This window comes from Burkholderia sp. S171 (genome assembly GCF_009766085.1).
GTDB lineage: Bacteria > Pseudomonadota > Gammaproteobacteria > Burkholderiales > Burkholderiaceae > Caballeronia.
This window is the reverse complement of record NZ_LMUF01000064.1, coordinates 223,177-280,847: the sequence shown is the minus strand read 5'-3', so window position 1 is coordinate 280,847 and position 57,671 is coordinate 223,177. Positions and strand designations below refer to the sequence as shown.

General features: G+C 56.5%; 42 protein-coding genes and 1 pseudogene. 8 read left to right on the top strand and 35 right to left on the bottom strand.

Translation table 11 applies throughout. The annotated features are described in order from the left end of the window. The first annotated feature begins 19 nt into the window (after window positions 1–19). Window positions 20–1,363, top strand: coding sequence for an MFS transporter (locus GSQ93_RS36085; protein WP_158940881.1), 1,344 nt, complete (start codon window positions 20–22; stop codon window positions 1,361–1,363). Window positions 1,364–1,592: 229 nt separating this feature from the next. On the opposite strand, the gene GSQ93_RS36080 is transcribed toward GSQ93_RS36085, so the two are convergent. The 7 genes from GSQ93_RS36080 to GSQ93_RS36050 all read right to left on the bottom strand — a co-directional run bounded on the left by GSQ93_RS36080 (window position 1,593) and on the right by GSQ93_RS36050 (window position 8,229). Next, complete coding sequence (locus GSQ93_RS36080) at window positions 1,593–2,570, bottom strand: hypothetical protein (protein ID WP_158940879.1); 978 nt, start codon at window positions 2,568–2,570, stop codon at window positions 1,593–1,595. Window positions 2,571–3,061: 491 nt separating this feature from the next. Further along, window positions 3,062–3,556 (bottom strand): GNAT family N-acetyltransferase, encoded by a 495-nt coding sequence (locus tag GSQ93_RS36075; RefSeq protein ID WP_158940877.1) that lies wholly within the window; start codon window positions 3,554–3,556, stop codon window positions 3,062–3,064. A gap of 203 nt (window positions 3,557–3,759) precedes the next feature. After that, complete coding sequence (locus GSQ93_RS36070) at window positions 3,760–4,065, bottom strand: hypothetical protein (protein ID WP_158940876.1); 306 nt, start codon at window positions 4,063–4,065, stop codon at window positions 3,760–3,762. Between the two features lie 101 nt (window positions 4,066–4,166). After that, window positions 4,167–4,589 carry a hypothetical protein gene (locus GSQ93_RS36065; protein ID WP_158940874.1) on the bottom strand — a complete coding sequence of 141 codons (423 nt, stop codon included), beginning with the start codon at window positions 4,587–4,589 and terminating at the stop codon, window positions 4,167–4,169. A 211-nt stretch (window positions 4,590–4,800) separates the two neighbouring features. Further along, window positions 4,801–6,291 carry a monocarboxylate uptake permease MctP gene (gene mctP, locus GSQ93_RS36060; RefSeq protein ID WP_158940872.1) on the bottom strand — a complete coding sequence of 497 codons (1,491 nt, stop codon included), beginning with the start codon at window positions 6,289–6,291 and terminating at the stop codon, window positions 4,801–4,803. Continuing rightward, entirely contained in the window at window positions 6,288–6,485 is a 198-nt protein-coding gene (locus GSQ93_RS36055) for a DUF3311 domain-containing protein (protein ID WP_158940870.1), read from the bottom strand. Before GSQ93_RS36055 ends, mctP begins: the two co-directional genes overlap by 4 nt. 766 nt (window positions 6,486–7,251) lie before the next feature. Beyond that, window positions 7,252–8,229, bottom strand: coding sequence for an aldo/keto reductase (locus tag GSQ93_RS36050; RefSeq protein WP_158940868.1), 978 nt, complete (start codon window positions 8,227–8,229; stop codon window positions 7,252–7,254). Between the two features lie 105 nt (window positions 8,230–8,334). Between GSQ93_RS36050 and GSQ93_RS36045 the strand changes: the two genes are divergently transcribed. After that, the gene (locus GSQ93_RS36045; RefSeq protein WP_158940866.1) at window positions 8,335–8,937 is read left to right on the top strand and encodes a TetR/AcrR family transcriptional regulator; all 603 of its coding nucleotides are present in this window, start codon (window positions 8,335–8,337) and stop codon (window positions 8,935–8,937) included. A gap of 239 nt (window positions 8,938–9,176) precedes the next feature. On the opposite strand, the pseudogene GSQ93_RS37705 reads toward GSQ93_RS36045, so the two are convergent. Then, window positions 9,177–9,328, bottom strand: a pseudogene (locus tag GSQ93_RS37705) (IS6 family transposase); the annotation flags it as partial. Between the two features lie 4 nt (window positions 9,329–9,332). Continuing rightward, the gene (locus GSQ93_RS36040; RefSeq protein WP_158940864.1) at window positions 9,333–9,488 is read right to left on the bottom strand and encodes a hypothetical protein; all 156 of its coding nucleotides are present in this window, start codon (window positions 9,486–9,488) and stop codon (window positions 9,333–9,335) included. Between the two features lie 489 nt (window positions 9,489–9,977). Here GSQ93_RS36040 and GSQ93_RS38595 point away from each other — a divergent pair, with 489 nt between their 5' ends. Beyond that, complete coding sequence (locus GSQ93_RS38595) at window positions 9,978–11,627, top strand: methyl-accepting chemotaxis protein (protein ID WP_158940862.1); 1,650 nt, start codon at window positions 9,978–9,980, stop codon at window positions 11,625–11,627. 68 nt (window positions 11,628–11,695) lie between these two features. On the opposite strand, the gene GSQ93_RS38815 is transcribed toward GSQ93_RS38595, so the two are convergent. The 3 genes from GSQ93_RS38815 to GSQ93_RS38810 all read right to left on the bottom strand — a co-directional run bounded on the left by GSQ93_RS38815 (window position 11,696) and on the right by GSQ93_RS38810 (window position 15,977). Then, window positions 11,696–12,502, bottom strand: a complete 807-nt coding sequence (locus tag GSQ93_RS38815) for a thioesterase family protein (protein WP_158940860.1) — start codon at window positions 12,500–12,502, stop codon at window positions 11,696–11,698. 103 nt (window positions 12,503–12,605) lie between these two features. Beyond that, window positions 12,606–15,077 carry a TIM-barrel domain-containing protein gene (locus GSQ93_RS36025; RefSeq protein WP_158940858.1) on the bottom strand — a complete coding sequence of 824 codons (2,472 nt, stop codon included), beginning with the start codon at window positions 15,075–15,077 and terminating at the stop codon, window positions 12,606–12,608. Between the two features lie 786 nt (window positions 15,078–15,863). Further along, a complete protein-coding gene (locus GSQ93_RS38810; protein WP_158940856.1) occupies window positions 15,864–15,977 on the bottom strand; it encodes a hypothetical protein in 114 nt (37 codons plus the stop codon). A gap of 384 nt (window positions 15,978–16,361) precedes the next feature. Between GSQ93_RS38810 and GSQ93_RS36015 the strand changes: the two genes are divergently transcribed. After that, complete coding sequence (locus GSQ93_RS36015) at window positions 16,362–17,615, top strand: citrate synthase (protein ID WP_254074234.1); 1,254 nt, start codon at window positions 16,362–16,364, stop codon at window positions 17,613–17,615. Between the two features lies 1 nt (window position 17,616). Here GSQ93_RS36015 and GSQ93_RS36010 read toward each other — a convergent pair whose 3' ends face one another. From GSQ93_RS36010 to GSQ93_RS36000, 3 genes are all read right to left on the bottom strand, one after another. Beyond that, entirely contained in the window at window positions 17,617–19,128 is a 1,512-nt protein-coding gene (locus tag GSQ93_RS36010) for an aldehyde dehydrogenase family protein (protein WP_158940854.1), read from the bottom strand. A gap of 45 nt (window positions 19,129–19,173) precedes the next feature. Beyond that, window positions 19,174–20,961: a thiamine pyrophosphate-binding protein gene (locus GSQ93_RS36005; RefSeq protein ID WP_158940852.1), complete on the bottom strand. Its 1,788-nt coding sequence runs from the start codon at window positions 20,959–20,961 to the stop codon at window positions 19,174–19,176. A gap of 454 nt (window positions 20,962–21,415) precedes the next feature. Then, complete coding sequence (locus tag GSQ93_RS36000; RefSeq protein ID WP_158940850.1) at window positions 21,416–22,243, bottom strand: MipA/OmpV family protein; 828 nt, start codon at window positions 22,241–22,243, stop codon at window positions 21,416–21,418. Window positions 22,244–22,465: 222 nt separating this feature from the next. Between GSQ93_RS36000 and GSQ93_RS35995 the strand changes: the two genes are divergently transcribed. The 3 genes from GSQ93_RS35995 to GSQ93_RS35985 all read left to right on the top strand — a co-directional run bounded on the left by GSQ93_RS35995 (window position 22,466) and on the right by GSQ93_RS35985 (window position 26,469). Next, a complete protein-coding gene (locus GSQ93_RS35995; protein WP_158940848.1) occupies window positions 22,466–23,188 on the top strand; it encodes a response regulator in 723 nt (240 codons plus the stop codon). After that, window positions 23,185–24,570 (top strand): HAMP domain-containing sensor histidine kinase, encoded by a 1,386-nt coding sequence (locus GSQ93_RS35990; RefSeq protein WP_158940846.1) that lies wholly within the window; start codon window positions 23,185–23,187, stop codon window positions 24,568–24,570. The genes GSQ93_RS35995 and GSQ93_RS35990 overlap by 4 nt, the downstream gene beginning before the upstream one ends. A 222-nt stretch (window positions 24,571–24,792) precedes the next feature. Continuing rightward, on the top strand, window positions 24,793–26,469 hold the full coding sequence (locus GSQ93_RS35985; RefSeq protein WP_158940844.1) for an electron transfer flavoprotein-ubiquinone oxidoreductase: 1,677 nt from the start codon (window positions 24,793–24,795) through the stop codon (window positions 26,467–26,469). A gap of 97 nt (window positions 26,470–26,566) precedes the next feature. Here GSQ93_RS35985 and GSQ93_RS35980 read toward each other — a convergent pair whose 3' ends face one another. Further along, on the bottom strand, window positions 26,567–27,307 hold the full coding sequence (locus tag GSQ93_RS35980; protein WP_158940842.1) for a LuxR C-terminal-related transcriptional regulator: 741 nt from the start codon (window positions 27,305–27,307) through the stop codon (window positions 26,567–26,569). Window positions 27,308–28,045: 738 nt separating this feature from the next. Here GSQ93_RS35980 and GSQ93_RS35975 point away from each other — a divergent pair. Further along, entirely contained in the window at window positions 28,046–28,801 is a 756-nt protein-coding gene (locus GSQ93_RS35975) for a TetR/AcrR family transcriptional regulator (RefSeq protein ID WP_158940840.1), read from the top strand. Window positions 28,802–28,932: 131 nt separating this feature from the next. Here GSQ93_RS35975 and GSQ93_RS35970 read toward each other — a convergent pair whose 3' ends face one another. The 19 genes from GSQ93_RS35970 to GSQ93_RS35880 form a co-directional block, all read right to left on the bottom strand. Next, window positions 28,933–30,054, bottom strand: a complete 1,122-nt coding sequence (locus tag GSQ93_RS35970; protein ID WP_158940838.1) for an aminomethyltransferase family protein — start codon at window positions 30,052–30,054, stop codon at window positions 28,933–28,935. 15 nt (window positions 30,055–30,069) lie between these two features. Beyond that, window positions 30,070–31,029 carry an electron transfer flavoprotein subunit alpha/FixB family protein gene (locus GSQ93_RS35965; RefSeq protein ID WP_158940836.1) on the bottom strand — a complete coding sequence of 320 codons (960 nt, stop codon included), beginning with the start codon at window positions 31,027–31,029 and terminating at the stop codon, window positions 30,070–30,072. A gap of 23 nt (window positions 31,030–31,052) precedes the next feature. After that, window positions 31,053–31,802 (bottom strand): electron transfer flavoprotein subunit beta/FixA family protein, encoded by a 750-nt coding sequence (locus tag GSQ93_RS35960; RefSeq protein ID WP_158940834.1) that lies wholly within the window; start codon window positions 31,800–31,802, stop codon window positions 31,053–31,055. 62 nt (window positions 31,803–31,864) lie between these two features. Then, the gene (gene folD / locus GSQ93_RS35955) at window positions 31,865–32,755 is read right to left on the bottom strand and encodes a bifunctional methylenetetrahydrofolate dehydrogenase/methenyltetrahydrofolate cyclohydrolase FolD (protein ID WP_158940832.1); all 891 of its coding nucleotides are present in this window, start codon (window positions 32,753–32,755) and stop codon (window positions 31,865–31,867) included. 38 nt (window positions 32,756–32,793) lie between these two features. After that, on the bottom strand, window positions 32,794–33,663 hold the full coding sequence (gene purU / locus GSQ93_RS35950) for a formyltetrahydrofolate deformylase (protein ID WP_216857731.1): 870 nt from the start codon (window positions 33,661–33,663) through the stop codon (window positions 32,794–32,796). 63 nt (window positions 33,664–33,726) lie between these two features. Next, window positions 33,727–35,781 (bottom strand): FAD-dependent oxidoreductase, encoded by a 2,055-nt coding sequence (locus GSQ93_RS35945; RefSeq protein ID WP_158940828.1) that lies wholly within the window; start codon window positions 35,779–35,781, stop codon window positions 33,727–33,729. 58 nt (window positions 35,782–35,839) lie between these two features. Next, a complete protein-coding gene (locus GSQ93_RS35940) occupies window positions 35,840–38,305 on the bottom strand; it encodes an FAD-dependent oxidoreductase (protein WP_158940826.1) in 2,466 nt (821 codons plus the stop codon). 56 nt (window positions 38,306–38,361) lie between these two features. Beyond that, window positions 38,362–39,642 carry a Tm-1-like ATP-binding domain-containing protein gene (locus GSQ93_RS35935; protein ID WP_158940825.1) on the bottom strand — a complete coding sequence of 427 codons (1,281 nt, stop codon included), beginning with the start codon at window positions 39,640–39,642 and terminating at the stop codon, window positions 38,362–38,364. A gap of 5 nt (window positions 39,643–39,647) precedes the next feature. Next, a complete protein-coding gene (locus tag GSQ93_RS35930) occupies window positions 39,648–41,012 on the bottom strand; it encodes an aminotransferase class III-fold pyridoxal phosphate-dependent enzyme (protein WP_301952114.1) in 1,365 nt (454 codons plus the stop codon). Continuing rightward, complete coding sequence (locus GSQ93_RS35925; RefSeq protein ID WP_158940823.1) at window positions 41,009–41,740, bottom strand: HAD-IA family hydrolase; 732 nt, start codon at window positions 41,738–41,740, stop codon at window positions 41,009–41,011. Before GSQ93_RS35925 ends, GSQ93_RS35930 begins: the two co-directional genes overlap by 4 nt. Further along, window positions 41,737–43,188 carry an NAD-dependent succinate-semialdehyde dehydrogenase gene (locus GSQ93_RS35920; RefSeq protein WP_367889808.1) on the bottom strand — a complete coding sequence of 484 codons (1,452 nt, stop codon included), beginning with the start codon at window positions 43,186–43,188 and terminating at the stop codon, window positions 41,737–41,739. Before GSQ93_RS35920 ends, GSQ93_RS35925 begins: the two co-directional genes overlap by 4 nt. 587 nt (window positions 43,189–43,775) lie before the next feature. Beyond that, a complete protein-coding gene (locus GSQ93_RS35915) occupies window positions 43,776–44,621 on the bottom strand; it encodes a YCF48-related protein (protein ID WP_254074233.1) in 846 nt (281 codons plus the stop codon). Window positions 44,622–44,779: 158 nt separating this feature from the next. Further along, entirely contained in the window at window positions 44,780–47,140 is a 2,361-nt protein-coding gene (locus GSQ93_RS35910) for an RND family transporter (protein WP_158940819.1), read from the bottom strand. A 65-nt stretch (window positions 47,141–47,205) separates the two neighbouring features. Further along, on the bottom strand, window positions 47,206–49,035 hold the full coding sequence (locus tag GSQ93_RS35905) for a DUF1302 domain-containing protein (RefSeq protein WP_158940817.1): 1,830 nt from the start codon (window positions 49,033–49,035) through the stop codon (window positions 47,206–47,208). Window positions 49,036–49,098: 63 nt separating this feature from the next. Then, window positions 49,099–50,460 (bottom strand): DUF1329 domain-containing protein, encoded by a 1,362-nt coding sequence (locus GSQ93_RS35900; protein ID WP_158940815.1) that lies wholly within the window; start codon window positions 50,458–50,460, stop codon window positions 49,099–49,101. Window positions 50,461–51,384: 924 nt separating this feature from the next. Then, entirely contained in the window at window positions 51,385–52,827 is a 1,443-nt protein-coding gene (locus GSQ93_RS35895) for an APC family permease (protein ID WP_174254713.1), read from the bottom strand. Between the two features lie 605 nt (window positions 52,828–53,432). Further along, window positions 53,433–54,680, bottom strand: coding sequence for an alpha-hydroxy acid oxidase (locus GSQ93_RS35890; RefSeq protein ID WP_158940813.1), 1,248 nt, complete (start codon window positions 54,678–54,680; stop codon window positions 53,433–53,435). Further along, entirely contained in the window at window positions 54,677–56,056 is a 1,380-nt protein-coding gene (locus GSQ93_RS35885; protein WP_158940811.1) for an MmgE/PrpD family protein, read from the bottom strand. Before GSQ93_RS35885 ends, GSQ93_RS35890 begins: the two co-directional genes overlap by 4 nt. 57 nt (window positions 56,057–56,113) lie before the next feature. Continuing rightward, complete coding sequence (locus GSQ93_RS35880) at window positions 56,114–57,478, bottom strand: MFS transporter (protein WP_158940809.1); 1,365 nt, start codon at window positions 57,476–57,478, stop codon at window positions 56,114–56,116. Window positions 57,479–57,671: the final 193 nt, after the last annotated feature.

Below are 57,671 nucleotides of genomic sequence, written 5' to 3'. Positions count from 1 at the left end.
AACGCACTTGGAGCGAGACATGAAAAATTCCTTCACTGCCGATGGCATCGCTTACGCGAGCGCCTCGGCCGACGAACACGTGATGTTTCAAAAGGTCGCGTGGCGCATCATTCCCTTTCTGTTTCTCTGCTACGTCGTGTCATTTCTGGATCGTATCAACATCGGATTTGCCCAGTTGCAGATGAAGCACGACCTCGGCTTCAGCGATGCCATGTACGGACTTGGTGCCGCCGTGTTCTATGTCGGCTATGTTCTTTGTGAAGTCCCAAGCAATATGCTGCTGTTCAAATTCGGTGCGCGCAAGACGTTTACGCGCATCATGCTTTTGTGGGGCATCGCTTCGGTATGCATGATGTTCGTGTCGAAACCGGCCCACTTTTACGTGTTGCGTTTCATGCTCGGGGTCTTCGAAGCCGGCTTCTTCCCCGGCATCGTTCTTTACCTGACCTTTTGGTTTCCCGCCAACCGCCGCGCCGCGGTGATGTCGGTCTTCTTTGCGGGCGTCGCAGTGGCCGGCGTGCTCGGCGGGCTGTTCTCCGGATGGATCATGCGCGACATGGGTGGCGTAATGGGCCTGTTCGGCTGGCAGTGGATGTTTGCTCTCGAAGGAGCGCCGGCTGTGATCCTCGGGTTCGTCGCCTTGTTCTATCTGGTCGACAAGCCGCACAATGCCACCTGGCTTACCGCAGCCGAAAAGGACCGGTTGGTCGCTCTCTGCGCACAGGGACAGGCAAAGGACGGCGTGCATGACGCACGCAGTTTCGCCGCGGCGTTGCTCAACCCCCGTATCTATCTGTTCGCGTTTATCTACTTTTCGCTGACGTGTGCGTCGCTCACACTCAACTTCTGGATGCCATTGATGATTCGCGATTTCGGGATCAAGGATGTGGTCTCCGTGAGTCTCTATACGGTGATTCCGAATGCGATCGGCGCGATTGGTCTCGTTCTGATCGCGCGTCGTTCGGACCGTATGGGTGAACGGCGCAAGCACTTCGCGTTTTGCACCATTGCCGGGGGGCTGGCGCTTGCCGCGTTGACCCTGCACTTGAATAGCTTTCCCGCCATGCTCGCGATTCTCTGCGTCGCGGCCGTCTTTATCTTCGCTGCATTGCCGATCTTCTGGTCTGTTCCGCCGAGCTATTTGTCGGGCAATGCCGCGGCCTCGGGCATTGCCTTCATCAGCAGTATCGGGATCACAAGCGGCATCGTAAGTCCGTGGGTGATCGGCCAGATTCGCACGAGTACGGGAAGCATGGACCTCGCCATCTATATGCTCGCCGGCCTTCTGATGCTGAGTGGAATTGCGTTGATGATGGGTGTCAAGGCGGACTTCGCAAAGCAGCGACGAGCAGCGATGACGTAGAACACAATGAAGTTGCCACAACTTCACGGAAGCGTTGAAACCCGTGGGGGAATGGATTGCGTATCTGGTGTTGAAGCGCTTCCTGCCAGCCGAGGTGAGTGATGAAAATCACCATCCGCGCGCGAGGATCCGCATCCGCTCTTTAAGAGCCGTGAGCCCGGCGAAACGGGTCTTCGCCGAAGACATCCGTACCGATCGGCATCGAGCACCCTCCTCCTTTCTACCGCCCTCAGAACCGGTAGGAGACCCCGCCGAGCAACACATCTGTATCGCGGCTGTAGCGTGTCACGACCCGATTCCACGTGACACGCGCGGCCCAATGCGACGTCAACCGATAAGAGCCGGAAACCGACACGAGCCCCGACAGGATCCCGTCACCGGACGGCCGCTCCGAATCGTCGTCGTGATGGATGGCCGCGTACACACCCGCGCCAATCCCAAGCGTCAAACGCTCGTTGAGAAATGCCCGCGTCAGCCACAGCTGTGCGGTCAAGCCGTCGCGCCGCGCAAGCAGTCCATTGCCTTCGTGCAGATAGCCGACCGTTGCGTCGATGAATTTCGTCAGGCCGCGGCGATACTCGAACGATTCGGCGATTGAGGTTGGCGATTGCAGGCTGTTGAGAATAGTCTCACCTGCCATCAACGAAATTTCATTGTTCGTCACGTTATACAACCGCGGAATCGCAAAATCGCGCGGACCGGGTTCGTCCGGGCCATCCAGTTGATAGCCGATACCGACGAGCACTGCCGTAGTGGAGGTTCCATGCCACAGTTGCACGCGATTGAGCTGCAGGTTGGCCGTCCAGCGATGCGACGTGTACCAGGATGCACGAGCGCTGTAGAGGACGCCCCAGCCGTGCGTATTTGAGTAGCCGTCGCCTTCCGCAGCCGCCTCCGTATCGAAGTAGCGATACGGGCCCGCGCCGAGCGCGAAGACTACGCGTTGGTTGGCGACCGGCAAGCGGAACCATGCCTGAGCGGCTTGGCCGTCGCGATGATGGCCGGGGATATGGCCTTCATTGAGCCAAGTGATACTGCCGGCAAAGTATCTGCCGAAACCTTCGGTATAGTCGATTGCCCAGGAGTACGAATTTTGTCCGGCACCTGCCAGCGGTCCGGCGTACAGTCCGATCTCCTGTGCCGACGCAGATGAGCAAACCGCAATCAGCACTACCATTGTTCCGAAAAGGGGACGTTTATTGCGCATGCTCTCTGCTGTCCCTTAAACGGTAACAGCACCTCAGAAGAAAATGAAAATTCTGACCTAATGCGCGAATTTTTAAGTTACGAATTAATATTAAATATTACGCATACGAGAGAAGTTTCCGCTTTCCGATAGGCAAACAGAATTTCTGTTTTATCGGATTCCTAACAGTCTGCGTAGTGCCGTAGAAAGTCAAAAATATGGCTGGCGTCCGTCAGATGGCGGCACACCACATGGATGCGCTTCGTTATTATTTGAGCATGGAATACTCGGCGAAGATCCGAAGGACGTTCGGCAGCGAAGCTGATGCATTGACCGCGTTGATGTGCTCATCTACCGCGTATGCTGGTCGCTATTCGCAGATATCGGTCTCCGGCGACAACTACCATCCGCGATTCTCGGATCCGCGCAAGCTTTCAGGCAAACCGAGATGAGCGTTGTAATGCGAACGCACGAGAGCTAGGCTGTGTGCGATCTGCCATCACGGCGTCGCCTCAAACCTCCCGGTGAAATATCAAGAGATCAGATCTTCCTCGAACTTCATCGATATATCCGTCAGGAATTCGGCCTACGATGTTGAAACCATTTCGTGCATATAGTTTCGTTGCTGCTGTGTTGATCCCAATTACCTCATTGAACTGCATTGCGGAAAACCCGCGATCGCGCGCGGTGGCGATCGAGTGCTGACACATCGCACCTCCGATACCTTTACGCCGAAAATCAGAATGCGTTGCATAGGCCGCATTCGCAACGTGAGACCCGGGTCCCGAATGATTAGGACGTATGAAATACGATCCGACAACTTGTCCTCCAGATAGAACCTTGAACACAATCGTGCCTTTCCCGAACCAAATGCGGCACATGGATTCTTCTTCAAAGTCTGTTGGGAACACGAAATTAGAGCCCGCCGCTAAGACCTTTTGTAGAATCGGCCAAATTGCTGGCCAATCTGCTGGCTGTGCGGGTGTGATTTCAAAATCTGTATTCAAATTTCACCTCTGTTTTATTGTCGTTCGCGCACACGCATTCGATATCTTCAAGTCACCGAATAGACGAAGATCCGAATACAAACTGCTGGGCGAGCGTTCGATTCGCGTCTGTCACTGCCGGCGCATGTAACCGGTATTACACTCAGGATCGAGTGGCTTGCAAAGCAAGCATTCTGGCAAGCAATGTCTAATTGCTTTCCATGTCAGTTGTCCCATTGGTCGATTGTTTGCTTCGCCCGCGCGATCCCTTCGCGCGTGGCGTGAAGAGCATCTTTCGAACGGCGAACGCCGGTGCGAACAAAAAAGAAGGTGAAAGCAGCCGTCAGGAGAACGCCAATCACGAGTCCACCAGCACCGTATTGCGACACATCGAGACGCGCAAGCACTGCCTCATTCGCCACTCGCCACCCGTTGATTACCATGCCAGTAACCATTACTCCAGCGGTCCCACATGCAAAAACCAAGAGACCGGTCAAGCAAGTCATCAACCGTGTGTTATCTCTTTTCATCGTACAGTCCTTTTCCTCGTTGCTGCCTTACCGCCTGGTGGTCTGGATGGCATTGACCATTCCGGCACAAAGCGGTGGAACGTGCAGGTTTCGACTCACCGCTACATCCCGCTATTCACCCCGTTGTCTACCGTTTCATCCGAGCGAGAATAGACCGTTAGGTCCACCGCTAGTTCTAATTCTTTAAGTATCGCAATATCGTCAACAGTGAGATTTACATACGCTGCGAACTGGGTCGAAGCATCCACGGTAACGCCAACTGAAAGTCCGACAACACCACTGAAATTGGAAAACCGAAGGCCCTGATCCTTGCACTTCCTCAAAAAATGACGGACCCTCACCATCATGGTATAGGGCGCGGCAGAATCCGCGATCGTGACGACAAATCCCGACGTGTGATACTCACCCCCGCGCCGCTTTGGGTCACCTTTTTCCCATTCAGTACTAGTCGATAGCGCCAACAGCTTGCGCACCTTAGTCAATCCGACACCATCCCCCTCAACTTTAAGCGTTGCAAGATTCATACTGGCAGCATCCCATTCCGGCGAAATAACTGATCGGCAAACATCAAGTCCTCCCCTGTTTTTCAAACGTGATCGGTGGCGCAAGAGCGCGATAGACCCGCGTTCAGCGGCGACAGCTGAATCGCTGCCCTTGTGGAGCTTCGCTTAATATCAATCTCCGGAGCCGCTGAACGCTGGGGGACGAACATGTCATCAAGGTATCAGTCGACTCTCACTCACCAACGAATCCAGCGACCTGATGCGATATCACGCGCCGTGGCATAACAAACGAGACGGTGAACGACACCACAATATTGAGAGCCAGCGCAAGCAACCCGATATAAACCGGGTACGTTGCACCGCCCACATGCAGTGCGAACACCGGCTTTAGGCCTTGAAGAATAGCCAATCCCGAGCCGAGCACAATGCCAGCCAGCCATCCGAGAAAAAGACCCGGCGTACTAAGGCGACGCGTATAGAGTGAGAAGACGATCGCAGGGAAAATTTGAAGAATCCACACGCCCCCCAATAACTGAAGATCAATCGCGAATTGCGTCGGCAGGAAGACTGTGAACAGCAGCGCGCCGAACTTGACCAGCAACGACACCAGCTTGGCGGTTTTCGCTTCTGCTTCCGGCGAAGTATTGCGCGAAATCAGTGGCCACAAATTGCGCGTGAAGAGATTCGCCGCGCCGATCGACATGATCGCTGCGGGTACCAACGCGCTAATTGCAATCGCCGCAGCGGCGAAGCCGACAAACCACGACGGAAAAACAGTTCTAAAAAGTGCCGGCACGACATCTGAGGCAGATGTCACGTGTACGCCGGCAGCAATCGCCATATAGCCGAGCAACGCGATCAATCCCAGCAGCAACGTATATATCGGCAAAAAGATCGCGTTCTTGCGAACGGTGTTCGCGGATGAAGACGACAACACCGCTGTCATCGTATGCGGGTACATAAACGCAGCCAGTGCCGAACCCAGCGCAAGCGATGCATACGCAGTGAATTGCGCCGGCTTCAGGGTAATGCCTGTCGCGCCGCCTTTTGCCTTGAAAAACGTATCGGCCGCGTCGAACACATGTCCGTAGCCGCCGAGCTTCGACGGAATAATCCACACCGCCGCGATCACGACGATGAAAATCATAATGTCCTTGACGAACGCGATCATCGCCGGTGCCCGCAGGCCGCTCGTGTAGGTGTATAACGCGAGAATCACGAACGCAACGATCAAGGGCAGTTCGCCGGACACACCCAGCCCCTTGATCACTACCTGCATACCCACGAGTTGCAACGCGATATAAGGCATCGTCGCGACGATACCGGTCAACGCAACCGCAGCGGGAAACCATTTGCCGCCGTATTCGCCTTGCACATAGTCGGCTGCAGTGATGTGTTTCTTCGCATGCGCAATTTTCCAGAGCTTCGGCATGACGGCGAATACGAACGGGTACACGATAATCGTATACGGCAATGCAAAGAATCCATAGGCGCCCACCGAATACACAAGTGCAGGCACGGCGATGACGGTATACGCGGTATAAAAATCGCCCCCCACGAGGAACCACGAAATGACGGCACCGAACTGGCGGCCGCCAAGACCCCACTCATGCAGTTGAGTCAAGTCGCCTCGCTTCCAGCGCGCAGCAAAAAAACCAACCACGGTGACAAGAACAAAGAAACCGATGAAGACGGTCAGTGAGACCGGATCGACATTGCTCATTTGACACCTCGGTATACGACATAAATCAGCAGCGAGGTGAGCGGAACCCACAGGAACTGATACCAGTAGAAGAACGGGAAACCGGCGAACGAAGGACGTGTGTCGTTATAGAACGGTACCCACAATAACGCGATGTACGGCAACAGCAAGATAAGCCAGAGCCGCGAGCGGCCGGCTGGTGCGTTAAGTCCCACAAAAGCTCCTGGGTCGTAATCAATTGGATGGAGAATCAACTGCAAGCTGCTTCAACTCAGGCGAAGGTTTCATACCCTCCCCGCGGATCATCGCGCGCGTTTTCAAATGCTCATGGTGCTTATTAGGAAACTCGGTAAGTGCATCTACTGACAATGTCTGGTGTGTAAAAACTCCCATTGTCGGCGTTGCAAAATGGCTGCCACCGCACGCTTTACCCGGTAGCCTGAACGTTTGAGTAACGAACGCCAAAGCATGGTGCGTCAACAAAAATGTAAGGCTATTTTCTTTAGTCGTAGAGGCACGTGGAACGTATCCAGCATCCTGCGCATGTACGGCACTGTTTTCCTGTTACCGCTCGCGAAACAGGGACGGTCAAACGCGAGCTTTACCCCCAGCCGCACGATCAAATAGGTCTCAGAATTTAACTCGTAAGGAATACGTAACTACTGCAACTCGATCGCAGGAAATTTTAGGCCAGTCAAAAATAAATTTGTCATCTATTTCCATAGACTAGTTCTTATCATCATTTTGGATCACTAATCTTATTTCGCGAACCAAGTCATCGCATTCCGAACTGACGAAACACCGCATGTCGACAAGACGTTCGTCACGTCAAAGCACTGGGCTCGACGTCGCTGGATAAACTGGCCTTTGCTCAAAAACCGGCCTGATTTTGGCTAAGCCCGGTGAAACGAGGCCCCGCGGAACAGTGTTCGCCCAGCTGTTTTCGGTACGGTGTTGACTACCCGTTGATTTAACAAAGCTCTATTGCGCAGCGTATTTCAACACGAAGGCCGGGTAACGGTCGCCGAGGATAACGCCGGGCGCAAAAGCGCGCTCAAGATCGGCCAATTCCTGGGCGCTAAAGCGGATATCCAGAATCTGCAGATTTTCCTGCAGACGCGCTGGCCGGGTCATGCCGACCAGCGCAATGATGTCATCTCCACGCGAGAGCAGCCAGGCAACGGCCAGTTGAGCCGGTGTACAGCCCTTGGCCGCGGCCATCTCTTTCAGAGGCGCAATGGCCGCAATGTTGTGCTCAAGGTTCTCACCCTGCATCCGCGGGGGCTGCATGCGTGAATCCCCGCCTAGCGACGCACTTGTTAGCGCTCCAGTCAACAACCCGTCGGCAAGGACACGATACGGGACAATTGTTACCCCCAACTCACGTGCAGTCGGCAGTATTTCTGGCTCAGTAAAGCGGCATGCCAGCGAGTATTCAATCTCTAATGCACTGACCGGATGCACCTTGTGGGCACGGCGCAAATTATCTGCGCCCACTTCAGAAACGCCCAGATAACGCACCTTTCCCTCTTTGATCAGATCCGCAACTGCACCGATCGTGTCCTCGAAAGGCACCTCAGGGTCAGGCCGACCCGGCTGATAAAGGTCGATCACGTCCACCCCGAGCCGTTGCAGCGAATAGGCAGCAAAGTTCTTGACCGAGTTCGGACGACCGTCGAGGCCCATGAACTGTCCCGCGGGCGAGAACATGGCGCCGAACTTGACGCTGATAAAAGCCTGATCGCGCCGGCCTTTGATGGCACGTCCAATCAGCGATTCGTTGTGGCCTGATCCATAAAAATCGGCGGTGTTCAGATAGTTGATTCCGGCATCCAGCGCAGCTTGAATGGTGGCGATGCTTTCGTCATCATTTCGTGGGTTTTGAAGCGACATCCGGTTGCAACCAAGTCCCAGCGCTGAAACCAGCGGGCCTTCTTTACCCAAACGCATGGTGATCATCGAGTTTCCCGCAATGTTAGAATGATTGTTCTATCTTAGAATCGAAAAAAATTTTGGTCAACATAAATAGATCGTTCACTCTATCTTTGCGTGAGGATACCTACCATGCGTACCGTCGATCCAGTTAAACATGAGGCAAAGCGCCAAGAAGTTCTCAAGGCCGCCAGGCGATGTTTTATGCGGGACGGATTTCGCAGCGCATCGATCTCCGCCATCTGCACCGAGGCGGGTATGAGTCCTGGTCACCTTTACCACTACTTCGAAAGCAAAGAAGCCATCATGGGTGCGATCATCGAAATGATGCTGGCAAGCGCCACCGAGCGTTTCAGCCAGACGATGACCAGTTCCGATGCGCTGGCAGCGCTGATCGCTGAAATGCAACAAACCAGGATGGGCAAAAATGGTGGCCGGCACACCCTGTTTGTCGACATGCTGGCGGAAGCCGGCCGCAATCAGGAGCTAGCCCGGATCCTGCAGGTCCATAGCCGAGGTATGCAGCAATTGCTGGCAGACTTCCTGCGTAACGGTCAAACACAGGGACGCATAGACTCATCGCTCGATGCCGATACAGCGGCGGCGCTGCTGATCGGGGTGGTCGACGGATGCAAGATCATGGCAATTCGTGGCCTGCCGCAAGACCAAAACAAGGTGATTGAACTCCTGCAAACGTTGATCAAGCGGTTTCTGACCCCGCCGGTAACGACATAATCTGCGGCCGATTGATCCCGGTAGAGATACCTCCGTCCGCCCGCTTTCACGTGACCGGCCCCACAACCTGAAAGCGCCTGCCCCAGTTCTCGTCAACTTGACGATGCTGGTGCGGCCACTTGAGCGGTGATTCCCTAGCCGAATGGTCCTTTGAAAAGAGCCCATGGATAATGCATTTTTTCCTGCTTCTACGTCGCTCGACCAGGCATGTAGATCCTTAAACCGATCCAATACCGGCACATCGGCAACAGCTTGAGTGCCCAGCGGTGCACAGCCGAATGATCAACTGCGAGGGCCACGTTCAGCCATCATTTCTTCCAGGTGACGCAAGCTCATCGGATAGGCCACGTACCAGCGCACACAGCAGGATCAGATCAAGCGCGTAACGCAGAGGTTTAGCACGCGCGCGACAGAGTCATCGAAGGCCGGCGCAGCGCTGCATCGACAGGCTTCGTCACCCTCAGCACCAGCACCCGGTCAACCCAGGTGTTGTAGATCGTCATCGACGCGTGCATCAGCCGCACGTTGGTACGCACAATGGCGCTAAGCATCTGCCTCGCTATAGTTGTATATCCGTGTGCGATGGCGATCGCGTCGCTACCTCAGACAGCACTACTATCATCAGAGGGCAGCGGTATGTCCCTTCGGACGGCAGCTCTCTCTACGTCGCTTACCGTTATGAGCTCATTCATGCTCAAGATGCTTTATTCGCATTTCGCTAAGAGGCACTCGACCAAGCCCAAGTGTTCCGCCGCAACTATATAACTGTCGATACGAATTAATCAATCTTGAATGTTGAATCAATGTAGTTTTCCGGCGTCGCCAGATTAATTGTGAGGGCGTGAACGTCACCTGGCCTTTAGACTATGACGGACTCTCCACCTGGACTGTTGACCCTTCTTCGCTCATCTATTCGAGCGCTGCCTGGTCAACGCACGATAAAGATCCTTCAGTAAATAAAATAATGTCCGTTAATTAGCAACGTAGCTTCCACGAATTTCTACTAATTAAGAGGACTTACTATGTTGGCGTTTCATCAAATGAAGGTGTTCACAAAACTCGTCGCCGGATTTTCCGCTGTCATCGCGCTGCTTGTGGGGTTGGGCGTGTTCAGCCTCTCCGAGATATCCGGCGAGAATGATCATGTGGCCTCGCTGAGCGGAAACTCGCTGCCAGCAGTGCTGAACAGCCTGGAAATGCAAAGCAGCCTGCGCGCGATTCGCCTTAGCGACTACCGCGCGGCTACAGCTTCATCTCCCACTGATATAGAAAACGCGAACCAGCTGGCGGATCAAGCCATCGCCGAGTTTCAACATGCGGCCAGTCAATACGAGCCGCTCATAAACGACCCCGAGGAAAAAATCCGGTACTCGGAATTGCAGGGGGTCATGGGTCAGTATCTGGATGCCGACCGTAGCACTCGCACATTGGCGAAGGACGGCAAGCACGATGACGCGATGGCAATGCTCAACGGAAGATCGGTTGAACTTCGACGTATCGCGGAAAAGGATCTCCAGGCCATTGTTGATATCAATGTCGTCGAAGCGAAAAAAGAAGGCATCGACGCGCGCAACGCGTATTCGCGCGCTGCCACGCTTGTGATGAGCGGGATCGTTGCAGCAGCGCTTATCGGGCTGACGCTGTCGTTGCTAATTGCGCGCGGACTGACTCGGCAGCTCGGTGGCGAACCTGGAGATGCGGCCGCAATTGCTCAAGAAATTGCAGCGGGCAACCTGCTCGCACCTATTGCGTTGAAAGAGGGCGATGACCGCAGCCTACTGTTTTCACTTGCCGCGATGAAGGAACAACTCACCACGATCGTGCGGGGCATTAAGACATCAAGCGAATCGATCTCGGTCGCTGCAGGAGAAATCGCGCAGGGCAACACGGATCTATCACAGCGCACGGAAGAGCAGGCAGCTTCGCTGGAAGAAACGGCAGCGAGCATGGAAGAGCTCACCACAACGGTCCGCCACAACGCGGACAACGCAAAGCAGGCCGCCGCACTTGCAAGTTCCGCGTCGCGTACGGCACAGCGAGGCGGTGACGTGGTCTCCCGGGTAGTCCACACCATGCAGGGCATCTCCGAAAGCTCCAGCAAGGTCGCCGACATCATCAGCGTAATTGAAGGCATCGCGTTCCAGACCAATATTCTCGCGCTCAATGCAGCGGTCGAAGCCGCCCGCGCTGGTGAGGAAGGACGTGGTTTTGCGGTCGTCGCGGGTGAAGTGCGCACACTCGCGCAGCGTAGCGCGGCGGCCGCGAAAGAGATCGGAGGACTCATCAGTGAATCGGTGCAACGCGTCGATGCGGGGTCAAAACTGGTCTTGGAAGCGGGCGCGACGATCGCGGAGATCGTGGTATCGGTGCAAAAGGTCACGGATATCGTAGGCGAAATTTCATCGGCCTCGGCTGAGCAGAGCGTGGGAATCGAACAGGTCAATCAGGCGGTCAGCCAGATGGACGAAGTAACGCAGCAGAATGCCGCACTCGTCGAGCAAGCTTCGGCCGCCGCGCAATCCATGGCGGATCAGTCGAATTCGCTGCGCCAGGCGATATCGATATTCAAGGTCGGTGAAAACGCTGTCCCATTTGCGCCAGCGCTCGCGCGGCATACAGCACACAAGGCAGCAGCTAAACCGATCGCCTCGTTACAGCCAAAAGCGACAGCCGACTGGCGGTCTTTTTAGATCGACGGCAAGTTGGCAAAGCCTCTGCAGCATCACGGAATTTTCATAAATCGGCTGATTAACTCAATCTAGTCAAATAGTGCGACCGTCTGTCGGCCGATCGAAATGCACCTTCCATCTAAATCCCAACAATGCATTGCCTGCCTTGAGTAGCCGGAGCTTGCTTGCTCGCTCGACGATCGGAGTAGATACCACTCGGACGGCAGGACCGGTTGCGCGACGTCAAGGGTCCATGTCATGGTGCTAATCATTGCTGCCGTTTCGAAGCTTACGGTTGCTGCGGGAGGTAATGTATCAGCCACCGCTAGTAGGATCGCGGAGGGGTCTACGTCCGTGCTGTGCAGCGGACGTACCCAAACAAAAAACTCAGGCTTAGAACCCTGACTAATCGGTGGCGCGCCGCTCGCAAAGCGCAGTTCGAAATTTCGGAGAAAAAGGGGTCGAGGGCCATTCCAGACGAAGAGATCACAGAAAGTCGGAGGAGATATCTTAGGCATAGGCAGGTAATCATGCACGATCCGGCTTTCACGGCCAGCCCCGTATGTAAGAAGCACACGGGCAGCCAATCGTTCTTGAGCAAACACATCGACGTTGGCAACAGTCGCACCGCGCCCCTGCCGCAAAATAGAAGGAAAAAGGTCAACAACGCCAGTCGCTGGCGAGATAAAACAAAACTGTCCCGAGCGAAAGGGCGGGAGGTCCGGATTGGCTAACTTGACGGCGTGAAACGATAAGGCTGCCGTAAGGCCGCCGTATAAAGTTCGCCCTTGGGTCCAATCGTCGGGCGCCTCGATGCGGAATCCCTCCCCTTTGGGCGCTACGCTCGCAAAAAGCGCAGAAAGACCGGAAGGTGCCTCACTAATTGGTTTGTTCACGTATTCCTTTAGAAGAATTTACTTGAACGCCTCTACCGGCAGAAACGGAGGAGGCCGGCTAAATGATTACCAGAGCAATCAATTTGACGCCAATGTCAGTCGCTCACTGGATCACCGCCGTCAGTCGCGTCTTAGTCGAATGCGTTCCCATTTGTACTGTGAGGATATGATCGGTCTCGTCGTAAGACCAACCATTATCTGCCTGAGACTCCCTGACTTGCTGCCCATCGACGCTCACGGTGCGGGGCTTCGACGAGACCTCCAACATTCGGATAGTCCATGCCCGAGAGTCGATAGCACCGCTATAAGTCCCGCGTTGAGCATGAATTGTCAACGTCTTGCCATTCCCCGTTCCATTGTCTTTGTAGTCAATCAACGTAGTCGCGTATTTGCCTTGCAGATAATCCAGGCCATCTCCGGAATCCTCATAGAGATTAAATGTGCCATCCGCGCCGGCAGCAACATTTAGTGTCATTTGATCTATAGGATTAGAGACATCGTGATCCACATAATTGCTACGCATCGGCACGATCCCACCTGCCTTCAGAAATGCAGGCATATCCATCAACGTGCTCTGAATCGATTGATCGGTCGAGCCGGAGTACGATGCGCCCGTAAAGAAATTCACCCAATTCCCCGGTGGAAACCAGACTTGCGTAGCAACTGTTCCAGATCCCGCGGTCGTTACCGGCGCAATCAACAAAGCATCGCCATACAAATACTCCGTGCCACCATAAGCATTAGGCTCATCCGGATACTCGAGATAGAGCGGCTCAGTGATGGGTATGCCAGTATCGTGTGCGTTTCGTGCCAACGTATAGGTATAAGGAACGAGCATTTCGCGCAATCTTAAAAACTTCTCAGCAGATTGCTCAGCGGCCGCGCCGTATTCCCAAGGCAATCTCCGGCCTTGAGCAGAATGCAATCGCATGATTGGCTGGAAGGTGCCGAGTTGAACCCACCGAGCATACAGATCGTCCGAAACGGCGTCGCCCGTATAGCTCGTCACCGAGTCACGGAATCCTCCCAGGTCGTGCGTAACGTAAGGCAATCCGATAGCCGCGCCAACCCCCGGCGTATATTTCGCTTCAAACGCCAATGTTTCCCAGTTCGAAATGCTGTCGCCGGTAAAGTTCACTGTGTATCGATGTTCCGCCCACGGGCCCGTTGCGGGAGCATTGAACGTCCCATAACCACTCCCATCCCCACCTATACGGCTAAAAGCAAAATTCCTCAGTCCCGTTTGCTCAGGCCTGCTGTTCTCATAGTTCACATACTGGTAGTTGACCCACGTCACCGGTGAGATTCCCGGCAGACTGGACGATACCTCTCCGCCGCTCCAGTCCATCCACCAAATAACGGGAGCAAGCGCATCAATTGAATTGTGCAAGTTGAAGAACGCTTTGAGTTGCCGGTATTTACCCAAATCAAATCTGCCGCACGGTGCTGGATTGTTATAGCAGTTGTTCGAGACCAAACTTTCTCCGGCTGTGGCCTCAGCACTTTTGTATTTCGGGTCGCTCACCGACATACTCGGGTGCACATTCAGCGCAACGCGCAAACCCTCGCTTTGTGCCCAATTGAAGAACTCGGCAGGATTCGGGAAATATTGACTATTGAATTCCCAGCCGTTCCAGTCCGGTGTCTTCCAGTCAGTGTCGCTAACCAGTACATCCAGCGGGGTATGGTGAGACCTGAATGCCGGAATCAAACTGTGCTTATAGTCATTGAAACTGTATGCGTACCACCTGGAAAACCAGACACCGAATACTGAGCGTGGCAGCATGACAGCGGGTCCAGTTAGCGTACGGAAATCGGACAATGCCTGTTTATAATTATGGCCATATCCGAACAGATAACCGTCCTGATAACCTGATTGCCGGGTAGTATCACGTTGCGTTACATGACCGCCTGCGAACAGGGCACTCTGACTATCGTCCAGCAGATACCATCCTGCGTTGCTGACTAGGCCAGGCACGACCGTTCCCGGAGGTTTTCCATTGGCAGCCAGATAGGAAACATCGATGCTTTCACGCCAGCCACTCGTAACGGAGTCGATCGGAACCTGGGTCATCGGCTTTCCGGACAGCCATTCAGGATTCGCGAGGGCCGATTTGCCGGCAACATCGAATTGAATACTCAAATTGTTTTTCGTAAATTGACCCGACCCCTGCTTATAGGACAAAGTCATCGCAGATGTCTTAAGAATAAGAACCCCGTTGACCACCTGCTCAGTAAAAGATGTCACCGGAAAAGCACGATTCACTGCATTGAACGTGGGGTTGTCTTCGAATTTCCCGATCGGAGAGTATTCAGCTCGAATTAGTGTTGGTGACAGCACTTCAAAACGCGTTTGCCCTTCTAGAACGATCTGAGACCGAACTGCGTTCGTTGGGTCTGCGCTCGGCGAAGACTGTGGGGTGGCTGTCGCCGGGTCGACCGCAGCCTGTGCAATTGGCGTTGACGAGGCTGTTGTTTGGGAGGTGGGTGTCTGGTCACCACCGCACCCGGAAAGATCGAACAGCAGGCTGGCTAACAGCACAGCAATCGAGCATCGATGGCCTCGTATAGGCATGTCTGATTTTCCTTGTCCGTAGATAGTTAAATTCGTTCTTTAGCGTTTCATGCTTTTCTATTTCAAACTATCCCTTCGCCCTTCCGTAAGTTGCGAACGCACCGAGAGGCAAATCGATCCCCGCGCAATCCACGTTCGACTCGCGAGCACCTTCCGCAGGCTGGGGAAATTACTTGAATTACTCTAGAAGAGCAAAATGTCGCCTGTAATCAACCTAAAGTATGATTGTTCGATACACGTTGCGATGTCGATTGCAGCGGGCGGTGCAACGGCTCTGTGCAGTAGTGCGTTTCGCTATGATGTTTTGGATAACATAAAGAGTTGAAAGCTCGATGAAGGCGTCGAAGCTGGTGGTGGCCCGAGTGCTCAAGCGCTTGCGCTATTCGCTTGGCTCTGGCGAAAATAGCGGAAATAATCAGGACTGTTGATCTTTAACGTGAAGACCAATAGTGGCGGAGCCAATGAGTCGGGGCGGTGTCGAACGATACAACGGTCTTTGCGGCTGACTCGCAGCAGAACGTTGACGCCGGCGTGTCGTACACGTTCTCGAACAAAGCGATGTTAGCGGTCGCATTCGCATGTGGATTTCTACAATCCGACTGACAATGCGTACTTTACGAATCAGCGGTGGCTGGGTACCCAGAACTCGTGGAAGTTCAGAGATCGTAGGCATGATCTCTGCGCCACTCAGAACGACACGCGCGCAGCGCGGCCAGACTGGCTCCGCTTTTGTCGATCGTCATCGTTGGGTACGCCGTTTTGCTTGATCGATTTTTCGAAATAACGCTAGGTAGCGGCCTTGTTGCACTTAGCTCGCAGAAAAAACGACCGTGTTGCCTTGTCCACGGCGCGGTAGAGATACCTGCGTTCGCCCCAGATCTTCACGTTGGCTTTGTCCACCCGCACGCTCTTGCCAACAGCTCGCTTGCAACGGCGCAACGCCTACTTAAGTACGGTAGAAGCTGAACGGCGCATCCTGCGCCGTCCAGCTTCTACCGCAATCCCACGCTTGGCCATCCTTTCTTCGCGATGGCACAAGCTCAGCGGATAGTACAGCCGTCCAAGCACGCTTGCCACACCCCGGATCCAGCGTCTTCATGCTTCATCCACGCGGTATTTCGATTCAGCCAAATGGACCGATATGACCAACAGTAGATAAGATCTATATTTCAAGCAAGATTGATAATTCAAATCAATAATACTTGTATACCTCTGACATGCCATTCTGTGCACCGCTAGCGGTAGAATTTGGTTGATTATTTTTTAGAAAATGGCAGGACATCGATGCAAAAAGATTTGATGACTCGCAACGAAGTACTCGAAATTCTCAATATCAAGGCCGGCACGCTCTATGCTTATGTGAGTCGGGGCATCATCAAGACCGCTCCGCATAGCGACGGCCGCAAGAGCCTGTATCTGCGTACCGACGTCGAGCGCGTACGCAGCCGCAAGCGCGGTCGGCCGTCGAAGTCTGCATCGGCTGAATCAACCATGCATTGGGGCGAACCCGTCATCGCTTCGGCCATCACCCAAGTCACGCATGCGGGCCCGATCTATCGCAATCGAGCAGCGGTGGAAATGGCGCGCGCCGGCATCTCGTTCGAGTCGGTCGCGCAATTGCTATTCACCGGAACCTGGCAGGACACGTTCGCTGCATGGTCCGGCATCGAGACACCAGCCGACACCCAGCGCCTCCTGCGATCCTACGAAGACGGCCTGCGTTGCAACGACATCGGCAACCTGCTTGGCATCGTTGCATTGGCACTCGGGATGCATGATCGCGGCGCTGCCGAGATATCCGACGGCACCTCCGTGCCTGCCGCGCGCCTGCTCATCCAGACGATGGCCGGCTGTCTGGGCTACTTGCGGGCGCGTCCGCAATTCGAGTATCGCCAAGCCCACGAAGCACTCGCGCCGTTCATCCTGCGGGCTACCGGCGCGGCGAGTTCTCCCGAAGCGCTGCACGCCCTTAACGGAGCGATGATCGTCCTCGCCGACAACGAACTCGCGCCGGCAACGTTCGCAGCGCGCATCGCCGCGTCCACGAACGCGGACCTCTACAACTGTGTGGCGGCAGCAATCGGCTCTCACGTAGGCTTCTCCACGGGCACAGCGACCCAGACGGTCGAAACCGCCCTGCTTCAATCAACGGCACCGGAAGATCTCGAAGCACGGTTGCCTTTCGTGCGCGAGTACGGCGCAAGCCGCTTCGGCTTCAATCACCCGATGTACCCCGACGGCGATCCGCGCGCCGACGTCATTCTCGATCTGGTCGCTGGCTTGCCCGACCTGCCGGCGGGTACGCGCAACACGCTGGATTTCCTCGCAACGGCACGAAGCTCGCTCAAAGCGAACCCGGGCCTCGCTATTGCGCTAGTGGTGCTCACGCGTGCACTGTCGATGCCCGATGGCACGGCCACTGCGCTGTGGATCCTGAGCCGCACGGCCGGATGGGTCGCCCACATCCTTGAGCAACGCACGCAGGCTTTCCTGCTGAGACCTCGCGCCAAGTTCATCGGCACCGTACAGAATCGCTAAGTCAGCTTCGAAGCGACACGTTGACGTTCTTGATCCTCGTGAATTCCAGCAACTCTTCCTTCGATTCCTCGCGCCCGATTCCCGACTGCTTGAAACCGCCGAACGGCGCACCCGGGATGTGTATCGAGCAGTCATTGATCCACACGTAGCCCGCCTCAAGCCGCAACGCCGCACGATGCGCGCAAACCAGGTCACGGGTCCAGATCGACCCGGTCAAGCCGAACTCCACACCGTTTACGGCAGCAAACAGTTCGTCTTCGTCGTGCCAACTAAAAACCGAAAGGACTGGGCCGAAAATCTCCTCGCGGGCAATCGCCATCGACGGCTGGACATCCGCGAAGATGGTTGGCTCGATAAAAAATCCCTCCGATAACAACGGGTCCGCCGGATGTTTGCCGCCGCATACCAGCGACGCGCCTTCTTCGAGCCCTGCCCGGATATAGCGCAACGTCCTGTCGTATTGCGCCCGGCTCGCGAGCGCGCCCATCGTCGTGCGCTTGTCGGTTGCAACGCCAGGCTTGTGCATGGTCTGAACGCGATCGGCCAAGGCGGCTACAAACCGATTGTGAAGCGACTCATGCACGAATAGACGACTCGTTGAACCGCAGGATTGACCACACCATGTGAAGTTCATGCCTCGAACCGCGCCCGCCACGGCTTGTTCGAAGTCCGCGTCCGGAAAAATCACCATCGCATTCTTTCCACCGAGCTCCAGCAACGTGTGCTTGAGGGTGTCGGCTGCCGCATGAAGCACCGCCTTACCCGCCGGCACGCTGCCGATAAGCGCGACGGCTGCGACGTCCGGATGAGCGGCAAGGGCCGCGCCGGTTTCCCGGCCGCCTGTCACGCAATTGAGGACGCCCGCTGGAAAGAGGTCCGCGAGCAGCTCCATGAGCCGGATGGTGGATAACGGCGCCTGTTCCGGCGGCTTGATCACGACCGTGTTGCCCGCCGCGAGTGGCGCAGCGATCTTGCCAGCGGCAAACATGAAGGGGTGGTTGAAAGGAAAAATCCGCGCGACGACGCCTAACGGTTCACGCACCGTATAGTTAAGTGAGCCGTTGCCCGTGGGAATCGTTTCTCCCTTCATTTCGAGCACCAACCCCGCAAAGTACTCGAGTTGCGTGGCGGCAATCTCGGCGTCCGCCATCATTGCGCTGATCGGATTACCGCAATCGGCCGAGTCGAGCATCGCGAGTTCGAGGGCGTTCGCGCGAATACGCATGGCAGCTTCGCGCAGGCGCCGACCACGCTCCAGCGGCGGCACTCTCGCCCAGCCCGGTGCCGCGCTCTTCGCCGCGCACACTGCGGCATCGACCTCGGCGGCGCCGCCAACGAGAACCTCCGCGAGTAGCGCGCCGGTGGACGGATTGAACGTAGTAAGCTTCTGCGCCTCAGCAGGTGTGTGCCATTGACCGCCCCAGTACAACCCACTGGACCGTGGGATCAGGGACGCGATGCGCGAAGAGAGATCATGTTCACCCTCCAGCATCCGCAGCGATTCATTGCTCATTGCGAAGTCTCCAATTCGATCTCAAAGTCGAGCTGACCGACCGGCTCATTCGGTCTTGGATCTCGTCATGCCTGACGACATGGACGGGCTGTATCCCGGATCCACGCGCACGTCCACCACGACGGTCTTTCCATCAAGCAGAGCACTCACAGCTTGCGCTAAAGCTGCGTCAAGATCCGTCGCGCGCGCGACCGGCCCGATGCCGACAAGGCCCTGCCCCCTGGCGATCATGGCGAGATCCGGCTCCGGATCCGCGATGCGTTGGCCGATCCAGCGATTCTCGACCGGGCGGTGCCGATCCTTCGCCACGCGCTCCTGATGCAGCTCGTCGTTGAAGAAGGAACGGTTGTTCGCAACGATGACGAGCAAGGGTATCCGCGCGTTGGCAGCGGTCCACAGTGCGGTCACGCCCATCATGTAGTCGCCATCGCCAATCACGGCAACCGGCAGGCGGCCGCTGCCCTTCAAGGCAAGTGCCGCGCCGACGGCCATCCCCGGACCTGATCCAATTCCGCCGCCACCGTCGTAGCCGAGATAATCAAGAGGATGGCGGAAGTCCCACATGTCGCCACTCCAGCCAAGAGGCAACCGGATAAGACAGACGTCGTGGCCGGCTGTGGCACGCCGCAGCGATTGCGCCATGAAGGCAATGCTCATTGACTCACCGGACCTTGATACGTTTTCTCGAGGCGCCACCTTCGCGGGCACGGGCACCGCGCGCTTCGGTAGCGCCTCGCATAGAAGCGCGACGACCGGATCAGGTTCCGACATCATATAAAGGTCGACCGGTGCAAGCCCCTGATGATCCATGGACCAACCGTTATGGATATATTGATCCACCGATACCTGGATGACGCGACTCCCCACCACGTCCTCACCCCACGCCTGCCTGAGCGTCCCTGCAAGATCGACCCAGTCCAGACTCAGGACAACATCGGCGGATCTCAACTCGGCGGCTGCAGCGGGCGAGAGAAAGAACCCGGGCGCGGCGACATGCAGCGGATGGTCAGTCGGAAATGCCGCTCCTACCTTCAGGTCCGTCAACACCCGCGCACCTAGTGCTTCAGCAAGTGCGACGCGGTGCCGCCACGCGGTTTCGTCACGCGACACTCGCCCCATCAGGATCACCGGCGAACGCGCCTCTGCAAGCCATGCGAGCGCCTTGCAGAGGTCCGCTTCCGATGGCCGCGCGGAGGTTGCCGGCAAGTAACGCGCCGGGTCGGGAAGAACCGGTTGATTACTTAATTCGGTCTCCTGAAGCGCCGCGTCGAAACACACGTAGGTCGGGCCGTTCGGCGCAGTGCGGGCGATTTGCGCAGCACGCAGCAGAGCCTCGAACGCAGCCGGGACCGAGGCCGGTTGCGCGTCCCACTTCGTAAAATTTCGCACGAGCGCACCCTGATCCTGCGCGGTATGAAGCCAGTCAATCCAGGGGCGACGCAGCGCGGCATCGACAGGCCCGGTAGCGCCCAGCACGAGCACGGGCACACGGTCGGCCCAGGCGTTGTAGATCGCCATCGACGCGTGCATCAGCCCGACGTTGCTATGCACGATCGCGCCGAGCATCTGCCCCGTTACTTTCGTATAACCGTGTGCGATGGCAATCGCGTGCTCTTCGTGCAGCACTACAATCATCTGCGGATTGTGATTAGCAAGATAATTCACCAGACTGTCGTGCAGTCCGCGAAAGCTTGCGCCCGGATTGAGCAGCACATACGGGATGTCCAACTTGCGCAACATCTGTGCGATCGCGTCGCTACCCCAGACAACACTACTATCCTCGGAGGGCACCGGTATGTCCCTTCGGACGGCAGCGCGGTCTACGTCACTCATCAATATGGCCTCGTTCAAGTTGAAGTCGCTTTCGGCGCGTTTCGCTAAAAACCTCCCGATCAAGCCTCAAGCTCTCGACGGCGACTATATGACCGTGAATCGTATTGATCAATCTTGAATGTAGAATCAACCTAGGATGACGGTGAAGTAAATGTGAGTGCCAGAGGGGAAGCCATCCTTTTCTTCGAATGGAGCATGGCTATTCGTTTGGAGTACTCCGAAGTTTTCGACGTCTTCGAGTCATTGCCCTTTTGTCTCGAGTGAAAATGCTGTCCAGAGGGTACAGATAGACGAGCAAGGCGTTGGTATTCAGCGCTACGTATATGACTGTTGCTGAAGCGACAACGAACGCACTGTTTGTCGGCGATGCTTCTGCAGCAGGACATCGAACCCGACGCCCTGCTGATCAGCTGCTCGCCACAGCAGATAGTGCTCCGGCAATTTGACGAGAGGGTCAGAAATGGTAACTGGCAAATGCGCCATAGAAGATCTGGCTTTTCTTTTCGACCACCGGACTGTCGCCGGTGTTGCCCTGCAGACTGGATGCGCTCACGAGCCCCCTGACGTCCCAGTGCTTTGTCAGTTCGTAACTTGCGCCTACGGAGAATCGGACGCTGGAGATGCCTGATCCGGGGCTGTACTGCCGCAGGCCCGACTGTGAGCTTTGCTGGGCGTCCACGCCATAGTATGTTTGCTCATACTGGCTGCTTGCCCATGTAAGCCCCGGCCCGGCGGTGAACGTCAAACGATTCGTTGGCGTATATTTCGCTTCCAGATCGAGCTTTGCGATGGTTCCCTGGTGTTTGCCGCCAATGTCGGTCAGGACGCTGCTGCGCGCCCCGAACCACCCCAGTGTGTAGTTCACGAATATGCCTGCATGCGCTGTTCGATCGATGTCGCCTAGGCCCTGCAAATGAGCGTCGTCCGATTCGCGGCGGGGCGTCAGAAGGTCATAGGACACCACGGCGCCGATCCGCCAATGGCTGTCGCGATACAAATAGGCGCCGAGCCCGAGGGGGGTTCCGCTATCGGGCGACGCACCGAAGAAGAAGCGGCCGTAGCTCGCGCTCAGCAGTGGCACCGGTTCGTACCTGCGATTGCTCGAGCCTGGATATTTTGGCTCGCTGATCGCGCCTACGCCCACCACGAAGCGCCACGCATCGGGCGCAGGCACAGTCGGAGTAACAGGCGTGCCGGAGTCGGCCATGGCGTTGGTCAGGGGCAACCCGATCGCCATGGAGATGAAGAAATGAGTACGGAAAGACAGTCTGGAAGTGTGCATCGGCGGGTCCGTGTGGATGAAATCGCCGGTGATTTAACCGCAGTAAAGTAAGCGTAATGTGTGCAATCAAGGGAGGTTTGTAACGCAATCTTGCGCACGTTCGTCGTGCAACACTACGTTACAAATCGGCGTCGTGTGAACGTGCAAGCACGGTATAAAAGCGCGTGTACCGAGTCGGGCCAGGCGGCCGTGGATTTTTTTTGAGGGCATCGCAGATTTACTATGGAACGCCAAGAGACCATCCTGATTGTCGACGACGACTCCGAGATCCGGCGCTTGTTATCCGATTACCTGACTCAAAGCGGTTATGTGGCAAAGGTGGCGGCCGATGGCCGGGACCTGCTCAAGGTCATCGAACGCTCGGCTGTGAATCTGATCGTGCTCGATCTCATGATGCCCGGCAAGGACGGTCTGATGCTATGCCGTGAAGTGCGAGCCCGATCAGATGTGCCCATCATCATGCTGACATCGCGGGGCGAACTCGTCGATCGGATTATCGGTTTGGAGATGGGCGCGGACGATTATTTGCCGAAGCCGTTCGACCCCCGGGAGCTGTTGGTCAGGGTGCAGGCGGTGCTGCGTCGCGCGAAAGGCAGGTCGATCGATGTGCGCGACGACAGCGTGCAGAGCATAGAATTCGCGGGCTGGCAGCTGGATACGGTTGCACGGCACCTGACTTCGCCCGACGGCGTGCTGATCGCGTTGAGCGGCGCCGAGTATCAGTTGCTCCGCGTTTTCCTGGACCATCCGAGTCGCATACTGACCCGCGATCGATTGACGACCCTCCTCATGGGCAAGGAGGCCGATCCGTTCGAGCGTGCCGTCGACGTGCGGGTCAGCCGCCTGCGTCAGCGTCTTCTGGAAGATGCACGTGAGCCGCAAATCATCAAGACTGTTCGTAGCGAAGGCTACTTGCTGGCAGTCACCGTGAAATATTGCCCATGAAGTTCATCTCTCCCCGCACGCTGTCTGGACGCATCATATGGACTGTGATGCTTGGCCTGGCGATGTGGTCAGCTTTCGACCACATCGGCTGGAAAAACGAGCGCAGCCGTCTGTTGCTCGAAATCCCGGCCCGTCTGGCAGCTGCGCATATTGCCCAGACCGTACGGACGATCAATAGTCTTCCAGGAGAAGACGCGAATCGCGCGGTTCAGGCACTGAGCCGGCCGGGGTTTTCCTTGTCGTGGCGCAATGCCGCGTCGCCGCCGGAACACAGCGAGAAGTCCGCAACGGAGTCGCAGCAACTTGTGGCGCGGGCCATTCGTGCCAATTTCGACGGGCCGCTCGAGTTGAAGGTGTTGAACGCGCGTCAGTTTCAGGCGCCCGATTCGCGGGGCCTGATTTTTAAGCTAGACGGCTTGCAGTGGCAACGTGGAGAATTTAGCGTTCAGGTCCGAATGGACGATGGCAGATGGCTGAATATCGATTGTGAAGAGGGAGAAGGTGGCCTTAGCATTTCGCCATGGTGGGCGTTCTTTCGCTGGGGCGTGCCGTTTGTCGTATTCAGTTCCATGCTCGCCTGTCTCGTCAGGATAGCGATGCGGCCGTTGAGGGCGTTTGCGGCCGCAGCCGACGATCTCGCGCAAAATATCAACCGCTTGCCGCTGACCGTCGCGGGACCACTGGAACTGCGTAATGCAATTCAAGCGCTGAATAATCTGCAGCGCAAGCTGCTCGACTATGTTGGCGAGCGGACCCGCATTCTGGCGGCCGTTTCCCACGACCTCAAGTCGCCGATTACCCGTCTTCGGCTTCGCGCCGAAATGCTTCAAGACGATGACTTGAGGCAACGCTTTCGCGCCGACCTGCTTGAAATGGAAACGCTCGCGAACGAAACGCTTGAGTTCATGCGGGGCATCGAAGTTCGGGAACCGGTACGACCCATCGACGTCAATGCGCTTCTCGACGTGGTCCAGTCGGATGCCATGGAAGCAGGCGGAGAGATATCGATTAGTGGTGCCGCGACGCGTCCTTTGCCCGGCTATGCACGCAGCCTCAAGCGTTGCTTATCGAACCTCGTCGATAACGCTGTGCGCTATGGTGAACGCGCACGGATTCTCATACGGGACGAGAGCGACATGCTCGAAATCGTCGTCAGCGACGATGGCCCCGGGATACCCGTCGATCACCTGAGCCGTGTATTCGAGCCGTTTTATCGTGTTGAAGAGTCACGCAGCCGGGCTACCGGCGGCTCAGGGCTGGGACTCAGCATTGCCCAGAACATCGTGCTTGCGCACGGCGGCACACTCACGCTGAAAAACGGGGGCGAGCGCGGGCTTGAGGCAACTTTGCGCTTTCCGCGGCGACGTGACTGCCACGCATGATCTTGCAGTGCCCCTCATGGCTCAACGGGCGTTGACCTGTTGACAGGATTTTGTCGCGTTAAGACCAGCGGGTAGTATTCGCGGCTGACAACGGCTTCCCTGTCTTGATACCTTCGCTGCCGTCATTATTCAGCCTTACGGCTGATTGCCCTACTCATCGACACGCTAGAGAATCAACGCGGAGAATATGTCCTCGTTGAACATTGTCTGGTAAGGGTGCAGATGGCAAGCGAAATCGACTACCGTGAACAGTATGGGGCCCGCGATTCAACGCTATACGACGTGGTGATCGTCGGTGGCGGCCCTGCGGGCCTGTCCGCGGCGATCCGCCTGAAACAGCGGGCGCAGGAACAGGGTGTTGATGTCAGCATCTGCGTACTTGAAAAAGGCTCGGAGCTCGGGGCGCACATACTCTCCGGCGCAATCATGGACCCGCGCGCGTTGAACGAACTGATCCCCGACTGGAAGGTAAAGGGCGCGCCGCTCACCGTGGACGTGACCGAAGACCGCTTCCTGTTCTTGTCGCAAGGCAGTGCGAAGAGCGTGCCGAACTGGGCGCTGCCGGATAACTTCAAGAATCACGGCAATTACGTGATCAGCTTGGCCAATGTCACGCGCTGGCTAGGGCAGCAGGCTGAGGCGCTAGGCGTAGAAATCTTCCCGGGCTTTCCGGCCGCCGAGATTTTGTACAACGACGACGGTTCCGTTAAGGGTGTTGCGACCGGCAACCTGGGTATCGGCAAAGACGGCCAGCCCACCGAGAACTTCCAGCTCGGCATGGAGCTGCACGCCAAATACACGCTGTTTTGCGAAGGTGCACGTGGGCATCTGGGCCGTCAATTAAACGACAAGTTCAAGCTGCGCGATGGCGTCGATCCGCAGGTCTACGGCATTGGTATCAAGGAACTGTGGGAGATTGATCCGGCGAAGCATAAGCCCGGCCTGGTGATCCACACCGCCGGCTGGCCGCTCGACTCGGATACCTACGGCGGCTCGTTCCTTTATCACATGGACAACAACCAGGTGATGGTGGGTTTCGTGGTGGGCCTCGGCTATTCCAACCCATATCTTTCGCCGTTTGAGGAATTCCAGCGCTACAAGACGCATCCGGCGATCCGCACGTTCCTCGAAGGCGGTAAACGCGTCTCGTATGGCGCCAGGGCGATTACCGCCGGCGGCCTGATGTCGCTGCCGAAACTCGTGTTCCCGGGCGGCGCGCTGGTCGGCGACGATGCTGGCTTCCTGAACACGTCGCGCATCAAGGGTTCGCATGCGGCGATCAAGACCGCCATGCTGGCCGCTGACGCCGCGTTCGAAGCGCTGCAGGCGGGCCGTCAGGGGGACGTGCTGAACGCCTACCCGGAAGCCTTCAAGACCTCATGGCTATACGACGAGCTTTACCGGGCCCGCAACTTCAAGCAGTGGATGAGCAAGGGCCTGTACCTTGGGACGCTGATGGTGGGGATCGAGCAGAAGCTGCTTGGCGGCAACGTGCCGTGGACGCTCCATCACCAACATTGGGATCACGAGATGCTCAAACCAGCATCGCAGTGCAAACCGATCGCGTATCCGAAGCCTGACGGCAAGCTGACCTTCGATCGGATCTCCTCAGTTTTCATCTCGAACGCCAATCACGAAGAGAACCAGCCGGCTCACTTGACGCTGAAAGATCCGACGGTGCCGGTGAACGTGAACCTCAGCACCTATGCGGGCCCCGAATCGCGCTATTGCCCGGCGGCCGTGTATGAGTTCGTGAAGGACCAGGATGGCAGCGATCGGCTGGTGATCAACGCGCAGAACTGCGTGCACTGCAAGACCTGCGATATCAAGGATCCAACGCAGAATATCGTGTGGGTCACGCCCGAGGGCGGCGGCGGCCCTAACTATCCAAATATGTAGTGCACGGATTGCCGGATCCTCTGGCGATGCGGTCGAACGATCGAGACTCTATTCTCTCAGCAGCCGAGCAGCTCATTCTCAAACACGGCGAATGGACTCAATGCGCTTCGTATTCGGAGATCATTGAAACCAGGCTGGCCCGGTTAGGAGCCCCGACCTTTTCGAATATTTTGAGGACATGGGACTTCACCGTCGCCACGCTGATATGCAGCGTTTCGGCGATGCAATTGTTTGTCTGGCCGGACGTTAAAAGTTCCACGACGTCGAGCTCCCTTGGAGATAGCAAAAAGGACTTCGAGAGGTCTTCCCGGAACTCCGATTTACTCCGTCCCGTGAAGCCACGCAGGTTGTACTCGATGTACGGGTGCATCGCGTCCACGACGGCCGCGACCTGCGCAGGGTCATCGCCCCGGCGTAAGAGCAGACTGATCCCGCCGAGAACTCGCGTGTCGCTACGAAAAATCGTCTCGACAATATCCTCGTACCCATGCGCTTTTAGAAATCGTACGTAGTGCTGGTCTTCCGGCGTTGCTGAACGCGTGAACGCGTTGCTCAAGATAGATGCCCGGTCCATCGCACAGGTGACACGGTGATATTCGAACGGGTCGAATTTGCACATGCCCGCCTTATATTCCCTATGGAATGCCTCCGGCACGTCCAGCCGACGAAACTTGCAATTTTCGTGGCCCTGATCGATTACATAGAATGCCAACGACCTGGTGTGGGTCATTCGTGCGACGAATTCCATCGTCTCTTCTATGAATCGCATATCGATAGGCGCGCGCTCTGAGCGAGAACGATTCAGCACGTCGGTACTAAGAGTCGGATTGAGCTTCATTTAGCAGTCTTCCCAGTTTGTTGTACGACGACGGGCGTGCGCTCCTGAGCCAGACCGCGAAGCAGGATCCCACTCCACTGCCCCCTGGTGTCGCCCACGGCACCCACTCGGACCGGTCGACTCGCTGCTACTCAGCAGATCAACATGGACGATGATTTATCACAGGTAAAAAAACAGTCCCATGCCCAGAGCAGTCACCAGCGCCTATCTTTCGATTCCACTGATCCATATAACTATGTCACGTGACCTAATTATATTTATAGCTCAGCAAAATATCGACCGCAAGTAGGTGCAAGCCCTTTTCGAGTCCGCTTGCTTTCGAAGCTGTAAGACATGATCACTCCCCTAAGTCCAGCATTGCGATCAAGTACGGGGGAAGACATCCTCATTGCAAGCGCGTCCAAGTGTGAGGAATATAAGTTGTCATACGTCAGCGGGCGTTTAATTCTTCTAAACTAGGTTGTATGACCTATATTTCCTGTTCACCCAGTCAACGGCGCTGGTTTCCGGTTCGGTTATCGCGATGGCTGCACTGCATCGTCCATGAGGCGTCAGCTTCACGTTAACGGATGCGTAGCTGTTGGCAAGATAAGGAAGACAACTGGCGCTACACAAACCTCTATCAAGGGACGAAAATGGACGAGGCCGGGTAGGCCATGCTTGTACGAACTTGGTCATCCGACCGACAATGATATCCTCTGACAACCACCAATTTGCGCGGTTCGCCCGCAACAAACCATGCCCAGAGAGACGCTCACTCGCGAGGACCGGAAGCAGGGTCCATTAGCGAAAATCGAAACGACGCATCAAGGAATCCCCCCGCCCGAACCAGGTCGCAAAAGCGGCAAACGCGGGTTGACCGAGCGAGGACGCTACGCCGTCGAACGCATCCTTAAGTGTGCTACCGATATTTTTGTCGCGGAAGGCTACGGCGAAATGAGCATGCGCAAGGTCGCCTCGAGTGCCGGCATAGCCCTATCCAATCTGCAGCATTACTTCCCTACCCGTGAGGAATTATTCGCTGCAATCATGCGACAAACATCGGCTGAATATTCGGAGACCTATGACAGTATTAGAAACGACTATTCGCTCACGCCCGAGGAACGACTAGAAAAAATTGTCCGAATTCTGATCGAGGCCGATAAACAACCTCGAACCCAAAGTCTGTTTATCAACATGTGGGCGCTGGCGCAATCTCATGACTTTGCGCGTCAGATTATGGATGAAGCGTATGTATTCCAACGAAAGATGATTCGTGGTTTTCTCGAAGGGGTCAACCCGGACTTGCCACCGCTGGAACTCTCGTGCCGAGCGGCGCTGATAACCTGTCAGATCGAAGGCCTGATCCTTTTGATACCCCAACGCAATCGCTTTCCGTCGGACGTCAGGGGAATCGAGGACGAAGCTGTCAGGGCAGTCTTGGCACTCGCCCAGGCGGGAAGCTCGCGGGGAACCGTTCAGAAGACCAGGTCCCGTAAGAGTGATCGCGTATAAATGCCTGTCGCCCTAGCCGTCGCGTGACGTTCACCCGAGCAATAACCTGATCCTTGGTGTCATGGTAGTTGCCGCCTCTGAACTAAGAGATCAGAGGCGTATCCACGCGTATTTGCTCACAGAGTGAAGAACTACGCGGTCAACCGTTTGCGGCCCGGATCATAGGGTGCGCGCCCAAGGACGGTACCGGTGACGTTCCCGGAGGCATCGGCGCGCGCTATTTCGACCTTGGTGCCTTCCGACGCCAGTTCTGATGGAAGGTAAGCGAAGGCAAACGTCCTGCCCAGATGGAAGCCGGGATCTCCGGAGGTCACTACGCCAACCTCTTCTCCGTTATGGAATACCTTCTCACCGTGAACAATCGGATTGATGGCCCCCGTGTCGATGAGCCGAAGTTGCGGAGTCACGTTGTTCGCCACTACCTTATCCAATGCGGCACGACCCATGAAATCACGATCATCAAATCGAACGGTCCAACCCAAACCAGCCGACAGCGGGTTCGTCTTTTCGTTGATGTCCAGTCCGTACAATAGGTACGCCTTTTCGATTCGCAACGACCGCATGGTTTTCATACCGCAAGGACGAATGTCGAATCGCTTGCCTGCCTCCGCAATGGCATCCCAGACATACTCTGCATATTCGACAGGGAAAAAGAGCTCGTACCCAAGCTCTCCGGAATAGCCTGTGCGCGATATCATCGCGTCCGGGACTTCCCCCACCCTCCCGCGCGTAAACGTGAAATATTTCAGTGCCTGCGCGGACAGATCAGTATCCGTCAGAGATGCCAGCAATTCACGAGAGTCCGGCCCCTGGATAGAGAGATAGGCATTCGAATACGCGAGATTGGTGACCGTGACGTTCGCCGCTCCAATCAACAGACTCACTGCCTCTACGACAACCTGTACGCGCGAAGGAGTGGGAGAAAGCCAATACCGGTCGCCGCTAAAGCGAAAGCACGTCAGATCATCGATGATCCCACCTGCTTCGTTGCATATGGAACTATAAATAACGTCACCATCGGCCATCCTGCGTACGTCGTTCACAAGGGCACGCATCAACAACCGCTCAGCGTCTTTCCCTTTGATTTCTACGCCCACCTGATAATAGACGTCAAACATTCCCACCCGCTCACGGACCGCCTTGTGCTCATCCGCGATCGATGAAAAGAAGTTCGGCGTGGCGAAGCCACCGCGATCCTGCAATGTGGCCCCAGCCGCCACGAGCTTGTGATAGTAAGGTGTATGTTTCAGCATTTTTACTCCACGAGATTAACCCAGTTCCTGCACCAGTAACGGCACTACCGCGAAGAGGTCGCCCTCTACGCCGTAGTCGGCCACGCTGAATATCGGCGCTTCCGGATCCTTGTTGATCGCCACGATGACCTTCGAATCCTTCATGCCGGCCAGATGCTGGATCGCACCCGAGATGCCCACCGCGACATACAGTTGCGGCGCGACGATCTTGCCCGTCTGGCCCACCTGATAGTCGTTCGGCACGAACCCTGCATCCACGGCCGCACGTGACGCGCCCAGCGCTGCGCCAAGCTTGTCCGCCAGCGGCACCAGAACTCTGGTGTAGTTTTCACCGTTGCCCAGGCCGCGCCCCCCCGACACAATGATCTTCGCCGAGGTCAGTTCGGGGCGGTCCAGCTTCGTCACTTCACGGCTCACGAACTGTGACAGGCCGCTGTCGGCTGCCGCTTCGATCTTCTCGATCGCTGCACTGCCGCCTTCTGCTTCCACCGGCTTGAAACCGGTGGTGCGCACCGTGATGACCTTGATCGGGTCTGACGATTGCACCGTGGCGATCGCATTGCCCGCGTAGATCGGGCGCTCGAACGTGTCCGGACTGTCCACTGCGGTGACATCGCTGATCTGCGCGACATCCAGCTTCGCAGCGATACGCGGCGCGATGTTCTTGCCGTAGGCGGTCGCTGGCGCGAGGATGTACGAATAGTGCTTCGCCGGGGCTTGCACTAGTGTCAGCACGGTAGCTTCAATGTTTTCCGCCAGGCCGGCTGCGAGTTGCGATGCGTCGGCCAGCAGCACCTTGCTCACGCCCGCGATCTTTGCTGCAGCTTCAGCCGCGCCTTGCGCGTTGTGACCCGCGACCAGCACATGAATATCGTGACCGGTCAGTGTCGCGATGACCGCCGCAGCCGCTATCGTATTGAGCGTCGAAGCCTTCACCGACACGTTGTCGTGTTCCGCAATTACCAGAATCGTCATTTCGTCCATCTCCTGCGTTATCTTTAAAGCACCTTGGCTTCGGTCTTCAGCTTCTCGACCAGCGTCTTCACATCAGCGACCTTCACGCCGGCGCTGCGCTTCGGCGGCTCGACGACTTTCAGCGTCTTCAAACGCGGGCTCACATCGACACCGAGGTCTTCGGGCGTCAGGACATCGAGCGGTTTTTTCTTGGCCTTCATGATGTTGGGCAGCGTCACATAGCGCGGCTCATTGAGGCGCAGGTCCGTTGTCACGACCGCCGGCAGCGTCAGCGATAACGTTTCCGTGCCACCGTCCACTTCACGCGATACGATCGCCTTGCCATCAACAACCACGACCTTCGAAGCAAATGTCGCCTGCGGCAAATTCGCAAGAGCCGCCAGCATCTGGCCAGTCTGGTTCGAGTCGTCGTCTATCGCCTGCTTGCCCAGGATCACCAACTGCGGCTGCTCCTTGTCGACCAGCGCTTTTAGCAACTTGGCGACCGCCAGCGGCTGCAGGTCCTCGTCAGACTCGATCAGGATCGCGCGGTCTGCGCCGATCGCCAGCGCCGTACGTAATGCCTCCTGACACTGCGTCACACCTGCCGACACCGCGATCACTTCTGTCACCACGCCCAATTCTTTCAGACGCACAGCCTCTTCCACGGCGATCTCATCGAAAGGGTTGACTGACATCTTGACGTTGTTCAAATCGACGCCGGAACTGTCGGCTCGCACGCGCACCTTTATGTTTGAGTCTGCAACGCGCTTAACAGCAACCATCACTTTCATACACCCATCCTCAACGTCGGTTGTTCTAGATTTGCGCCATTACATTGCACTCGAGCTCGCGCTCAGAAATCTGCTGTTGCGGGCAACCCGTGGATCCTGGCAGCGGCAAGGTAAGTGTTCACCAGCAGACAAGCGATGGTCATTGGCCCGACGCCACCCGGCACCGGCGTAAGTGATCCAGCGACTTGCACTGCTTCGTCAAACGCGACATCGCCGACCAAGCGGTGCCCTTCCCCGTCAGTTTTGGGAACACGGTTGATACCTACATCAATGACGCAGGCGCCCGGCTTGATCCAGTCACCCTTCACGATCTCGGGCCGTCCGACGGCGGCCACCAGAATGTCCGCGGTACGTGCAATCGCCGGCAAATCCCGGGTTCGAGAATGGGCAATCGTTACCGTGCAGCTACTGGCCAGAAGCAGTTGCGCCATCGGCTTTCCGACGATGTTGGAACGACCGATCACGACCGCGTTCATTCCCGCAATGCCACCCAGCGCGTGCTTGATCAACATCATCGATCCCATTGGCGTGCAGGGAACAATGCCACCTTCTCCGCTTGCAACCCGGCCGACGTTCTCCGGGTGGAAGCCGTCCACATCCTTGCTCGGCAGGATGCTCTCGATCACCAGCTTGTCCGCGATATGTTTTGGCAGCGGTAGCTGAACCAGAATGCCGTGCACAGTCGGATCGCCGTTGAGCTTTCCAATCAACGACAAAAGCTCAGCCTCGCTGACGGTAGGCGGCAGCTTGTGTTCGAACGACTGCATGCCGACTTCGACTGTTTGTCGAGCCTTGTTTCTTACGTACACCTGACTGGCAGGATCCTCGCCAACGAGAACCACGGCCAAACCCGGCACTACCTGATGTTCCCTTTTTTGCTTTTCTATCAACACCGCAAGCTTCTCCCGGATCGTTTGGGAGAAACCCTTTCCATCAATCAGTTTTGCCGACATAGCGTTCTCTTTCCGGTTTCGTCTGGCAACGCCAGTGACTATGAGAAGACAATGGTTTTATTCCCATCGAGGAACACCCGATCCTCCAGATGCAGACGCACCGCTCGAGAAAGCACCTGACATTCCACGTCCCGGCCCATCGCCTGCATTTCGGCGACCGAGTAACGGTGATCTACCCGACGGATGTCCTGCTCAATGATTGGGCCTTCATCCAGTTCGCCGGTCACATAGTGCGACGTTGCTCCTATCAGCTTTACCCCGCGCTTGTGCGCCTGCGCGTAGGGTGAGCCCCCCTTGAAACTGGGCAGGAACGAATGGTGGATGTTGATACAGTTGCCGTGCAACTCGCGAGCGATGTCGTCACTGAGAATCTGCATATAGCGAGCAAGAACAATCAGTTCAGCCTTTTTCTCAGATATGACTGCGCGCAGCGCGCCCTCCTGCTGAGTCTTTGTTTCCGGCGTGATCGGCATATGGAAGAAGCTGAGACCGTACCGATCCGCGATTGGCTTCAGGCTCTCGTGATTAGATACGATTGCAGCAATGTCCATGTTCAACTCACCAGCCTCCCAGCGATACAACAAGTCGCGAAGGCAATGGTCGAACTTGGACACCATCAAAAGCACTTTGTACGGGCGGTCCGTCCGCCGGACAGACCACTCCATACTGAAACGCTCGGCTAGCTTGTCGAAGCCGAACAGCATGTCGCGATCGTCATCAGTGATTTTTCCGCTTACTCGAAAGACGCAACGAAGGAAGAATCGCTCGGTTTCGTCGTCGTCGTACTGCGACATCTCGTTGATGTAGTAATTATGTGCCGCCAGGTAACCGCTAATTGCCGCGACGATTCCCGTCGCGGCCGGACTGGTAACCCGCAGGGTGTAGGTATTGGGTTGTTTCGTGCTCAGGGTCATTTTAGTTTCTCAACTAATGTGGCAAACGTAAGCGCGTCGACGGACGCACGCAACTGTCTAAAGTACCGCTCGCTCGCGCAGGAAAGATTCGGCTCGCCGTTCTTCCCCTAACTCACGCGCGTAGGCTGCACCGGAGTAGACGGCGGCAGCCACCGTTCCCGGTGCTAATGCATCGCCGATCAGGTCAACAGATTCGATGCCTGCATCTCGCCAATCCAGTCGACGAGCGGTGAGTTGATCCATTAGTTGACGATCTGGCTCTCTCAACGTGACGGGTACAAACGTGCCACAGGGGATGTACTGCTCCTTTCGCCCGCTTGCCAGAAGCAACGCGCCGTCACCTGCCGCTTTCACCTTGCTCTTTGTGATGCACTTGATACCCGCGTCTTCCAGACGCTCTTCCAGCCGCCTGAGTTCCAAGGTGTAATACGACCATTGGGAAACGTCGGCAAGCGGTGTGACGAGCGTGACGTCATGGCCTTTCGCTCTTATCCACTCTGCAACTGCATGCCCGACGTAGTAGTGGTCATCGTCATAGACAACGATAGGGCCCTTGAGATGTGCCCCGGCCATTACTGCCTCCGGAGAGAGAACGTGGATTGAATCAAGCGCCGCGATTCCATCCGGTGTCGCAGGCCCCGTCCCATCTGTTCTCCAATGCGCGCCGGTGGCCAGGACAACGCGCTGCGCGCCGAACTGCAGAATGTCCTCAACGCCAACAGGTGAGCCGCGATATATCTGCACGTTACTCATCCGCTCGAGTTGATAAGTACGATAGTCGCGGACACGCGCCAGGGTCTGCGCACCTGGGAGCCGGGATTCCCAGGCGATGCGCCCGCCAAGGTGACCCTCCCGATCAACTATCGATACTTCGACCCCGCGCTGAGCAAGTGTTAGTGCTGCCTCAAGTCCCGCAGGGCCGGCGCCTACAATGAGCGTGGCTTTGTCATCAGATAGTCTCTTGAGCTTCTCGGGATGCCACACCTTGCGCCACTCTTCACCGATCGTGGCGTTTTGTGTGCAGCGGATCGGAACCCCATACATTTCTGTCGAAGCGCATACGTTGCAACCAATGCACTCGCGAATCTCCTCGACGCGGCCGGTCCTGATCTTTTCAGGCATAAACGGGTCGGCGATGGAAGGCCTGGCAGCACCTATGAAGTCGATCAACCCTTTATTGATGCGCGATACCATCGCATCAGGTGAAGTGAATCGGCCAACGCCAACCACGGGTTTTGTCGTCAGCTTCTTCACGAAATCAATGTACTCGTCCTGGAATCCCTCCTCGGAAAAGCGCGCCGTTGAAGAATCGAAGGACCACGGGCTTACATTCACGTCCCAGAGGTCCGGCAATTCACCCAGTGCCTCGATGACCGCGCGGCCTTCTTCAGTCGCTGAGATGCCGCCAGTAAAGTCGTGAACCGCGAAGCGCACGGCGACCGCACAACGTCCCGCCGTTTCTTCGACCGTGTCCTCAATCAACTCCTTCAAAAGCCGCATCCGGTTCTCGAGCGAGCCGCCGTATTCGTCAGTTCGCTTGTTATATCGACGAGACAAAAAATGAAGCGGCAGCGCCCTGTCGTGAGCGGCGTAGACATAGACGATGTCGTAGCCCGCCGCCACGGCCCGTCCGACTGCTCGACGATGCGCCGCTCGAAACGCCTGGATGTCCGCAATTGTCATGGGCATTGATTGCGTTGGAACATATGACGACGTGCACTTCAGACTTCCAGGTCCCAATGCGGGCACCCGGCTGTACAGATTGCGCGCACCGAGACCCAAGTGAGCCAGCTCGACCGCCGCAAGGGCACCGTGCTTATGGATTTCCGCCGTCGCCAGACGGTGACACGCCACGTCGTGGTCATCCCAGAGGCGATCATTCTGATGACCCATCATGTCTGATGTCTCGTCGATCTCACAGACGCCTGTACACACGACGGCCCATCCGCCCTCGGCTTTCATTCCCCGAAGCGCCGCAGTCGCGTGTGGCTGGGCGAAACCCATCCCGGCACTGTGCGCGACAGCAAAAAAACGGTTCTTGGCTCTAACCGGTCCGATGTTCATCGGGCTGAACAAAACTTCATAGCGGCTATCGACAGTTTCGTCAGTCATGTTTGCTCCGACATAACGTTATCTCTTTCAAACAGGAATTCATCAACGAAAGTTGTCCTCAAGCCTTCAATCTTTCGCTTTTCGGATCATAGAAAGATGCGTACTGCAGATCAATGGCATGCTTGACGCCAGCGACCTCAACCTCAAATCCACCTTCCTTCAGATAATCGACCGTCACACCGCCCTCTCTTCGGATAGAGGCCATGCCGAGCGACGCGCCGATGCGGAATCCCCATGCGCCGGACGTGATATAGCCCACGATCTTCCCCGCCTTCCATACAGGTTCACTGCGCATGAGGAACGGACCGTCTTCGAGCGTTGCACCGGGGACCCGGGCGTTGACAAGCCGATTTTCAAGCGACCCGGAGTTCAGTTGATTTTGCAGCGCCTCTTTCCCGACAAATGAAGCCACCTTTTCCATCGCTACCGCGAATCGCAAACCGGCCTCAAATGGTGTGTCATCCTCACCGATATCGTGACCGAAATGCACGAAGCCTTTTTCAAGCCGGCAGTGCCCCATGGCGAAGAAGCCAGCATGGATGAGGCCATGCAACTCACCTACTTTCTGGATTTCATCGTAGATATGGCGGCACAGGTCCGTCGACGGGTAGATTTCGTAGCCCAATTCGCCAAAAAAAGAGCGGCGAAGCACCCACGCACGGCCATAACCAACGTCGATCTCCTGCGCTGTGCCGAAAGGGAACGCTTCATTTGAAACGTCCGCGTCCGATAGCGCTTGAAGAATTTGCCGGGACTTCGGTCCGGTTATGGAGAACATGCCGAATTGGCTGGTTACGTCCAATATCGACACGTCGAGTGCCGGATCGACACGCGATTTGAACCATGCCCGATCGCGCTCCTGACTAGGATGCCCAGTCACGATGAAGAAATCCGTTTCGGACTGCCGTGTAATCGTAATGTCTGCTTCAATTCCGCCGCGCTCGTTCAACCATTGTGTGTAGACCGATTGACCCACCGGGACATCAACCTCATTGGCTGACACAGCGTTTAACGCTCGAACCGAGTCACGGCCAGTGACGAGAAGCTTTGCGTAACAGCTTTGGTCGACGAAGATAGCTGCATCCCGAGCGGCGATACACTCACGCTCAACGAAGGGGAACCACTCCTGATAACCAAAGCTTGCGTTATGAGGTAAGCGCGCACCCTCCTCGCCGTAATAAAGAGCAATCTCCCAGCCTGCCCGCTCTCCCATTACCGCACCCGCGCTCACGAGCTTGTCGTGGACCGGCATGTGCCGCACGCCGCGCGCCGTTTCGAACTGATGTCCCGGCCAGTGAAGGGTCATGTGAAGTCCGATGGATTCGACCATACGATCACGCAAGTAACGGGTATTCGACTGGAAACGCATTGCTCGCTGAGCATGCAATGTACCCATACCCACCGGCGGAAGTCCGCGTATCAACCATTCGGCCATGACCTTCCCGGCACCGCCGGAAGAAAGGATCCCGTTTGAGTTATAGCCTGCAGAAATAAACAGGCCGTCGACACCGGAAGCAGGTCCCATATACGCGCGCCCGTCCGGCGTGAAGCTTTCCGGTCCGCAAAAGAAAAGCTGAATACCCGTCTCGGCCAGCGCCGGCACCCGTTCGAATGCCTTTTCCAGCAACGGTTCCATATGCTCCATGTCAGGGGGAATTTCGTCGAAGGAGAATGACGCCGGAATCTCGCCTGACGGCGGCCATGCCTTACCTTTCGCCTCAAATCCGCCTATGAGGAGCTTGCCCGCATCCTCCTTGTAGTACGCGCGTTCATCCGCGACTGTCAGGACTGGCGTTGCCCGGTCAAGACCTGGCATGCTCTCCGTGACAATATAAAAGTGCTCGGCAGCGTGGAGCGGCACAGAAACACCAAAGCGCTTAGCGAACTTATGCGTCCACATCCCACCCGCAATCAATACCCGTTCGCATGCGATATCGCCCTTCAATGTCTTTACGCCCACCACCTTCCCATCGCGGATAATCAGGTCTTCAACCGGCGTGTTCTCGAAGGCCTTCGCGCCCCGCAGCTTTGCGCCCTTGATTAGCGCGTTCGTAACGTCCAGCGGATTGACTTGGCCATTCGACGGAACGATCATGCCGCCAAGAACGTCATCGACCCGTAGCAGCGGCCAGCGCTCCTGAATTTCGTCAGGTGTCAGGTAGTGTGCAGGTACCCCAAGTCTCTTCGCGGCTGACACCGCACGCTTGACCAGTTCGTGCCGTTGCGGATTGAGCGCAATGGTCATCGAACCGTTTTCCTTGTAGCCCGTTCCCTGGCCGGTTTCGGCCTCCAGAGACTTGAACAGGTTGGTCGTGTATTGCGCCAGTTCTGTTTGCGCTTTCGAGTCCCGGAGCTGACCAACAATGCCGGCGGCGTGCCAGGTAGTCCCCGACGCGAACTTGTCCCGCTCCAGCAAGACAACGTCTTCCACGCCGGCCTTGGCCAGATGATAGAGGGTCGATGCGCCGATAATGCCACCACCAATTACAACGACTCGAGCGCGCTCAGGAAGCATATCCGTCATTATCAATAACTCCGTTTTGCCAAACTTGCGACCAGGAAACCGGTCGATTTGCTGTATCAACCGACAGGTCGAAATGTGGCCACCGCAGCCTCACGCCGCGTTCCCACTGGAATTTTTCCTTGGGCCACCCACTGGTCAAACACGGTGATAGCCATATCCACGAATGCGTCATCGTTGATGTGACAATCCATTTCATGCAGATCAACCGGCGCTTTCACTGTCAGCCGGACCTCATCCACGAATGCCGAGAGACCAACCGGGTCGTGCAAGGGCTGACCAGGGCGGTCCCACTGCTGGATTCCCTTGATAGGCAGCAAAAAGGTTGTGGGACCAACCGCTTTATTGAGCTTTTCCGCAAAAAGTCTGGCGGTCGCACGACGTTCCTCAGGGGTCATCGTGACTGACGCAATAAGACGGTTGTGCGCGTGATAGGGACGTCCTTCGTATTCCTTGGGAAGCGGCTTCCACGTCTGCACATCAATCATGTCGCTCGCGCCAGGCGCCACGATCTGAGGTATGCCAAGCCGACCCGCTGCTTCCAGGCGAGAGCGCCCAGCGGTCACCACCGATCCGTGCACCTCGTTACCTAGCTCACATAAAGCAAAATCGAATACGGCGACAAATTCGTTTTGTGCGATCAACGACTCCATCGCACGACCGCCCATACCCGTGCAGTGAAAGACGACCGGCTCATATCCGCGCTCTTCCAGCTCCACGGTCAGGCGAACCATGTAGCTCAAGCAGGACTTCCCGAGTGAGCCGATCGCAATTCGGGGACGATCGGACTGCGGTTTGACGATCGCCCGGCAAGCGCCAAGGACGGCACCCGCTGCCTGGCTAAGAACGGCTTTACAGACGCCGTTCAGACCGAACAGACCACCCGCCCACAGGATCATCATCAAGTCCGGCGCCAGCCGCTCGGGTGGAATCAGGTGCGAATACGCAACCGTTGACACAACGAACTTAGGCAGGCCGAGCGGTAGCGCCGCTGCGACATCGAGCGCCAGATCGGTTCCCATTGTTCCGCCCAAGGCCAACACGCCGTGTATCTGACCGGCTTTGTATCGTTCCAGGGCAATTGCGACGGCGCCGATCGCCATGGCCGACATGGCTTCATTTTCGTCACCGAGTGCCGCGATCTTTTCAAGCGTCGACCCGGCGGCGACAGCTATCTCGCGATTCGTGATCTCGGGTTTGAACGGGGCAGAACCCAGCACGCCAACGTCCATGACCACTGCAGTTGATCCTTGCGACTCAATGCATTGCTTCATGAAAAGCAACTCGTCCGCCTTCGTGTCCGCTGTACCGATCAGCAAGATCGTGAGATCCGAAGCCATTGCGCTCAACCCTCCACGGCTGCGAACGATGCTGCCAGCACATCACACAGAAAGTCGATTTCGTCCCGATTGATCGTGAGGGCTGGTGACAAAATGACATTCGGGCCGGAGGTGCGCACCATCGCACCCCGCTTGTAGGCTTCCCTCGCCACTGCGGCCACTTCCTTTGACCCGCGGCCGAAAGCAGCCTTTGTCGCTTTATCGGCCACCATCTCGATGCACGCCATCAGGCCAACGCCTCTAACGTCTCCAATGAGCTTGGAGTTACGGGCCAGGTCAGCCAGACGCTCCATCAGGTAGGTCCCTTGCTTCGCTGCGTTGGCGGGAACGTTTTCCCGCACAATCAAGTCCAGCGTGGCAAGAGATGCGGCCGCCGCTACCGGGTGCGCGCTGTATGTGTAGCCATGCGAGATCGCGCCCAAAGAGGCATCCGCGGACTTGAACACGTCAGCGACCTTCTTTGAAATGGCTGTGGCACCGAGCGGTACATAACCGGACGAAATCCCCTTTGCCAGACACCACATGTCGGCCTTGACGTCCCACAGCCGCGTGCCGAAAAGCTCCCCCGTCCGACCGAAACCGGTGACAACCTCATCGGCGATCAGGAGAACTCCGTATTTGTCACAGATCTGCCTGACGAGTGGCCAGTAATTCGGCGGCGGCACAATCACCCCTCCTGCGCCTTGCACCGGCTCTGCGATGAAAGCCGCTACGGTGTCGGGCCCCTGGAAAATAATCTCGCGTTCCAGCAGCTGCGCACAAATCTCGCCGAGCTTGATCGGGTCATCGGTATACGGATTGCGGTAAACCCACGGTGTATCAATGTGAAAGCAACCAGGGAGAAGAGGCTCATACGCCCGTCGGAAATTCGTGTTTCCATTCACGCTCATCCCGCCAAAATGCACGCCGTGATAGCCCTGCTTCAGCGAAATGAACTTGGTGCGATCCGCCGGACCTTTGATCTTCCAGTATTGCCGCGCGAACTTGAGTGCTCCTTCAACAGCGTCAGATCCTCCGTTACTGAAAAAGACAGAGGCAACACCCTCCGGCTCCATCAGTTCGACGATCCGCGCGGACAGTTCAATCGCACGCGGATGGGTCGTGCCACGGAAGGTGTTGTAGAACGGCAGTTCATCGAGCTGTTCTACGATGGCGTCTCGAATCTCGGTTCGCCCAAAGCCGAGGTTCACGCTCCACAGGCCACCCACTCCGTCCAGCAACTTGTGGCCATCCACGTCCCAGACCCAACTGCCTTCCCCACGAGCGATGATGTCCGGCGGCGTATCGATCATTGCCTGCGGGTGCGCCATCGGGTGCCACAAGAACTTTGCGTTTGCGTCCTTGAGTTCATCAACCGTCATCTTTTTCATACCAAATCCTCTATCGATAGGTTGAGCCGCGTGGCAATCGCGGCAATGTTTCCGTCTATGTCACGCAGGTCGAAATACTGGACCTGCAAACCAGCCTTCACCGCGCCCGCGATATTTCTGAACTGGTCATCTACAAACAGCACTTCGTCCGCGCGAGTCTTCAGCGCGTCAATCGCCATCTGATAGGCACGAGGATCTGGTTTCAGAATCCCTGTGTGAGTAGCGTCAACAATTACCGCCACGTCTTTCAGTATCGACATGCGCGACAGAAACTCAGGGCCGTAAAAAAGCTCTAACTCATTAGAAAGGATTCCTATTAGAATGCCACTGGCTCTGGCACACCTCACAAGTTTCGCCATGGCTGGCCTGATAACAGCATTCGGATCGGTCTGCCGCGTTCTGGTGAGCATCGACCGCACGCTCCAATCCGGCTCACCTATTGCGGCTCCGATCTCACGCGCACGAACCGCCCAGTAATCTCGCTCGCTGATGTCGTCGCGTTGCATCGATTGCCAGAGGATGTCGGTCGATGTATCTATCGGACCTAGCCACGTCAGCGTACCTGGTGGCAAACCAAGGGTCTGTTCAGTTTCGCGATGGCGCTCGAATACCGAGACGCTGATGACGCTGCCGAAGTCGAGAAGAAGCGCCTTGGGGCGCTTTTGCAGGACAAACTGCTGGCGTCGGGAAACGTCACCGCGCGGCGTCAGAATTGAGGGTTCATTCATGATTGAGCAATCGAAATCAGTTTGACTTCGGTGTATCCAAGTAAACCTTCAAGGCCGCTTTCCTGGCCGATCCCGCTTTCCTTCAGTCCGCCAAACGGTGTCTCAGGCTGCGACACACCGAAATGGTTTATGCCGACCATTCCGGCTTCCAGCTCACTAGACAGTCGATGAGCGAGATCAAGGCTTTTCGTGAACGCGTAGGCGGCCAAACCATAAGGAAGCCGGTTAGCACGGGAGATCGCATCGTCGATATCATCGAAGACATCCAGCACAGCTATCGGTCCGAATGGTTCATCGTTCTGCACACGGGCATTCAACGACGCGTGTTCGATCACAGTGGGTTCGTAAAAAAATCCGTCGCGTTCAATCCGTTTCCCGCCGCACAAGACGGTGGCGCCGTTTTCAACCGCGTCATCAACGAACGACTGCATTTCCAGGACGCGCCGGTTTTCGATAAGCGGGCCAAATTGCACGCCATCCTCGAGACCGGAGCCAATCTTGAGCGAAGACGCCCCGCGTACCAGCTCATCCCGGAACGCGTCGTACTGCGCGCGATGAACCAGGAAGCGAATCGGCGACGCGCAGACTTGCCCTGCATTGCGAAACTTTGCAGGCACCGCGAGCCTGGCGGCCTTAGCCCCGTCGTAATCTTTGCAGACGATCACCGGAGCATGGCCCCCGAGCTCAGCGGTATAACGTTTGACGTACCTGGCAGCCTGCTCCCCGAGCAACTTGCCGACCCGAACAGACCCGGTAAAGGAAATCTTCGCGATATGCGGACTGGCAATGAGCGTGGCTGAAATTACCGCAGGCACGCCAGCGACAAAATTCAGGACACCATCGGGAATGCCTGCGTCAACAAAGCACCGGACGAGTTCCATGCAGGTCCCCGGCGTCTCCTCAGCGGGCTTGATCACGACGCTGCAACCGGCGGCAAGTGCGCCGCCTAATTTTCGCGACGGCAGGTTGGCGGGGAAGTTCCAGGGTGTAAATGCTGCGACCGGCCCCACAGGAACGCGTGTAACCGTCTGGCTGATCACGTTCGGCAACCGGGCCGGCACGCCGCGAGCCGGCAATCGCTTCGCTTCCTCCGCCAGGAAGTCAATGATGTCCGCCGAGAGTGTTACTTCCCGTACTGCCTCAGCCAAAGGTTTCCCCTGCTCTAGCGTGAGAATCCTGGCAATGTCACCCGCACGTTCGCGTATCAGAGCCGTCGCCGCGGTGATGATCTTGAAACGCTCGATCGGTAACATACGCGACCAGCGTTTGAATCCGCGCGATGCCGCGTCCTCGGCAATTTCCAGCTCCCGAGCGCCGGCGATCGGCAAATACCCAAGTACCTTCCCATTGGCAGGGTTGATAACAGGTATAACGCCCTCATCAGTTCTCTCTATCCATTTACCGTCGATGAACAGTTCAAGTTTCGGGTATGACATTGCGCGGTCCAAGAGAAGTTGTTAAATACATTTTGTGTCTCAAGGCTTGCCGCAGCAATCATCCTTTGGGTGGAATTTAGCGACGCTGAAGACGAAGTAGTTCATCGTCGTCATCAAACCTCCCGCCGCGTACTTCGACTTTGCATACAGCGCTTTCCTGCCGTCAGGATCTGCGAGTTCATTACACAGTTCAGCTCATTGGTTACCACTCTGTATGGTGGAACCAGCTTGCACAACGATCCGTGAGACGACAGTATTCAGTGCTTCCGTGCGAAGCACGCGTCAGCGGCTTCGACGGGCGTTAGCCTGGCGTGGAAGTAGCCTTGAAGACGGTTTATGGTCACGGTGTCAGGGTGATAGGGTGGCCGAATAAAATGCCTTTCAACCGCTGCGTCGTACCAAGCACATGTCCACGCTTCCAGATCTCGTTCGTACTCGATCGGTACCTGCTTCGAATCTTCAAACATAGCGGCTTCCTTCCCGGTCGTAGATACGATCGGCGTTCGGTCACCCCCGCGGATATCTCAATCGCAATGCACGTTAAAAACACAGTCGCCGCCGGGTTCGGCAATAGGCGAGAACGTATCTGGTCGCGAAAGTCACTCTGCTTTGACGATGCCATCCTTTGAGAGAAAAATAGGTTTGTTTATAGCGGCACTCGGCATCACCAACGCCGTCAACGCTGCGCGATCCTGTCGTTGTTTCGAAGTGAAATGGACGGCCTCGGTCGTACCATTAATTACAAAGCCATCTAATCCGACGCCGAAGATTTTGTCGCCCGCCGAAACGAGATCAGTGATCGACCCGCTCGATCCCGAGTCGATCGCCGTCCACGTGTCACCACCGTCATGGCTACGATACAGATGGCCTAACAACCCGCCGACGAATATCGAGCCGTCTGCAGCGGCAGTTCCCGTCCACAAGCTGCCCTTGTTGCCAGTTTGCCGATATTCCCAGGTGGCGCCGGCATCACGCGAGCGCAGCACGGTGCCTTGTTCCCCGGCTATAAAAAGCGTACCTGAGCGATCGCCAAAAAACTTGAACAAGTTGCGGTCAGCCTTGCCACCACCGGGCGGCGGCGGTAACTTGGACACGTGCCAATTGCGGCCACCATCGTCTGTCGCCAGAAGAAGCGACCAAAGCCCCACCGCCCAACCCTGGTTCGCGTCCTTGAAATACACGGAGAACAGCGGTTGATCGACCGACGTGTCGGAGCGCTGCAACGTCCAGTTTTCGCCGCCGTCGATTGTGGCCAGGATCACGCCCCATTGTCCGACGGCCCAACCATGCCGGGAGTCAACGAAATAGACCGCCGAAAGGGTCGCGGCCGCCGGGACCTGTTTCGCCTGGCGAAAGGTCCGGCCGCCGTCGTCGGATAACAATACGATGCCGTGTTCGCCAACAGCGACGACGCGTGCGCCGGCATGTGCGACGTCGAGCAGCATTGCATGAGTCGGGTTTGCCCACACGTGTGCCGAAGCGAGTGCGAACGGTGTCGCCGGTCCGCCCGACTGTGCGAAGCCACTGGTGCATGCGCAGCACAGTGCGGCATAGGCAAGAAAGTTCTTCGTCATCGCGAGACCTTTGCAATTGAGTCGTATGGTCAGTGGCTGAGCAGGCCCGGAGCGCGCACGGGTTTGCGACGCGGAAACCAGCGCTCCAATAGAACAGCCAAAGCGGGTAATGCCGTCATCGCCATCACCAGATTTACGATGAACATGAACGCGAGCAACTTGCCCATGTCGCCCTGGAACTTCAGTGCCGAGAAGCTCCAGGTAGCGACGCCAATCGCAAGCGTGATTGCGGTGAAAATGGTGGCAACACCCACTTCGAGCATCGCATGCTCGACGGCTTTCACGACCGTCTGACCATTCGCCATATGCAATTGCAAACGGTTGTAGATGTAGAACGCGTAGTCAACACCAATTCCCACGGCGAGCACCATCACCGGAAGCGTCGCAACGGTCAGCCCGATCTGGAGTTCCTTCATGAACCAGTAGCCGATAAAGGTTGCCACCGTCAGCGGCACGCAGCACGCCACCATCGCACGCAAGTCGCGGTACGCGAGGAACACAAGGATCAGGATCGCCGCGTAGACGTAGAGCATCATCGGCAACTCGCTTTTTGCCACTTCGTCGTTGGTGGCCGCAAGCACGCCGGCGTTGCCCGCGGCAAGCCGGATTGTCACCCCGGCAAGATGGTTCGATGCCCGGTATTGTTTGACGTCGTCGATGATACGGTTAAGTGTTGCCGCCTTGTGGTCGGTCAGGAACATGTGCACCGCCGTCATGCTGCAATCCTTGTTCATGTAGCCCTTGACGCGGCCGATTTCGGCCGACAGCCCCCCGTAGTTTCCCGGATCGATTGGCACTACGTTCATTTTCGGATTGCCTTCGTTATAGCCCTCGTTGTAAGTCCGCAGCATCGCCGGATAGGACTCCACTGAGACGACACCTGGCTCCCTCGTCATGGACGAGGCGAAATCGTCTTCGAACAGGCCCACCGCGGGGTTGTCGCAAGCGGAGCCCTTGGACTCAAAAACGATCGTCAACCAGTCAAGGCCAACATCGTAATTGCTCGAAATAGACACGGCATCGCGGTTAAAGCGCGCGTCGGCACGCAGCTCGGGTGCGCCAGGCTGGAGCGTACCTATCACGCGATCTCGGCTTTGCCATGCTGCCAGCACGAATATGATCGCCGTCACAGCGACAACAATATAAGCATTTCTTGGTTCAGCTACCCGTGCCAGCTTACGCAGCCAGGCCGAGCGACGCTCTCCATTTTTGAGCGCGCGGTCGGCGTAAGATTTTGTGAAATTGAAACAAGACGCAGCTACGGGCAACATGACCAGGTTTGTGACGATCTTGTAGCCCACGCCCAATGAAGCGGTAATCGCAAGCTCACGCACCATCGGAATCGGAATCAGCAGCAGCGTGATAAAGGATACGAACGCAGTGATGAGCGCCAGGACGCCGGGTATCAAAAGCCCGCTGAAACTGCGACGTGCGGCTTCGAGCGAGTCATGGCCGTGGGACAGCTCACGCACAATGTAGTTGACCTGCTGGACACCATGCGACACGCCGATCGCGAACACAAGGAAGGGCACCAGCACACCAAGCGGATCCAGACCGAAACCGAGCAACTTGAGCGTGCCGAACTGCCAGACCAAGGAGGTTAGCGAGCATGCAATAGTTAGAAGCGTGAAGCGAATCGAGTGGCTATACCAGTACACCGCAAGTGCTGTCAGCAACAGCGCAATTCCACAAAAACCAAGTACGGCCGTCGCACCGTCAGCAATGTCGCCAATCTGCTTGGCGAAGCCAATGATCTGGATTTCGTAGCCGGCATCTTCGAAAGGCTTGCGAATCTGGCTTTCCAGCAAATGATTAAACGCCACGTAGTCCAGTACCTTGCCCGTTGCGTCACGTTCGTTCAGTTCGGCCGTGATCATCGCGCTATCCTCGCCGTGCGAGACGAGCGTACCGATGTAGCCGCCACCCGTTGCAGACTGCCGGATCGACCGGACTATCGTGGGCGTCAACTGGTCTGGTGTGATGGTCCCATCGATAACGGGATTAGCGCGAAAGCCGTCCTCGGTAATCTCGTTCACAAACGCGTTGGGCGTCCAGAGCGATTGCACGCCCTGCCGATCAACGTTGGGCAGGAACATCACCGCCTGTGTCACCTTGTACAGCCGCGTCAAGCCTTGCGGCGTCCAGATATTCCCATTGCGCGCCCGGACCACGACCGTGATCCGGTTCGCCCCGAACAGGTCGTTACGATATTTCTGGAATGTCTGGATGTACTCGTGGCCGATCGGCATCTGCTTCTCAAACCCCGCCTCCATCCGGAGTTGCACCGCGAACACCGCCATGACGGCAGTGAAGATGCCGATTGTCCCCAGTACGATTGCACGGTGCCCAAAGAACAGCTTCTCAAGAAGAGTTACAAAACGATTTAACACGGCTCTATCCTTCAATCATGTCTTCGATACGCGAAACCGTGCATCGTTAAATTGCTTTCAGACAATCAGAAATTGCGCGTAGCGAAAACGCCTACGAAGTTGCGATCCGCGTAAGGCTGACCAACAGTCTGGTGCCCGCCAAAGAACGCGGTGTAATTGATCCCGGCCTGCCATACCGCGGGGTTCTGATTGAACAGTACATAGACGTTCAGCGACTTCGCCCCTTGCATATAATTCGCCGAGAACGTCGGCGTGTATCCGTACAGCGCATCGGAGAACGTCGCACCCGGCGTCACTTGCCATCCGGGAATCAGACTGCCGTCATACGTCCAGTTAAAGTCGACAGTCGCACCCACCGAGCTTGCGGTGCCTTGCGCTGTGGCGATGGGATAGCCAAGGCTCGAGCCGTTGTTCAGCCATGCGAAGTACCCGGCAGCCGGAACCTGCGTAACGGTTTTCCCGTTAATCGATTTCGTCACACCACTTGAACTCAAGCCCGGGTAGTAGATCCATGTCAGCTCTGCAGTCAGCACGGCCAAGTCGGCATGAATCAGCTTAAGGAATGGATATTCACTTTGCGTGAGGTTCAATTGCCCGTTGATGTCGTACTGGAACTTCTTCTTGTCGGCCCACTGCTGACAAGTGACGCCACTCACCCCGTTGGTATTCAAGTCAAGCGGACCTCCGGCTCCAAAGCAACCTGACAGCGCAACTGCGTCTTTCGGACGGTAGGACAGTTCCGTGCCGATTGCCCAATCACCCAGTGCAAAATTCGCGCTCGCACCAAGGAGCTGACGGTGCTGCCGATAAGACCATTGGCTTGAACCGTCCGCCAACGTCGCCAGCACCGGAGCCTTGTCCGTATAGTTCTCGTAGTAGAAGCCGAAATTCGCCTCGATTCCCTTTGGCTTGTAGTTGAGCTTGATACCAAATTCCGGATTGTATTTGGCCGGCAGCTGGGTCGAAACGGGAACGCCGATTGAGTTGTAAGGGGCGCCCGCATACTGCCCGTTCACAAGACCGGTATTGATTCCGGAGAGCGTGGCAGAATTGCCGCTGTTCGGCCCGGCGATGGTGCCCGCGTCGACACCGCCCACGTTGTAGTTGTTGGAGTTGATCGTGGCCGGTACGGCACCACGTCCGAAATTGTTGCTCACCGACCAGAATGTGCCGACCGGTGGATAGCGATTGCCGTTCCACTGGAACTGGTAGTAGCCCTCAGTGCTGAAGCCCTTACCCAGACCGGCCGCAAGGCTCAGCATGGGTGCCGGCAGCAGCGCCTGCTTGAGTTGCGTCCCTGGGATCAGGAGTTTCTGGATATCGACGGAATTCGTCGCATTGATACCGCCCGTGGCGAAGTAGCTTTCTCCCCAGTTGATAACCTGATTCCCCAAACGCACGTGCGCTGACTCTCCGTTGAGCGTAAAGTCCTTCTCGCCCCAAAGGTCGAGCAGTTGCACCGGGTAAGCCACCTGTGCCGACGCCGAACTGGAGAGGGGTGTTCGCGCGGTATCGGCAGCGAGGAAATCGTACATGGCGGTGGCGCGAACCATGAACTTATAGCCTTCGTTGGGCATCGTCAGTAACAGTTCGCTTGTCGCGCTAATATAGGTGCTGAACGCCTGGCCCTTGCGGTAGTTCAGATCGCCGTTATCTCCGAAACCCCATTGGTTGACGTTGGCCGCCGCGCCGCAACCGTATGCGTCCGGGTCCCCAGTGAGCGAGCAGCTTGGATCTTTCGTGCGAATCCCGGCGCCCGCCGTCAGATTCGAAATCAACGAGCCCGACAGATCGCCAAAACCAGTTGCGAAATCATATCCGTAAGCGCTTGACGATGCTGCACCTAGCACTGCTAACGAAACAGATATCGAAACGCCAACCCCTGTAGTTTTCATGCTTCACCCTTGATGTTGCTATTGGCTGACCCGTACATCGCTTTGTTGATCCGGTCGTGCACTTCAGCGTTCGCTAATTGCGCGTAGATTTTCAGCGGTGTAGTAACCCGAATCAAAACTAGGATCACTCGACGATTCGAAGTAGTGCACGTCCTCGCCTGTGCCGATCACGGTTTGATCCGTCACGTAACGCCCGGCAACCAGGTTGTACTGCGCAAAAGGCTCAACGTCGCAGGTGCCACCCAGTTCCCAAACTGGAACGGGGTAGCCTTCCTTCGCCTTCCAAAGCTTGCCCTGCGCGTCGTAGTCTTCACCTGCCAGCGCGAGGTACGTGTCCTCATCCAGGTAGAGCACCTTCTTCTGGGAAACGTGCCGCATATTCGGCTTCAACGTCGCCTCAACTACATAGACGCGATGCAGCTCATAGCGTCGCGCAGATGGATCGACCTGGTCGGGCTTGAATACTTCGTCAACGGTCTTTTTGAAGTCGCCCATTGCGAAGTCGTTGTACGGTACGTACATCTCCTTCTTGCCAACGAGTTTCCAGTCAAAGCGGTCGATGTCGCCGTTAAAGAGCCAAGGTTCGTCCACCGTATACTGGTTCTCGAAGCCAATTTGCGGCGCATCGTAGTCGTATGAGGGCATTCGCCGCACACGTCGCTGACCGGAGAAGTAGTAGTACGTCGGGGTTTCGTTGTTCGAGAAATTGAATGTTTGCACAAGGCCCTGTCCAGCCAAGGCAGCGGGGGCGTCGTAGGAAAAATAGATCGAGAACAGCGATTCGCCAGGTCCGAGCGCATTGGCGCCCTTCTTGCCCCACGGGAAGTACAAGGTCTGATGACTTGTTACCGAAATCCAGTCGGCGCTACCCGGTCGCGGTGACACCAGCGTGTTGATTTTTGCCCACTTGGCGCCTACCCCGCGGTAGCGGGTCAAGTAATTCCAAATGGCTTGCTGTCCGGTCTTGGCGCCAGGAAACGGCAGACCAGGCAGCATGGCGCTTTGCAAGTGATCGCCGCTTGCATCGAGCTTCGCGCCTTGTTCATTTTTCTTGATATTGTCCTGCACCCAATCGGGGTAGCCGCAATCGCGGTGTGTCGGGTACACGTCCATCCGATAATTCTTGATCTGCTTAAACAAGGCGATCTGACCAGGCGACAACTTATCGGCGTATTTGTCAATGTTCGCTGCGGAGATCGAGAAAAGCGGCTTTTCGGATTTGTAGCGCCAGTAGTCCGCTCTGACCTTACCGACAGACCAACCGGACGGCGTAGATTCCGGTCCTTCATAGACGGGAATCTGACCATCAGCATTCCCCGCTTTTTCTGCGCCGCTAATCGTCAAATTTCCCGGCGACTGCGCCCAGGCTGTCGCAATCACTGCTGTACATGCAACTGCAAGACTCGTCTTGAGAAAAATGCGCATGGTAAACCTCCCTCGCCTAGAGATATTTCGGCGACCTTGACGTTGATTGGTTGTCGCTGATCAGGCCAGACTTAATAACTTCGATCACGATGACTGAGGCTGATTCTCTGTGTTCGAAATTTGCGCAGACATCAGCCAAAGGGATGATTTGATGCCGCGCGATGGATAACCCTGAGTGCCTCGATGTGCTTCGAAAGAGGGAGGCCTTCGGCGATGCAGTCCCCTCGGTGTTCGAGTGCAGGGGATAGCGATCAACAAACTTCAACCCGCGAAAAAACGGCTCCTCGAAGCCACGCGGGTGATTACCAGATCGACAGGCGATCGAGACTCCGACCGTGTCTGTCATCAGCGTGGGTCAACCCGTTGCGACCGGCGACAGACCGGCGATAACAGCGCAGACGACGTGGCTCGTAGCTCATCGATTGGAAAGTTTTATCCACTACATGGAACCGGTTAAGGTTTCGATCCTGCAACAGAACTGGAGGCAGCGGAGGCGAGCGAGCTTGCGCTCAAAGCTGTGTAAGCGCGGTCTGGAGGCGGTCAGCGAGGACAAGAGCAGGAGAGCTCTACAGGACTTGACGGTCAAGTTTTGCGCGTGATTCGGAATAAATAAGTCATGCTTATATATTTTCACTTCGCGCCTAAGATCACCTAGCGCGCTTAAAGCAATTTTTGCATAGTTTTCGCGCACGCTCGCGTTCGCGTTCGCGTTCGCGTTCGACAATCATCCGTTCCTTCATGGTGTGGCCGTCGTTCGATTGAATGAGCGGTCGACTTACAATGAAGTCAGCACTAGTGGTCTTTAAATTCGGATACCTTGGTGATCCGCCTGGCTCGTTTAGCGCTTGGATGTTCTCAGAATTATCGAGAACCCATGACTTCACGGTTGTGATACTGATAGGCAAGACATTCCCATACGCCTGTTCAGACTTCGTTAAGCAATCTACCCAAGTTCTGGTATAGCGCCGGCCTGGCATTCTTTAACCACATCGCGAAACCCACGCCAACCACCGCTACTCCCAGCGTCGCCCACGGTACAAGTTTTCCCCAGATTGATGTAGTGCCGCTGAGAAGATCGACATGGACGATAATCTGCCATAGGCAAAGGAACAGGCCAATTGAAGCGATTGCCGGCGACAACGTTCGCTGCCAAAAAGAAACGCCGCGAGCATCATTCCAGAAAAAGCCGACAACAGCCAGCGAAGCGACTGCTTGTACCGCGACAATTCCGACCGCAGCGACGACGCTCGCCCAAGGCAAGAGGTTTTGAAGCGGATCCACTTTCAATAGGCCACTGACAACGATGACAGCGAGTGCACAAACAGTCTGAACAATGCTGGCTACGAACGGTGTCTGCTGCGTCCTATGCGTTCGAGCTAACCCCTTCCAGATAATGCCCTCTCGTGCCAAGGAGAAGAAATACCTCGAAATGGTGTTATGAAAGCTAATAAGAGCCGCCAGTAAGCTGGTGATCATTAGGATTCCCATTGTATCGGCGGCCCACTTCCCGACGAGACGCGATGTCATCAGGAACCACATATTTCCGGGATCTTTTTGAGCTTGCGCCATTGCGGCGTCTGGTCCATACGCCGCAATGATGAACCACACCGAAACCGCGTACAACATCATGATGATCGTAATCGCGCAATAGGTGGCTAGCGGTATCGTCCTGCTCGGGTTCCTTGCTTCCTCAGAATAGATAGCCGTAGTCTCAAATCCCATGTAGGAACTCACAACAAAGACGAGCGACGGGCCAAAGCCATTCGTAAAAATGCGGGAAGGCGTGAAAGACACGATCGGAAAACCTTGGGGTCCACCGCCGTGAATAACTACCGCGACATCGAAAAGCAGAATGATGGCGATTTCGCACAGCATTAACGCGCATAAAAATTTTCCGCTAAATTCGACATTTCGGTAACCGAAGTAATGCACCACCATCGCCACGCAAGCCGCGCTGACCCACCATGGCACGGCGACGCTCAGTTCGTCGAGCAGCGCCTGACTCACGAAGAACCCCACCAGTGCATAACAGGCTAGCTGAATCGCGTTGTAAGCCAGCAAGGCAAGGAACGCACCTCCGACACCAACAGGCCTGCCAAGCCCTGTAGCAATATAGGCGTAAAAAGCTCCGGCGTTTTTTACGTACCGGCTCATTGCCGCGTAACCGACGCTGAAGAGCAGATAAAGGATACCTGCAGCGAGAAAGGAGCCCGGGATGCCCACACCATTGCCCATCGCGATCCCGACCGGAACTGCGCCAACGAGAGCGGTCAACGGTCCGTTTGTCGCAATCACCAAAAAAACGATTGACAACGGTCCCAACGCATTCTTGCGCAAACCTTGCTCATCCAGAACTTCTGTGCTCATTTGCCCGTCTCCGCGACCCTAGCCGAATCTATGAATGATCCTGAAAAGCTTTCCCTGACTCAAATTTTTGATGGCCAAAAACAACTGCACAATCAATCTTTCGGATGAAACCTGCTTACGTATTCACTACAGGCCAACGCAATCTCAGTTCCGGGTGTCAGCGGTCACCGACGGGGCTGGGTACCAGGCACGACCCGGCCTTGGTTCGCCGGGTCCTGCTGTAAAACCGTGGTCCTTTGCGAACGAGCACGCCGAATTCCCTCCGACGCGGAGCGCCGCGATCGAGGTTGCCGACAGCTCGACCGCGACGCGGCTCGCTGTCCGAAGACAAACATAAATCGATTTTGATAAAGCAGGAATACTACTTAAATGGTAAAAAATGACTACGACGCTTTGCTAAGTGGAACAAGACTACTATCCAGCGTTCTCTCGAAAAATAGATCCGGCGAAACGGCATACCCGAGACAATAACGATCGACCAAAGCGGAGCCAGTCTGACCGCACTGCACCCGTGTCATTCTGAGTGGCATCGGCATCATTCAATAAAGCTTTTAACTCAAGACACAGCTACATACAGTTGGCCCGGTCAACTGGTTTTGCCGCGACTACGTCGCAGGCAACAAGAACGCGTCACTCAGATCGCTAAAGTACGGGCATCCAATCAACGCAAGCGTTGTATGGATTTCACTTCTAAAAAGTTCGAGTGCCTTGGCCGCTCCCCGCTCACCTGCGGCTATAACGCCATACAACGGTGCTCGCCCCGCGAAAACAAGCTGAGCTCCCAGGCAGCGGGCAATGATCGCATCGGAACCGCGACGTATGCCGCTGTCCATCATGACAACGGTGCGCTCACCGACCGCATCAACCACGCCGGATAGCGCGGCTATAGCGCTGCATCCCCGGTCGAGAACCTTGCCACCGTGGTTGGAAACAATGATGCCGTCAACCCCCGCCTCGACGGCTCGCCGGGCATCGTCCGGATGTTGGATGCCCTTCACAATCAGTTGGCCCGGCCAGGCGTCGCGAAAATGATCGAGGTCTGTCCATGTCTGAATCGAGGGACTTTGGGTGCGAAAGTAAGCGAACACATCCTTCGCCGTTGCATCGTTCCCTGCGTACTTTTGCCAGGGTTGCATCATCGGCAGGCCACCGTTCGAAAGGTATTCGAACAACCACGCAGGATGCCGCAGGACATCGGCGACAATGCGTGGTCGCAACTTCATTGGCAAGCCGAAACCGTTGCGCATGTCACGTTCGCGCTTCGGATAGACAGGTCCGTCCACAGTCAGTACCAGCGTCCTGATGCCCGTTTGGAGCGCCCGGCGCATCATGTCCCGCGACACCTCGAAATCCCTCGCGGCGTATAACTGGTACCAGGTGCGCTCCGGATCGATGGCGCCAACCGTTTCGAGCTGTTCCATGCATGCGCCCGACAGGATGAACGGAACATCGGCGTGCTTGGCAGCGCGTGCGAGCATCGACTCGGAGCCTCGCCGGAGCAGCCCGGCAATTCCCGTGGGTGCAATCCCGACTGGCGACGCAAAGCGTCTTCCGAACACGCTCACGGTCTGGTCGCGCTCGGCGACGTCAACCAGAAAACGTGGAACGATGACATGGCGCTCGAAGTCTTGCGTGTTCCGCACCACGCCGATCTCGTCTTCCACTCCCCCCTCGACCAGTTCGAACAGGATCCTCGGTAGACGCCGCTGTGCCAGCCGACGCAGGTCGTCAAAGCTCAGTGCACGTTCAATGTCCCTGCTTGCCAGCCCAGGGCGCAAGATCGATTGCCGCAGATGAAGCGGGTCCCGGGCGACCTGCTGGCGAGACACGATGCCGTCGTGACTTGAACTCATGAGTGACAAGTTCCGGCGGCCAAGGTCATGACCGCTGAAATGTCAGGCAACAGATCGAACGTATCCAGCATCGAATGAAGTTCCATGGCCTGGGCAGGTGTCAAGGATGATGAGACAAGAATGTTGAACTTGCCGCGCAACGGGTCGCACCATGCTGTGTCGTGATCGCTTGGATCGGCGGCGTCGCGCGACGCCGCGAGCATCTTGCCAGTCCTGAACCGAACCGTGATACGGGCAGCTGTGTGCGACAGTATGGGGTCCGGTTCAAGCGTAATCATCAGTCGAACCTTGTCGAGTTTCGTGCTCTGCGCTCCAGTGACCCGGTCAAAAAAATCAGGTATTGCACCATCTATGCCGAGGAGCGCCATTGCCGCAGTGTACGGCAGGCTGCGTCTCGCTTCGAGGCTGTTGGCCGGAGAAATGACGCTGCACGACCGGATTGTCTCCGGATGCAGGAATAGTTGGATTTCCGTGACCCCATCGATGTCGAAATCAGGATGCGATCGCACCGCACCTGCACATTCGATACCCGCGTGGGTAAAGAAACAGGCAGCATGTCGTTTGATAATGTTCGATTCGAGAAAGAACTGCTCGATACCGTCAGGAACCCTGCCAATTTGACGAGGATCGATCGAGCTATAGGCGTCGATAAAACCGCGCTCACATTCAAGAATGTCGATTCGCGCTACAAAGCCGCGGCTTGCGAGCAGAGCCGCGACGACTCCGCCTTGAGCTGCGCGCCCAGGGTGAAGCGGTTTGCACATTGTTCCGCCTTCAACGCGAAGTCCGCCAGCCTGACTCGCCGCGATGCCGATCGCGCGAGCCGTCGCACACGCGTTCAATCCGAGTAGGCGTGCCGCTGCTGCCGCAGCTCCCAGCATGCCGACAGTCCCTGTCAGATGAAAACCTCTTCGCTGGCTGCTAGGGCCGATGATCGAGCCGATATGACACGCAAGTTCGTAACCGGCGACGTACGCGGTCATTACGTCGCTGCCGCTGCTGATCCGACGCTCCGCAAGCGCCAGCACGGCGGGTAATATCGCGGCCGTCGGATGCCCGCTCAATGCCATGCTGCAATCGTCATAATCATGCGCGTGCGCGGCCGTCCCATTTAAGAGCGCTGCATTGGCCGCAGGCATTTTTACGCCCCGTCCGATCACGCTCGACTGCGTTGCACCGCCCATGTCCGACAGTTCCGCGAACACGATGTCGGCAAGCGGCTCGCGCGCTCCAGCGATCGCGACGGCGAAGAAGTCCATGATCGCGTCGCGCGCGAGTAGGACGACCGGCCGTGGAAGCTCATGGAACGACAACATGGCACCGCGCCGCGCGAGATCCATTGTCAGCGGCGATGCCCTTGCGGCGCTCGGTTGCATATTCGAATCCTCGTTTGCCATCCGATGTATTCCGCTCTCGATCACGGTTCGCCCAGCCTACCTGACATGGCTGGTCACGATCTGCTTCCTGATCGACGGGCGCGCGAAAAGGATGAGAATTGCAGAGCACGCCGCCGCCGCGCCCATAAAGAGCAGACCGCCATAAAAGGACCCCGTCGCCTGCTTGATCGCACCCAACACGGACGGCCCCACAAAACCACCAAGGTTGCCTAACGTATTGATGAGCGCGATACCGCCAGCGGCTGCCGCCCCCGATAGCAGCGCGCCGGGCAAGACCCAGAATACGGTGTACGCGGTCATGATTCCGATTACCGCCACCGTGAGGCAGGCGAGACTAACCACTGGGGACGTGGCGAACGCGCTCGCGAGCAGTCCGAGAGAACAGAAAACCAACGGCCACGTTACGTTCTTGTAGTACTCGCGTGACCGGTCAGCGAACCGCGCCCATATGAACGCGCATATACCCGCGAAGAACCAGGGAATCGCCGTCAGCGCCGACGCTTCGAAAACATTCACCGATCCCCATGACTTGATGATCGTCGGCAACCATGCATTCACCGACGACAGGATGATATTCATCCCGATGTACAGGAAGCCGAGGAACCAAACGCGCGGATTGAGGAGCGCTGCCTTCGCGGAAAGGATCTCCCCGAACTGTGCCGCCCTTTTTTGATGGTCATCGGCCAGCGCGCTTTTCAGCCAGCTTTTCTCGGCGTGGGTCAGCCAATTGGCGCGTTCCGGACAAGGTGTGAGGTAGATATAGGTTACAACCGCGACCAGAAGCGCAGGCATCCCCTCAACGATGAAGATCCATTGCCATCCGCGTATCCCCCACACTCCATTGAAGTACTGCAAAAGCAATCCACTTAGAGGACCCGCGGCCACAATGGCGATCGGCATGCCAATAAACCAGAGTGCATTGACGCGCGCACGGTGGCGATTAGGTATCCAATAACTGAGGTACAACGTCATGCCCGGCATGAAGCCAGCCTCAGCAACACCAAGCAAGAAGCGCGCGATGTAGAAGCTTGTGGGCCCGGTGACAAATGCCATTCCCATCGAGACGATGCCCCACGTCACCATGATGCGTGCGATCCATATATGCGCGCCCACTCGATGCAGCAGCAGATTGCTTGGGATCTCGAAGATGATGTAACCGATAGAAAACAAGCCCACGCCAAAGCCAAACACCGCCGGCCCCAGTCCGATATCTTTCGACATCGTCAGTGCGGCGTAGCCAACGTTCACACGATCCAGAAAGTTGATGACAAACAGCAGAACCATCAATGGCACGAGCCGCCGGATCACCTTCCTCATTACCCTTGACTCGATGTCCGTGACCGAACTTGATAGAGCATCGGGGACCCGCTCCGTGGCATTTTGCATGGTTGTCTCCGTCACACTTTTATATGTCCAGCGTCCAAAGAAGGCACGCAGGTTATGATTTGATCAGACTTACGAATCTCGGATTCCGGCTAAGGAAGGTCTGCATAAATCATGCAGAAATTAAGTTGCCAAATAGGCCGAAGACTGCGACGATTTTGGCATGAGACAAGCTAATCTGGGATTGGATTTGACGACCAAACGAACGCGC

What these genes read in the sequence shown, in the direction of transcription:
- GSQ93_RS35900 (WP_158940815.1), bottom strand. Translation starts at nt 50,460, where the DNA reads ATGCGCATTTTTCTCAAGACGAGTCTTGCAGTTGCATGTACAGCAGTG.
- GSQ93_RS36050 (WP_158940868.1), bottom strand. Translation starts at nt 8,229, where the DNA reads ATGATCACCATGCGTTTGGGTAAAGAAGGCCCGCTGGTTTCAGCGCTG.
- GSQ93_RS35925 (WP_158940823.1), bottom strand. Translation starts at nt 41,740, where the DNA reads ATGAATGAACCCTCAATTCTGACGCCGCGCGGTGACGTTTCCCGACGC.
- GSQ93_RS36080 (WP_158940879.1), bottom strand. Translation starts at nt 2,570, where the DNA reads ATGCGCAATAAACGTCCCCTTTTCGGAACAATGGTAGTGCTGATTGCG.
- mctP (WP_158940872.1), bottom strand. Translation starts at nt 6,291, where the DNA reads ATGAGCAATGTCGATCCGGTCTCACTGACCGTCTTCATCGGTTTCTTT.
- GSQ93_RS35930 (WP_301952114.1), bottom strand. Translation starts at nt 41,012, where the DNA reads ATGAAAAAGATGACGGTTGATGAACTCAAGGACGCAAACGCAAAGTTC.
- GSQ93_RS36000 (WP_158940850.1), bottom strand. Translation starts at nt 22,243, where the DNA reads ATGCACACTTCCAGACTGTCTTTCCGTACTCATTTCTTCATCTCCATG.
- GSQ93_RS36015 (WP_254074234.1), top strand. Translation starts at nt 16,362, where the DNA reads ATGCAAAAAGATTTGATGACTCGCAACGAAGTACTCGAAATTCTCAAT.
- GSQ93_RS35915 (WP_254074233.1), bottom strand. Translation starts at nt 44,621, where the DNA reads ATGCTGCTCGACGTCGCACATGCCGGCGCACGCGTCGTCGCTGTTGGC.
- GSQ93_RS36070 (WP_158940876.1), bottom strand. Translation starts at nt 4,065, where the DNA reads ATGAAAAGAGATAACACACGGTTGATGACTTGCTTGACCGGTCTCTTG.
- GSQ93_RS35905 (WP_158940817.1), bottom strand. Translation starts at nt 49,035, where the DNA reads ATGAAAACTACAGGGGTTGGCGTTTCGATATCTGTTTCGTTAGCAGTG.
- GSQ93_RS36040 (WP_158940864.1), bottom strand. Translation starts at nt 9,488, where the DNA reads ATGCTTAGCGCCATTGTGCGTACCAACGTGCGGCTGATGCACGCGTCG.
- folD (WP_158940832.1), bottom strand. Translation starts at nt 32,755, where the DNA reads ATGTCGGCAAAACTGATTGATGGAAAGGGTTTCTCCCAAACGATCCGG.
- GSQ93_RS35890 (WP_158940813.1), bottom strand. Translation starts at nt 54,680, where the DNA reads ATGAGTTCAAGTCACGACGGCATCGTGTCTCGCCAGCAGGTCGCCCGG.
- GSQ93_RS35980 (WP_158940842.1), bottom strand. Translation starts at nt 27,307, where the DNA reads ATGAAGCTCAATCCGACTCTTAGTACCGACGTGCTGAATCGTTCTCGC.
- GSQ93_RS35960 (WP_158940834.1), bottom strand. Translation starts at nt 31,802, where the DNA reads ATGAAAGTGATGGTTGCTGTTAAGCGCGTTGCAGACTCAAACATAAAG.
- GSQ93_RS36045 (WP_158940866.1), top strand. Translation starts at nt 8,335, where the DNA reads ATGCGTACCGTCGATCCAGTTAAACATGAGGCAAAGCGCCAAGAAGTT.
- GSQ93_RS35935 (WP_158940825.1), bottom strand. Translation starts at nt 39,642, where the DNA reads ATGGCTTCGGATCTCACGATCTTGCTGATCGGTACAGCGGACACGAAG.
- GSQ93_RS35895 (WP_174254713.1), bottom strand. Translation starts at nt 52,827, where the DNA reads ATGAGCACAGAAGTTCTGGATGAGCAAGGTTTGCGCAAGAATGCGTTG.
- GSQ93_RS35975 (WP_158940840.1), top strand. Translation starts at nt 28,046, where the DNA reads ATGCCCAGAGAGACGCTCACTCGCGAGGACCGGAAGCAGGGTCCATTA.
- GSQ93_RS36025 (WP_158940858.1), bottom strand. Translation starts at nt 15,077, where the DNA reads ATGCCTATACGAGGCCATCGATGCTCGATTGCTGTGCTGTTAGCCAGC.
- GSQ93_RS36010 (WP_158940854.1), bottom strand. Translation starts at nt 19,128, where the DNA reads ATGAGCAATGAATCGCTGCGGATGCTGGAGGGTGAACATGATCTCTCT.
- GSQ93_RS35945 (WP_158940828.1), bottom strand. Translation starts at nt 35,781, where the DNA reads ATGACTGACGAAACTGTCGATAGCCGCTATGAAGTTTTGTTCAGCCCG.
- GSQ93_RS36005 (WP_158940852.1), bottom strand. Translation starts at nt 20,961, where the DNA reads ATGAGTGACGTAGACCGCGCTGCCGTCCGAAGGGACATACCGGTGCCC.
- GSQ93_RS38595 (WP_158940862.1), top strand. Translation starts at nt 9,978, where the DNA reads ATGAAGGTGTTCACAAAACTCGTCGCCGGATTTTCCGCTGTCATCGCG.
- GSQ93_RS35965 (WP_158940836.1), bottom strand. Translation starts at nt 31,029, where the DNA reads ATGACGATTCTGGTAATTGCGGAACACGACAACGTGTCGGTGAAGGCT.
- GSQ93_RS35995 (WP_158940848.1), top strand. Translation starts at nt 22,466, where the DNA reads ATGGAACGCCAAGAGACCATCCTGATTGTCGACGACGACTCCGAGATC.
- GSQ93_RS36065 (WP_158940874.1), bottom strand. Translation starts at nt 4,589, where the DNA reads ATGAATCTTGCAACGCTTAAAGTTGAGGGGGATGGTGTCGGATTGACT.
- GSQ93_RS36085 (WP_158940881.1), top strand. Translation starts at nt 20, where the DNA reads ATGAAAAATTCCTTCACTGCCGATGGCATCGCTTACGCGAGCGCCTCG.
- GSQ93_RS35990 (WP_158940846.1), top strand. Translation starts at nt 23,185, where the DNA reads ATGAAGTTCATCTCTCCCCGCACGCTGTCTGGACGCATCATATGGACT.
- GSQ93_RS35970 (WP_158940838.1), bottom strand. Translation starts at nt 30,054, where the DNA reads ATGCTGAAACATACACCTTACTATCACAAGCTCGTGGCGGCTGGGGCC.
- GSQ93_RS35940 (WP_158940826.1), bottom strand. Translation starts at nt 38,305, where the DNA reads ATGACGGATATGCTTCCTGAGCGCGCTCGAGTCGTTGTAATTGGTGGT.
- GSQ93_RS35885 (WP_158940811.1), bottom strand. Translation starts at nt 56,056, where the DNA reads ATGCAACCGAGCGCCGCAAGGGCATCGCCGCTGACAATGGATCTCGCG.
- GSQ93_RS35985 (WP_158940844.1), top strand. Translation starts at nt 24,793, where the DNA reads ATGGCAAGCGAAATCGACTACCGTGAACAGTATGGGGCCCGCGATTCA.